The organism is Streptomyces galbus (genome assembly GCF_005280195.1).
In the GTDB taxonomy this organism is placed as follows: Bacteria; Actinomycetota; Actinomycetes; order Streptomycetales; family Streptomycetaceae; genus Streptomyces; species Streptomyces galbus.
Map to the genome: position 1 here is coordinate 1 of NZ_SZPR01000014.1, position 57258 is coordinate 57258.

At 72.5% G+C, this 57258-nt stretch carries 50 protein-coding genes and 1 tRNA gene (1 of these 51 only partly in view); 30 read left to right on the top strand and 21 right to left on the bottom strand.

The features are described 5' to 3' along the window. Positions 1-307: 307 nt before the first annotated feature. The gene (locus E4U92_RS17155) at positions 308-1108 is read left to right on the top strand and encodes a sugar phosphate isomerase/epimerase family protein (protein ID WP_137301306.1); all 801 of its coding nucleotides are present in this window, start codon (positions 308-310) and stop codon (positions 1106-1108) included. Positions 1109-1262: 154 nt separating this feature from the next. Further along, complete coding sequence (locus E4U92_RS17160; RefSeq protein WP_137301307.1) at positions 1263-2639, top strand: MFS transporter; 1377 nt, start codon at positions 1263-1265, stop codon at positions 2637-2639. Positions 2640-2650: 11 nt separating this feature from the next. On the opposite strand, the gene E4U92_RS17165 is transcribed toward E4U92_RS17160, so the two are convergent. Genes E4U92_RS17165 through E4U92_RS17175 form a run of 3 tightly spaced genes read right to left on the bottom strand, consistent with a single transcriptional unit; the run spans position 2651 to position 5507 of the window. Continuing rightward, positions 2651-3298 carry a GNAT family N-acetyltransferase gene (locus tag E4U92_RS17165; protein ID WP_137301308.1) on the bottom strand — a complete coding sequence of 216 codons (648 nt, stop codon included), beginning with the start codon at positions 3296-3298 and terminating at the stop codon, positions 2651-2653. After that, positions 3295-4587 carry a 3-phosphoshikimate 1-carboxyvinyltransferase gene (gene aroA / locus E4U92_RS17170; protein ID WP_137301309.1) on the bottom strand — a complete coding sequence of 431 codons (1293 nt, stop codon included), beginning with the start codon at positions 4585-4587 and terminating at the stop codon, positions 3295-3297. The genes E4U92_RS17165 and aroA overlap by 4 nt, the downstream gene beginning before the upstream one ends. A 5-nt stretch (positions 4588-4592) precedes the next feature. Then, positions 4593-5507, bottom strand: a complete 915-nt coding sequence (locus tag E4U92_RS17175) for an EamA family transporter (protein WP_137301310.1) — start codon at positions 5505-5507, stop codon at positions 4593-4595. A gap of 121 nt (positions 5508-5628) precedes the next feature. On the opposite strand from E4U92_RS17175, the gene E4U92_RS17180 reads away from it, so the two are divergent. Next, positions 5629-6576: a LysR family transcriptional regulator gene (locus E4U92_RS17180; protein ID WP_137301311.1), complete on the top strand. Its 948-nt coding sequence runs from the start codon at positions 5629-5631 to the stop codon at positions 6574-6576. Between the two features lie 134 nt (positions 6577-6710). After that, entirely contained in the window at positions 6711-8516 is a 1806-nt protein-coding gene (locus E4U92_RS17185; RefSeq protein WP_137301312.1) for a glycoside hydrolase family 3 protein, read from the top strand. Positions 8517-8580: 64 nt separating this feature from the next. On the opposite strand, the gene E4U92_RS17190 is transcribed toward E4U92_RS17185, so the two are convergent. The 4 genes from E4U92_RS17190 to E4U92_RS17205 form a co-directional block, all read right to left on the bottom strand. Beyond that, the gene (locus tag E4U92_RS17190; RefSeq protein WP_137301313.1) at positions 8581-9993 is read right to left on the bottom strand and encodes a S28 family serine protease; all 1413 of its coding nucleotides are present in this window, start codon (positions 9991-9993) and stop codon (positions 8581-8583) included. Positions 9994-10088: 95 nt separating this feature from the next. After that, positions 10089-10487: a hypothetical protein gene (locus tag E4U92_RS17195; protein WP_137301314.1), complete on the bottom strand. Its 399-nt coding sequence runs from the start codon at positions 10485-10487 to the stop codon at positions 10089-10091. Between the two features lie 112 nt (positions 10488-10599). Further along, complete coding sequence (locus tag E4U92_RS17200) at positions 10600-14307, bottom strand: ABC transporter ATP-binding protein (RefSeq protein ID WP_137301315.1); 3708 nt, start codon at positions 14305-14307, stop codon at positions 10600-10602. A 115-nt stretch (positions 14308-14422) separates the two neighbouring features. Then, on the bottom strand, positions 14423-15277 hold the full coding sequence (locus tag E4U92_RS17205; RefSeq protein WP_137301316.1) for a serine hydrolase: 855 nt from the start codon (positions 15275-15277) through the stop codon (positions 14423-14425). Between the two features lie 163 nt (positions 15278-15440). Here E4U92_RS17205 and E4U92_RS17210 point away from each other — a divergent pair, with 163 nt between their 5' ends. Then, positions 15441-16244, top strand: a complete 804-nt coding sequence (locus tag E4U92_RS17210; RefSeq protein ID WP_137301317.1) for an endonuclease I family protein — start codon at positions 15441-15443, stop codon at positions 16242-16244. Between the two features lie 21 nt (positions 16245-16265). On the opposite strand, the gene E4U92_RS17215 is transcribed toward E4U92_RS17210, so the two are convergent. From E4U92_RS17215 to E4U92_RS17225, 3 genes are read right to left on the bottom strand one after another with little or no spacing between them, the layout of a single operon-like run. After that, the gene (locus tag E4U92_RS17215) at positions 16266-17951 is read right to left on the bottom strand and encodes a thiamine pyrophosphate-binding protein (protein WP_137301318.1); all 1686 of its coding nucleotides are present in this window, start codon (positions 17949-17951) and stop codon (positions 16266-16268) included. Further along, positions 17948-18916, bottom strand: a complete 969-nt coding sequence (gene speB / locus E4U92_RS17220; RefSeq protein ID WP_137301319.1) for an agmatinase — start codon at positions 18914-18916, stop codon at positions 17948-17950. Before speB ends, E4U92_RS17215 begins: the two co-directional genes overlap by 4 nt. Before the next feature lie 55 nt (positions 18917-18971). Next, positions 18972-20435, bottom strand: coding sequence for a sodium:solute symporter family protein (locus tag E4U92_RS17225; protein ID WP_137301320.1), 1464 nt, complete (start codon positions 20433-20435; stop codon positions 18972-18974). Positions 20436-20622: 187 nt separating this feature from the next. Here E4U92_RS17225 and E4U92_RS17230 point away from each other — a divergent pair, with 187 nt between their 5' ends. The 3 genes from E4U92_RS17230 to E4U92_RS17240 all read left to right on the top strand — a co-directional run bounded on the left by E4U92_RS17230 (position 20623) and on the right by E4U92_RS17240 (position 23385). Beyond that, the gene (locus tag E4U92_RS17230; protein ID WP_174863915.1) at positions 20623-22101 is read left to right on the top strand and encodes a PucR family transcriptional regulator; all 1479 of its coding nucleotides are present in this window, start codon (positions 20623-20625) and stop codon (positions 22099-22101) included. Between the two features lie 62 nt (positions 22102-22163). Beyond that, positions 22164-22967 carry a phosphatase gene (locus E4U92_RS17235; RefSeq protein WP_137301322.1) on the top strand — a complete coding sequence of 268 codons (804 nt, stop codon included), beginning with the start codon at positions 22164-22166 and terminating at the stop codon, positions 22965-22967. A gap of 34 nt (positions 22968-23001) precedes the next feature. Beyond that, complete coding sequence (locus E4U92_RS17240) at positions 23002-23385, top strand: nuclear transport factor 2 family protein (RefSeq protein ID WP_137301323.1); 384 nt, start codon at positions 23002-23004, stop codon at positions 23383-23385. A gap of 31 nt (positions 23386-23416) precedes the next feature. Here the strand turns inward: E4U92_RS17240 and E4U92_RS17245 are convergent, their stop codons facing one another. From E4U92_RS17245 to E4U92_RS17260, 4 genes are all read right to left on the bottom strand, one after another. Further along, positions 23417-24298 (bottom strand): acyl-CoA thioesterase, encoded by an 882-nt coding sequence (locus E4U92_RS17245; RefSeq protein WP_137301324.1) that lies wholly within the window; start codon positions 24296-24298, stop codon positions 23417-23419. 36 nt (positions 24299-24334) lie between these two features. Continuing rightward, positions 24335-25492: an acyl-CoA dehydrogenase family protein gene (locus tag E4U92_RS17250; protein ID WP_137301325.1), complete on the bottom strand. Its 1158-nt coding sequence runs from the start codon at positions 25490-25492 to the stop codon at positions 24335-24337. 107 nt (positions 25493-25599) lie between these two features. Continuing rightward, the gene (locus E4U92_RS17255; RefSeq protein ID WP_137301326.1) at positions 25600-26160 is read right to left on the bottom strand and encodes a hypothetical protein; all 561 of its coding nucleotides are present in this window, start codon (positions 26158-26160) and stop codon (positions 25600-25602) included. A 95-nt stretch (positions 26161-26255) separates the two neighbouring features. Next, positions 26256-26855 carry an SACE_7040 family transcriptional regulator gene (locus tag E4U92_RS17260; RefSeq protein ID WP_137301327.1) on the bottom strand — a complete coding sequence of 200 codons (600 nt, stop codon included), beginning with the start codon at positions 26853-26855 and terminating at the stop codon, positions 26256-26258. Positions 26856-26940: 85 nt separating this feature from the next. Between E4U92_RS17260 and E4U92_RS17265 the strand changes: the two genes are divergently transcribed. The 10 genes from E4U92_RS17265 (at position 26941) to E4U92_RS17310 (ending at position 39859) form a co-directional block, all read left to right on the top strand. Continuing rightward, positions 26941-28557, top strand: a complete 1617-nt coding sequence (locus E4U92_RS17265; RefSeq protein ID WP_137301328.1) for a carboxyl transferase domain-containing protein — start codon at positions 26941-26943, stop codon at positions 28555-28557. 16 nt (positions 28558-28573) lie between these two features. After that, a complete protein-coding gene (locus E4U92_RS17270; protein ID WP_137301329.1) occupies positions 28574-30511 on the top strand; it encodes an acetyl-CoA carboxylase biotin carboxylase subunit in 1938 nt (645 codons plus the stop codon). Positions 30512-30528: 17 nt separating this feature from the next. Continuing rightward, entirely contained in the window at positions 30529-31461 is a 933-nt protein-coding gene (locus E4U92_RS17275) for a hydroxymethylglutaryl-CoA lyase (protein WP_174863927.1), read from the top strand. A 5-nt stretch (positions 31462-31466) separates the two neighbouring features. After that, positions 31467-32627, top strand: a complete 1161-nt coding sequence (locus E4U92_RS17280) for an acyl-CoA dehydrogenase family protein (protein ID WP_137301331.1) — start codon at positions 31467-31469, stop codon at positions 32625-32627. A gap of 131 nt (positions 32628-32758) precedes the next feature. Continuing rightward, positions 32759-33811 carry an ABC transporter substrate-binding protein gene (locus E4U92_RS17285; protein ID WP_137301332.1) on the top strand — a complete coding sequence of 351 codons (1053 nt, stop codon included), beginning with the start codon at positions 32759-32761 and terminating at the stop codon, positions 33809-33811. Between the two features lie 34 nt (positions 33812-33845). Continuing rightward, positions 33846-34667, top strand: coding sequence for a siderophore-interacting protein (locus E4U92_RS17290; protein ID WP_137301333.1), 822 nt, complete (start codon positions 33846-33848; stop codon positions 34665-34667). 168 nt (positions 34668-34835) lie between these two features. Continuing rightward, the gene (desA, locus tag E4U92_RS17295) at positions 34836-36278 is read left to right on the top strand and encodes a lysine decarboxylase DesA (RefSeq protein ID WP_137301334.1); all 1443 of its coding nucleotides are present in this window, start codon (positions 34836-34838) and stop codon (positions 36276-36278) included. After that, positions 36262-37554 carry a lysine N(6)-hydroxylase/L-ornithine N(5)-oxygenase family protein gene (locus E4U92_RS17300; RefSeq protein ID WP_174863917.1) on the top strand — a complete coding sequence of 431 codons (1293 nt, stop codon included), beginning with the start codon at positions 36262-36264 and terminating at the stop codon, positions 37552-37554. Before desA ends, E4U92_RS17300 begins: the two co-directional genes overlap by 17 nt. Beyond that, positions 37551-38093: a GNAT family N-acetyltransferase gene (locus E4U92_RS17305; protein WP_137301335.1), complete on the top strand. Its 543-nt coding sequence runs from the start codon at positions 37551-37553 to the stop codon at positions 38091-38093. Before E4U92_RS17300 ends, E4U92_RS17305 begins: the two co-directional genes overlap by 4 nt. Next, the gene (locus E4U92_RS17310; protein ID WP_137301336.1) at positions 38090-39859 is read left to right on the top strand and encodes an IucA/IucC family protein; all 1770 of its coding nucleotides are present in this window, start codon (positions 38090-38092) and stop codon (positions 39857-39859) included. Before E4U92_RS17305 ends, E4U92_RS17310 begins: the two co-directional genes overlap by 4 nt. A 59-nt stretch (positions 39860-39918) precedes the next feature. Here the strand turns inward: E4U92_RS17310 and E4U92_RS17315 are convergent, their stop codons facing one another. Continuing rightward, positions 39919-41484, bottom strand: coding sequence for a purple acid phosphatase family protein (locus E4U92_RS17315; RefSeq protein WP_137301337.1), 1566 nt, complete (start codon positions 41482-41484; stop codon positions 39919-39921). A 186-nt stretch (positions 41485-41670) separates the two neighbouring features. Here E4U92_RS17315 and E4U92_RS17320 point away from each other — a divergent pair, with 186 nt between their 5' ends. Further along, the gene (locus E4U92_RS17320) at positions 41671-41928 is read left to right on the top strand and encodes a hypothetical protein (protein ID WP_137301338.1); all 258 of its coding nucleotides are present in this window, start codon (positions 41671-41673) and stop codon (positions 41926-41928) included. 67 nt (positions 41929-41995) lie between these two features. Continuing rightward, the gene (gene glmS, locus E4U92_RS17325) at positions 41996-43813 is read left to right on the top strand and encodes a glutamine--fructose-6-phosphate transaminase (isomerizing) (RefSeq protein ID WP_137301339.1); all 1818 of its coding nucleotides are present in this window, start codon (positions 41996-41998) and stop codon (positions 43811-43813) included. 140 nt (positions 43814-43953) lie between these two features. Here glmS and E4U92_RS17330 read toward each other — a convergent pair whose 3' ends face one another. Beyond that, complete coding sequence (locus E4U92_RS17330) at positions 43954-44139, bottom strand: hypothetical protein (protein WP_137301340.1); 186 nt, start codon at positions 44137-44139, stop codon at positions 43954-43956. 110 nt (positions 44140-44249) lie between these two features. Beyond that, positions 44250-44777 carry a universal stress protein gene (locus E4U92_RS17335; protein WP_067236238.1) on the bottom strand — a complete coding sequence of 176 codons (528 nt, stop codon included), beginning with the start codon at positions 44775-44777 and terminating at the stop codon, positions 44250-44252. A 325-nt stretch (positions 44778-45102) separates the two neighbouring features. On the opposite strand from E4U92_RS17335, the gene E4U92_RS17340 reads away from it, so the two are divergent. The 4 genes from E4U92_RS17340 (at position 45103) to E4U92_RS17355 (ending at position 47945) form a co-directional block, all read left to right on the top strand. Then, entirely contained in the window at positions 45103-45441 is a 339-nt protein-coding gene (locus E4U92_RS17340) for a hypothetical protein (protein WP_137301341.1), read from the top strand. 378 nt (positions 45442-45819) lie between these two features. After that, entirely contained in the window at positions 45820-47037 is a 1218-nt protein-coding gene (locus tag E4U92_RS17345) for a helix-turn-helix domain-containing protein (protein ID WP_137301342.1), read from the top strand. Positions 47038-47153: 116 nt separating this feature from the next. After that, on the top strand, positions 47154-47762 hold the full coding sequence (orn, locus tag E4U92_RS17350) for an oligoribonuclease (protein WP_137301343.1): 609 nt from the start codon (positions 47154-47156) through the stop codon (positions 47760-47762). A gap of 110 nt (positions 47763-47872) precedes the next feature. Then, positions 47873-47945 (top strand) — tRNA-His (locus tag E4U92_RS17355). Position 47946: 1 nt separating this feature from the next. On the opposite strand, the gene E4U92_RS17360 is transcribed toward E4U92_RS17355, so the two are convergent. Then, positions 47947-48408, bottom strand: a complete 462-nt coding sequence (locus E4U92_RS17360) for a nuclear transport factor 2 family protein (RefSeq protein ID WP_137301344.1) — start codon at positions 48406-48408, stop codon at positions 47947-47949. A 135-nt stretch (positions 48409-48543) separates the two neighbouring features. Between E4U92_RS17360 and E4U92_RS17365 the strand changes: the two genes are divergently transcribed. Both E4U92_RS17365 and E4U92_RS17370 read left to right on the top strand, forming a co-directional pair. After that, positions 48544-49200: a TetR/AcrR family transcriptional regulator gene (locus E4U92_RS17365; RefSeq protein WP_229863126.1), complete on the top strand. Its 657-nt coding sequence runs from the start codon at positions 48544-48546 to the stop codon at positions 49198-49200. Between the two features lie 28 nt (positions 49201-49228). Further along, positions 49229-49729: a GNAT family N-acetyltransferase gene (locus E4U92_RS17370; protein WP_137301345.1), complete on the top strand. Its 501-nt coding sequence runs from the start codon at positions 49229-49231 to the stop codon at positions 49727-49729. 66 nt (positions 49730-49795) lie between these two features. Here the strand turns inward: E4U92_RS17370 and E4U92_RS17375 are convergent, their stop codons facing one another. Next, the gene (locus E4U92_RS17375) at positions 49796-50851 is read right to left on the bottom strand and encodes a LacI family DNA-binding transcriptional regulator (RefSeq protein ID WP_137301346.1); all 1056 of its coding nucleotides are present in this window, start codon (positions 50849-50851) and stop codon (positions 49796-49798) included. Positions 50852-51199: 348 nt separating this feature from the next. Between E4U92_RS17375 and E4U92_RS17380 the strand changes: the two genes are divergently transcribed. From E4U92_RS17380 to E4U92_RS17395, 4 genes are all read left to right on the top strand, one after another. Then, on the top strand, positions 51200-52528 hold the full coding sequence (locus tag E4U92_RS17380; RefSeq protein ID WP_137301347.1) for an ABC transporter substrate-binding protein: 1329 nt from the start codon (positions 51200-51202) through the stop codon (positions 52526-52528). 5 nt (positions 52529-52533) lie between these two features. Continuing rightward, the gene (locus E4U92_RS17385; RefSeq protein WP_137301348.1) at positions 52534-53547 is read left to right on the top strand and encodes a carbohydrate ABC transporter permease; all 1014 of its coding nucleotides are present in this window, start codon (positions 52534-52536) and stop codon (positions 53545-53547) included. A gap of 11 nt (positions 53548-53558) precedes the next feature. Continuing rightward, positions 53559-54461, top strand: coding sequence for a carbohydrate ABC transporter permease (locus tag E4U92_RS17390; RefSeq protein WP_137301349.1), 903 nt, complete (start codon positions 53559-53561; stop codon positions 54459-54461). Between the two features lie 179 nt (positions 54462-54640). After that, on the top strand, positions 54641-56110 hold the full coding sequence (locus E4U92_RS17395; protein WP_137301350.1) for a GH1 family beta-glucosidase: 1470 nt from the start codon (positions 54641-54643) through the stop codon (positions 56108-56110). A 167-nt stretch (positions 56111-56277) separates the two neighbouring features. On the opposite strand, the gene E4U92_RS17400 is transcribed toward E4U92_RS17395, so the two are convergent. Beyond that, positions 56278-57180, bottom strand: a complete 903-nt coding sequence (locus tag E4U92_RS17400; protein ID WP_137301351.1) for a carbohydrate ABC transporter permease — start codon at positions 57178-57180, stop codon at positions 56278-56280. Further along, positions 57177-57258: the 3' end of a carbohydrate ABC transporter permease gene (locus tag E4U92_RS17405; RefSeq protein WP_137301352.1), read on the bottom strand. The gene runs 899 nt beyond the window's last position; the window shows 82 of its 981 coding nt (coding positions 900-981); its start codon lies beyond the right edge, outside the window; it ends in the stop codon at positions 57177-57179. Before E4U92_RS17405 ends, E4U92_RS17400 begins: the two co-directional genes overlap by 4 nt.

Here is a 57258-nt window from a genome sequence, read left to right on the forward strand (position 1 = left end):
GTCACCAACCTCTCCGAACAGCCCAGCTAGGCCGTGTCTTTCGGATCAGCCCGATCCGGACCGGCGGCGCCTTGACAGTGCCGGTGAGCGGGGCTTGGTGCGTGCAGCTGCAAGGCGGAGGAGGGCGTCGATGCGGAGCATCGACAACCGACGAAAACGCAGCAGATGTGCGTGCCAAGCCCCGCGGCCCCGGGCTGATCCGAGAGACACGGCCTAGCCGGTACGGCACGGGTGTGGTGGCTCGATCCGCGGGCACGAGGGGGGTGTGGAGCGGCGCCGTCCGGTCCGCGCGAGTAGGGTCCGGGGCATGAAGTTCGCCTTCTCCACGCTCGGTGTTCCCGGTCTTCCCCTGCCCGAAGTGCTGCGGCTCGCGACCGCGCACGGATACCACGGTGTCGAACTGCGCGCCCACCCCGAGGAGCCGGTCCATCCAGGGCTCGGCACCGCCGAACGGGAGGACGTGGCCGCCCGGTTCAAGGACGCCGGCGTCGAACTGCTCGGTCTCACCGGCTACGCGCGCGTGGCCGCGCCCGGCGACGACGACGCGGTGCTGGAGGAGATCCGTACGCTGCTCGGGCTCGCCCACGACCTGGGCGCCCCGTTCGTACGGGTCCTCCCCGGCGGTTCGGACGCCGCCTCCGCCGACGAGGCCGACGCGATCGCCGCGCGGCGGCTCGGCACCGTCGCCCGGGACGCCGCCGACCTCGGTGTGCGCGTCCTGGTGGAGACCCACGACTCGCACCCCACCGGCGCCGACGTCACCCGGATCGTCGGCCAGGTCGGCCACCGGCAGGTCGGCGCCCTGTGGGACGTGATGCACACCTGGCTCGGCGGCGAGCAGCCCCTCGACAGCTACGCGGCGCTCTCCCCCTACCTCGGCTACGTCCAGGTCAAGGACATCGTCTCGGCCGACGACACCACCCCGCTGACGCTCGGCGCGGGCATCCTGCCGCTCGGCGAGTGCGTGGAGGTGCTGTCCCGGCACGGCTGGGACGGCTGGCTGTGCTGGGAGTACGAGAAGCGCTGGTACGAGGCCGCCGAACCGCTGCCCGGCCTGCTCACCGCGGGACGCGAACACCTCGGCCGGCTGCTCAACGACTCGGCGTGAGGACCGCCGGGCCGGGCGCCCGTCGCCGGGCGCCGGCCGGTCGACCCGTCGGCTGCTAATTCGCTGGCGGAGCTGCGGCGGCGCGGGTTAGCCTCCGCGCCGTGTTCCCGCCTTCCGCGTTCCCGCACCCCGCGCCCGCCGCCCTCACGTCGTCGTGAGGCTCGCCGGGACACTCCTCGACCTCCGTCCGCTGCGGACCTCGCCCGTCTTCCGGCGGCTGCTGTTCGGGCGCACGGTGTCCACGCTCGGTGGCTTCATGACCATGGTCACCGTCCTCTACCAGGTGTGGGACACCACCCACAGCGCGGTCTGGAGCGGCGCGGTCGGCGTGGCGCAGGCGCTGCCGATGGTCGGGGTCGGCCTGTTCGCCGGGGCCTGGGTGGACCGGGCCGACCGGCGGCGGGTGTACCTGGGGACGAACGTCGGGCAGGCGGTGTGCTCGGCGCTGCTGGCCGTGCAGGGCTTCACCGGGCACGTGCCCGTGGTGCTCGTGCTGGCCCTCGTGGCCGTGCAGGCGTCGTTCGCGGCCGTCTCCGCCCCGGCGGCCGGGGTGTTCGTGCCCCGGCTGCTGCCGAAGGACCAGGTGGCCGCCGGGCTCGCCCTGCACCAGGTCACCGGGCAGGCCATGATGCTGCTCGGCCCGGCCGTCGCCGGGCTCGTCCTGGGCTGGTGGGGCATCGGCGTCTGCTATCTGTTCGACGCGCTCAGCTTCGGCCTGTCCTTCTACGGCGCCTTCGGGCTGCCCGCGCTGCCGCCGCAGGGCGAGGGGGCCCGGCCCGGACTGCACGGGGTGCTGGACGGGCTGCGGTTCCTGACGGGTCACCGGGTGGTGCGGGGCGCGCTGGTCACCGACCTCGCGGCGACCCTGCTGTCGATGCCGGTCAGCCTCTTCCCGCTGGTCAACACCGAGCGGTTCGGCGGCGATCCGCGCACCCTCGGGCTGTTCCTGTCCGCGCTCGCCGTCGGCGGGGTCACGGCGACCGCGCTGTCCGGGGCGGTCACCCGCCGGGGCCGGCCGGGTCCCGTCATGCTGTGCGCGTCCGGCACCTGGGGGCTGGCGCTGGCCGGGTTCGGGCTGACCACCAGCGCCTGGGCGGGGCTGGCGATGCTGGTGCTGGCCGGGGCCGCGGACGCGGTGGCCGTCCTGTCCCGCAGCACGATCGTGCAGACCGTGACGCCGGACGCCCTGCTGGGCCGGGTCACCGCCGCCGAGCTGGTCGTCGGCCAGGCGGGCCCGCACCTGGGGAACCTGCGCGCCGGTCTGGTCGCCGGCTGGTCCTCGGGCGCGACGGCCCTGGTCACCGGCGGTCTGCTGTGCCTGGCGGCGGTGACGGCGGTGGGCGCGTCCACACCGGAACTCAGGGGTGCGGCGCCGGCCGGTCCCGGCCCGGACACCGGGGATCCGGCGGACACCACCGGCGCACTCCCCGGCCATCCCGAGTGCGTCGGAGAGGCCGGACCCACCGGGGACACCGCCGCGGTCCCCGGCCCCTCCCCCGACACCGCCCCCACGCCCCTCCCCGAGCGCTGAGGCCGGCTCCGTCACCCCTCGGCGGCCCCGCCGCCCCGCGGCCGGTACCGCGCCACCCGCTCCGTCAGCCGTGCCCGGCACGCCGGCCACTCCGCGGCCGTGACCGAGAAGATCGCCGAGTCGCGCAGGCGGCCCTCCTCGCCCGGTGCCCAGGAGCGGGACCAGTTGCGCAGGACGCCCTCGAAGCGGGCGCCGACGCTCTCGATGGCGGCGCGGGAGCGGGCGTTGCGGGCGTCGGTCTTCAGGTCGACGCGGGCCACGTCCCACTCCTCGAAGGCGTGCCGGAACAGCAGGAGCTTGGCCTCGGCGTTCACGCCGGTGCCCTGGGCGGAGGCGGCGAGCCAGGTGAAGCCGACCTCGACGGCGTCGAGCCGGTCGTCGTCCCGCCAGCAGCGCGGCTCCCAGTACGCGGTGGCCCCGACCGCCCGCCCAGTCGCCCGGGACACCTGGGCGTAGGGGGCGAGCCGCCCGGTGGCCGCGCGGGCGAGCTGGGCGTCCACGTAGGCGCCGACCTCGTCGGCCCGGGGCACCCAGGTGAACGCGTAGGTGTCGCGGTCCTCCTCGGCGGCCCGGGCCAGGTCGGCGGCGTGGTGGTGGCCGAGCGGCTCCAGGCGGACGAACTCGCCCTCCAGGACCGGGCCGCGCAGGACGTGGCTCATCGGCCCCGCTCCTCGCCCGTCGCGCCGGAAGTCCAGGCCGGTGGGTCCGCCCGTGCCGCGAACGACGCCCGCAGCGCGGCGAACGCCTCGTGGAAGCCGGGGAACGTCTTGCGCACGCACCCCGGGTCGTCGAAGGAGATACCCGGGGTGCGCAGCCCGGTCACCGCGAACGACATGACGATGCGGTGGTCCCCGTGGGAGCGGATCTCGGCGCCGGACGGCCGGCCCGGGCGGATCTCGATACGGTCGGGGCCGGTGGCGACGCCGATCCCGAGGCGGCGCAGGTTCTCCGCGCACGCCTCCAGCCGGTCGCACTCCTTCACGCGCGTGTTGGCCACGTCCTCGATGCGCACCGGGCCGTCGGCGAAGGGGGCGACGGCCGCGAGGGTCGGCATGGTGTCGGAGATGTCCCGCATGGCGACGTCCAGTCCGCGCAGGGTGCCGGTGCCGCGGACCGTGGTGCGGTCGGCGGCCACCGTCACCTCGGCGCCCATCCGGCGCAGCACCTCCACGAAGCCCAGGTCGCCCTGGAGGGCGCCCTCGCCGAGACCGGGCACGGTGACCTCGGCGCCCGGGGTGACGGCGGCGGCCGCGAAGAAGTAGCTCGCCGTGGAGGCGTCCGGTTCGATCGGGTACGTCGTCGCCCGGTAGCCGCCGGGCGGCACGCGGAACACGTCGCCCTCCCGCTCCACCTCCACGCCGAACGCCCCCATCATCGCCAGGGTGATGCCGACGTACGGCGCCGAGACCAGGTCGGTGACCTCGATGTGCAGGCCGGTGCGGGTGAGCGGGCCGAGCAGCAGCAGCGCGGTGAGGTACTGCGAGGACTGGCCGGCGTCGAGGGTGACCTTGCCGCCCTCCACGCCGTTCGCCCGGACGGTCAGCGGGTGGTGGCCCTCCCGGTCCTCGTGGCGCAGGTCCACGCCCAGGTCGCGCAGGGCGCGGGTGAGGGGCAGCAGGGGCCGGCGGCGCATCTGCGGGGAGGCGTCGAAGCGGTAGGTGCCGTGGCCGGTGGCGGCGAGCGCCGGCAGGAAGCGCGCGGTGGTCGCGCCGTCCCGGCAGTACACGTCCGCCGCGCCGGCCGGGGGTCCGTCCGGCCGGCCGTCGATCTGCCAGGTGTCCGGGGTGCGGCCGACGCGGTAGCCGAGGCGGGCCAGTCCCTCGGCGAAGCCCTCGGTGTCGTCCGAGCGCAAGGGGCGTACGAGGGTCGTGACGCCGTCGGCCGCCGCCGCGAGGAAGAGGGCGCGGGCGGTGAGGGACTTGGAGCCGGGGATGTCGACGAGGGCCATGCCCGTCATGATCGCGTGGCGACGGCCTCCGCCGGGGCGACGTCCACGGGGTGGACCCGACCCGCGCGCCCGGGGGCGAGTGAGGTGAGCGCCACGCCGCCGACCAGCAGGGCCGCCGCGCACCAGCGCAGCCCGCTGACGGGCTCGCCGAGGAACAGCGCGGCCGACGTCATCCCGAAGACGGGCACCAGCAGGGAGAAGGGCGCGACCGTGGAGGCCGGGTGGCGGCGCAGCAGCAGGCCCCACGCCCCGAAGCCGAAGACCGTGGTGACCCAGGCGACGTAGACGACGGTGCCGGCGCCCTGCCAGTCGAGGGCGCGCAGCGCGTCGTAGTCGCGGCCGGGCCCCTCCAGGAGCAGGGAGAGGGCGAGCAGCGGGAGCACCGGGACGGTGCTCACCCAGACCATGAAGTTGAGCGCGTCGGGCGGGGCAGCCCTGCGGGTCAGGACGTTGGACACGCCCCAGCAGGCGGCCGCGGCGACGACCAGGGCGAACGCGCCGAGCGGGCCGGTGGTGCCCTCGTCGACGGCGGCGACGACGATCCCGGCGAGGGCGACCGCCATGCCGAGGACGCGGGTGCGGGTGGGCCGTTCGCCGAGGACGACGGCGGCGACGACCGCGGTGAACACCGCTTGGACCTGCAGCACCAGGGACGACAGGCCGGCCGGCATCCCGGCGTCCATCCCGACGAACAGCAGCCCGAACTTCGCGACGCCCAGCACCAGTCCGACGGCCACGATCCACCGCCAGGCGACCTTCGGGCGGCCGACGAGGAACACCGCGGGCAGCGCCGCCACCAGGAAGCGCAGCGCGGAGAACAGCAGGGGCGGGAAGTGGCCGAGGCCGATCTCGATGACGGTGAAGTTGACGCCCCAGACGGCGGCGACGAGGACGGCGAGCAGGAGGTGTGCGGGTCGCATGCGTCGAGGATCACCGGCCGGAACCGTGTAGCACCAGCGATGATTCGTGCATGGTGGGATGAAGCAGAACTGATGAGTCGAGGGCTCACGCCCAACCCGCCGCCGTCCGAGGGGGACCCCGATGCTCGACCTCCAGCGCCTGCGCGCCCTGCACGCCGTCTCCGTCCACGGCACGGTCGGCCGCGCGGCCGACGCGCTCGGGTACACGCCCTCGGCGGTGTCCCAGCAGATCGCCAAGCTGGAGCGGGAGACCCGCACGGTGCTGCTGGAACGGGAGGGCCGGGGCGTGCGGCTCACCGCCGAGGCCCGGCAACTGGCCGCCACCGCACAGGAGCTGATGGCGATCGTGGAGCGTGCCGAGACGGACCTGGAACGGCGGCGCGGGCTGCCGTCCGGCCGGCTGACCCTCGCCGCGTTCCCGTCGGCGGCGCGCGGGCTGCTGCCCGGGGTGCTGGCCGAACTGGCGCGGCGGCACCCCGCCCTGGACGCGCGGCTCACCGAGGTCGACCCGCACCTGTCGGTCGACCTGGTCGCCAAGGGCGCGGTGGACCTGGCCGTCGCGCACGACTGGGACATCGCGCCGCTGCCCGCGCCGGCCGGCGTGGAGCAGGCGGTCATCGGCGACGACCTGTGCGACCTGCTGGTCCCCGCGGGCCACCCCTTCGCCGGGCGTACGGCGGTACGGCGCGAGGAGCTGGGCGGTGAGCGCTGGGTGTGCCAGCCGCCGGGGCGGGTGTGCCACGACTGGCTGGTGCGCACCCTGCGCGCGGCCGGGCACGAGCCGGACCTCGTCCACACCGCCGAGGAGAACCCGACGCTGGTCGCGCTGGTCGCGGCGGGCCTCGGCATCGCCCTGATCCCCCGCCTGGGGCGCGGCCCGCTGCCCGACGGGGTGGTGGAGGTGCGGCTGGACCCGCTGCCCGTACGGCGGCTGTACGCGCTGTGGCGCGAGGGGGCGGCCCGGCGCCCGGCGATCGCCGAGACGGTCCGCACGCTCCAGGCCCACTGGGGCGAGCGCGCCGACACCGTTCGGCGTGAGCCCGAGCCCGTCGGCACCGGCCCGGCGTGAGCCCGAGCGCGTCGGGGCCCCGGTCCACCACTCGCGCGCCGTGCCTGCGCGCTCCCTTGACCGGCAATAACTTTCCGGATACTGCTAACCCGACGGAAGTTTCCTTCAGTGGATCACCTCCGGAAGGAGCGCACGTGCCCTCCAGACGCACCGTCCTCGCCGCCACCGCGGGCCTCACCGCGTCCCTCGCCGTCGGCGGGGGCACCGCCCACGCCGGCGCCGGCCGCGCACCGGACGACCGGCGGCTGCGCCGGCTGGTCTCCCGGATGACGCTCGAGGAGAAGGTCGGCCAGGTCTTCGTCTCCCGCGTGTACGGCCACTCGGCGACCGACCCGGACCAGGCCGACGTGGACGCCAACCTCGCGGAGCTGGGCGTCCGCACGGCGGCCGAGCTGCTCGAGCGCTACCGGCTCGGCGGGATCATCTACTTCGCCTGGGCCCACAACACCCGCGAGCCGCACCAGATCGCCGCCCTGTCCGACGGCCTCCAGCGCGCCTCGCTGGACCTGCCGCGCGGGCTGCCTGTGCTCATCTCCACCGACCAGGAGCACGGCATCGTCTGCCGCATCGGCGCCCCGGCGACCCTCTTCCCGGGAGCCATGGCGATCGGCGCCGGCGGCTCGCGCGCCGACGCCCGCACCCTCGGCCGGATCTCGGGCGCCGAGCTGCGCGCGATGGGCGTGCGCCAGGACTACTCCCCCGTGGCGGACGTCAACGTCAACCCGGCCAACCCGGTCATCGGCGTGCGCTCCTTCGGCGCCGACCCGGACGCGGTGGCCGCCCTGGTCGCCGCCGAGGTGCAGGGCTACCGGTCCGCGGGGGTGGCGGCGACCGCCAAGCACTTCCCGGGGCACGGCGACACCGCGGTCGACAGCCACTACGGCTTCCCGGTCATCACCCACAGCCGCGAGGTGTGGGAGGAACTGGACGCGGTCCCGTTCCGCGCGGCGATCGCGGCCGGCATCGACTCGATCATGACCGCGCACATCCTGGTCCCGGCCCTCGACGACTCGGGCGACCCGGCCACCCTGTCGCGGCCGATCGTCACCGGCCTGCTGCGCGAACGCCTCGGCTACGACGGGGTCGTGGTCACCGACGCGCTCGACATGGCGGGCGTGCGCACCAAGTACGGTGACGACCGGGTGCCGGTGCTGGCCCTGAAGGCGGGCGTCGACCAGCTGCTCAACCCGCCGAAGCTGGACGTCGCGTGGAACGCGGTGCTGCGGGCCGTGCGCGAGGGGGAGCTGACCGAGGAGCGGCTGGAGCAGTCGGTGCTGCGCATCCTGCGGCTGAAGGCGAAGCTCGGGCTGCTCGACGACCCGTACGCCGGGCAGGCGGGCGTGGACCGGACCGTGGGGACCCCGGCCCACCTGGCCGCCGCCGACCGCATCGCCGGGCGGACCACGACCCTGCTCGTCAACGAGGGCCCGCTGCTGCCGCTGGCACCGGACACCACGCGCAAGCTGCTGGTCGTCGGCGCCGACCCGGCCTCCCCGTCCGGCACGACCGGCCCGCCCACCGGTGTCCTCGCCACCGCGCTGACCGGCCTCGGCTTCACGGCCACCGCGCTGTCCACCGGCACGGCCCCCTCGGCGGCGACGATCGCCCGCGCGGTGGCCGCGGCCGGCGAGGCGGACGCGGTGGTGGTGGCGACGTACAACGTCACCGCGACGAGCCCGCAGAAGACTCTCGTCGAGCAACTCCTCGCCGCTGGGCGGCCGGTGGTCGCGGTCGCCGTCCGCAACCCGTACGACGTGGCCCAGTTGCCCGGTGTCGCCGCGTACCTGGCGACCTACTCCTGGACGGACGTCGAACTGCGCGCCGCGGCCCGGGTGATCGCGGGCCGCACCGACCCCCGCGGGAAGCTGCCGGTGCCGGTCCAGCGGGCGGACGACCCGGCGCGGGTGCTGTTCCCGATCGGGCACGGGCTGACGTACTAGCGCGCGCAGCACGGCGGGCCCGGGGAGATTCCCCGGGCCCGCCGCCGTCAGTTCCCCGGAGGGGTCACGGGCGCAGCGCCGGCTCCCGCTCCACGTCCCGCACGTCCAACTTGCTGTCGAACTTCGCCAGCGGCTTGGCCGCCGACGCCGTCGCGGCGGGCAGGCCCGCCCAGTCGAGGATGCGGGCCGTGGCGAGGGCCTTCTGGTCGGCTACCAGACCGGCCACGTTCGCGCCGTGGTTGAGGCCGGGGGCCGTGAAGACGTAGGAGTCCTTCGCGCCCTTGTCGACGCGGAAGCGCTCCGCGCCCCACGGGTCGTTCTGGCCGTACACGAAGAGCATGTGCCGGGCGTTGTGCCGGACCCAGGTGTCGACGTCCCGCATGGCCCACGGCTGGAACGTCATCGGGATCGAGCGCGGCACGAAGTTGCGCGGCGGCTGGTAGCCGTAGCGGATGTACTTCTTCTCGATGTACGGGAAGTGGATGGTGGGCGCGCCCAGCTGGGTGCCCGCCTGGTAGTAGTACGGGGTGTACTGCTCCAGGCCCTGGTCGGTGTACGCCGAGAAGCCGGAGATGGTGTCCACGGAGGTCCAGATCTCGTCGTCGGTGGCGGTGGCCGCGTTCGCCGGGATCGTGTCGCAGTCGGAGAGCAGGCTGTACTGCCAGAAGCCCCACACGTAGTCCAGGACGACCGCCTCGTAGGCGCGGTCCAGGCTGCCGATCGTGGTGAAGGTGTAGCCGTTCTCGGCGGCGTACGCCGCGTACTTCTCCTCCAGCGCGGCGCGGCGCACCAGCGCCTCGCGCTGCACCGCGTTCAGCCGGTCGCGGCACTCCTTGGTGCCGACGGTCGCGAAGAAGCGGTCGTAGGCGGCGTCCTGGTCGTTGACCACGTCGTTGGGGGCCACGTACGCGACCACGCCGTCCATGTCCCGCGGGTAGAAGCGCTCGAAGTACGTCGCCGTCATGCCGCCCTTGGAGCCGCCGGTGGCGATCCAGTTCTTCGTGTAGATGGGCTTCAGCGCCGTGAAGATGCGGTGCTGGTCGCTGGCCGCCTGCCAGATGTCCAGCTTGGACCAGTCGGCGGGGCTGGGGCGGGAGGGGGTGAAGAAGCGGTACTCCATGGAGACCTGGTTGCCGTCGACGATCTGGGTCGGCTCGCGGCGGCCGGGGTTGGTGGAGACGTTGTAGCCGCCGGTGTAGAAGACCGTCGGGCGGCTGACGTCCTTGTGCAGCACGGTGATCCGCTGCTGGAACGTGCCCGCCGAGGGGTGCCGGTGGTCGACCGGCTGGGTGTAGTTCAGGACGAAGTAGCGGTAGCCGGGGTACGGCTTCTCCTCGATCAGGCTCATGCCCGGGATCGAGAGCAGCCGGTCCTTGATGTCCGTGGCCTGAGGCTCGGCAGCGGTCGCTGCTCCCGCCGTGGTCAGCGTGCCTATGAGCACGGTGAGCGCCAGCAGCCATCTGAGCGCCTTGCGCATGCGCGTGCACCCTCCCTGTGAGACAGATGTGCGCCGGAAGCTATCGGAGCAACCCGGTTCGCACCAGGGGAGGTTGATGCGGAGGTTTCAGGACGTCAGCACAGAATCCAGCCGGAACTGACCGCCTTGCGGCCCACCGAGCCCTTCACCCACACGCAGCGGTGACCGGCGTACACGGTGACGGGTCCGACCTGGCGCGCGGCGCGCGCCTGGATCCGCCAGGGCCGCCCGCCGCGGGCCTGCACGCTGACCGACATCGGCTTCGTGCCGCGCGGGTCCTTGGCGTAGGTGACGGCGCAGACGTAGCGGCCCGCCTTGAACACCTGCACCGAGCCGGTGGTGAAGGACAGCGTGCGCACCTTGCGGCCCGCGCACGCGTGGGCGGCCGCCGCCTGCGCGCTGCCGGGCGCGGCCAGCGCGAGGATCCCGGCGGCGGTCAGCACCGCCACGCCCGCCGCCAGCCGCCGTATGACACCCCTCGTTCCGCTGCCCACGTCCGTGTCTCCCCGAGTCGCCCGCCATGTCGCTCGCCGTACTGGTGTACGGACGCCGGGCGCGGGCCGCGCGGTTGCGCGCGGCCCGCGCCGGTCCGGTGCCCGCGCGCCGTCAGGCGGACTCGACGCCCACCGGCTCGCCGACGAACGTCCGCCACAGGCGGGCGTAGCGGCCGTCGCGGGCGAGGAGTTCGTCGTGGGTGCCGTCCTCGACGACCCGGCCGTGGTCCATGACCACCACCCGGTCGGCCCGCGCCGCCGTGGTGAGGCGGTGGGCGACGACCAGCGTGGTGCGCCGGCCCGCGAGGCGGTCGGTGGCCTGGTTGACCTGGGCCTCGGTGGCGAGGTCCAGGGCCGCCGTCGCCTCGTCGAGCAGCAGGACGTCGGGGTCGACGAGTTCGGCGCGGGCGAGCGCGATGAGCTGGCGCTGGCCCGCGGAGAGGTTGCGTCCGCGCTCGGCGACCTCGTGGAGGTAGCCGCCCTCCAGCGTGGCGATCATCTCGTGCGCGCCGACCGCGCGGGCCGCCGCCTCCACCTCGGCGTCGCTCGCGTCGGGGCGGCCGTAGGCGATGGCGTCGCGGACGGTGCCGGGGAAGAGGTAGGCCTCCTGCGGCACGACGCCCAGGCGGTGGCGGTACGACGTGAGGTCCAGCTCGCGCAGGTCCGTGCCGTCGACGGTGACCCGGCCGGACGTCGGGTCGTAGAACCGCGCCACCAGCTTGACCAGGGTCGACTTGCCGGCGCCCGTCTCGCCGACGAACGCCACGGTCTGCCCGGCGGGGATGCTCAGGTCGATGCCGCGCAGGGCCGCCTCGTCGGTGCCGTAGGCGAAGTGGACGTCCTCGAAGGCGATCTCGCCCCGCAGGGAGGTGACCGTGCGCGGTGCGCGGGCCGCGCCGGTGGACGTCGGCTCGCGCAGCAGCTCCTGGATGCGGCCGAGCGAGACGGTGGCCTGCTGGTAGCCGTCGAACACCTGGGAGAGCTGCTGCACGGGCGCGAAGAACAGGTCGATGTACAGCAGGTACGCCACCAGCGCGCCCGTGGTCAGCGTGGCGGCGTCCACCCGGCCCGCGCCCACCACCAGCACCGCGGCCGCCGCGACCGACGACAGCAGCTGCACGAACGGGAAGTACACCGAGATCAGCCACTGGCCGCGGATGCGCGCCCGGCGGTAGCTGTCGCTGCGCTCGGCGAACCGGGCCCGGCCGTCGCGCTCGCGGCGGAACGCCTGCACGATCCTCAGCCCCGACACCGACTCCTGCAGGTCGGCGTTGACCGCCGAGACCCGCTCGCGGGCCAGCTCGTACGCCTTCACGCTGGCCCGGCGGAAGAAGAAGGTGGCGACGACCAGCGGCGGCAGGGTGGCGAACACGACCAGCGCGAGCTGCACGTCGAGCACCAGCAGCGCGACCATGATGCCGAAGAAGGTGACCACCGCGACGAACGCCGTGACCAGTCCGGTCTGCAGGAACGTGGACAGCGCGTCGACGTCCGTCGTCATCCGGGTCATGATCCGGCCGGTCAGCTCGCGCTCGTAGTAGTCGAGCCCGAGCCGCTGGAGCTGCGCGAAGATCTTCAGGCGCAGCGAGTACAGCACCCGCTCGCCGGTGCGGCCCGTCATGCGGATCTCACCGGTCTGCGCCGCCCACTGCACCAGCACGGTCAGCAGCCCGAGCAGCGAGGCCGTCCACACCGCGCCGACCGCCATGCGGCTGACGCCCTGGTCGATGCCGTGCCGGATGAGGATCGGCAGCAGCAGCCCCATGCCCGCGTCCACGGCGACCAGCCCGAGGCTGACCAGCAGGGGCGCGCGGAAGCCGCGCAGCAGTCGGCGCAGGCCGTACGACTCCTCCGGGCGGACGGCACGGGCCTCGTCGACGTCGGGGACGTCGGTGGCCGGGGGCAGCGCCTCGACCTGGGCGAGCAGCTCCGGGGTGGCCGGGGTGCCGGCCAGGGCGGTGTCCTTGGGCGCCCGGTCGCCGGTCCACAGCCGGGGCGTCACCCCGCGCTCGGCGTCGTACTCGGCGTCCAGTTCGTCGCGCACGGAGGTGTCCTCGGCCGGTGCCTCGGGCCGGGCGTGGCCCGGGGAGACGCCGCCGAGCTCGTCGGGGTCGGTGAGGAGCCTGCGGTACAGCGCCGAGCGCTGCTGGAGCTCGTCGTGGGTGCCGATGTCGGCGAGGCGGCCGTGGTCGAGGACGGCGATGCGGTCGGCGAGGTTGAGGGTGGAGCGGCGGTGGGCGATGAGCAGGGTGGTGCGGCCCTCCATGACCTGGCCGAGCGCCTCGTGGATCTCGTGCTCCACGCGCGCGTCGACCGCCGAGGTGGCGTCGTCGAGGACCAGCAGGCGGGGGTCGGCGAGGATCGCGCGGGCGAGCGCGATGCGCTGGCGCTGGCCGCCGGACAGGGTCAGGCCGTGCTCGCCGACCGTGGTGTCGTAGCCGTCGGGCAGCTCCGCGATGAAGCGGTCCGCCTGGGCGGTGCGCGCGGCCCGCCGGATCTGCTCGTCGGTGGCGTCGGGGCGGCCGTAGGCGATGTTGTTGCGGACGGTGTCGGAGAACAGGAACGAGTCCTCGGGGACCAGGCCGATCGCGGCGCGCAGCGAGTCCAGGGTCAGCTCGCGCACGTCCCGGCCGCCGACGAGGACCGCGCCGCGGGTCACGTCGTAGAAGCGCGGCAGCAGCAGGGAGACGGTGGACTTGCCGGAGCCGGAGGAGCCGACGACCGCGAGGGTCTCGCCCGGGCGGATCTCGAAGCTGAGGCCGTCCAGGACCGGGTGGGCGGGGTCGTAGCCGAAGGACACGTCGTCGAACTCGACGGTCGCCGGGGCGTCGGCGGGCAGCTCCCGGGTGCCGTCCCGCAGGGCCGGCTCGGTGTCGATCAGCTCCAGGACGCGTTCGGTGCCGGCGCGGGCCTGCTGGCCGACGGTGAGGACCACGGCGAGCATGCGGACCGGGCCGACGAGCTGGGCCAGGTAGGTGGAGAAGGCCACGAAGGTGCCCAGGGTGATGTGGCCGTGCACGGCGAGCCAGCCGCCGAGCGCCAGCATGGCGACCTGGCCGAGTGCGGGGACGGCCTGGAGCGCGGGGGTGTAGCGGGCGTTCAGCCGGATGGTGCGCAGCCGTCCGGCGAACAGCCGCCGGCCCACCTCGCGCAGCTTCCCGGTCTCCTGGTCCTCCTGTCCGAAGCCCTTCACCACGCGCACCCCGCTGACCGCGCCGTCGACCACGCCCGCCACGGCGGCGGCCTGGGCCTGCGCCCACCAGGTGGCCGGGTGCAGCCGGGTGCGGCTGCGCTTGGCGATCCACCACAGCGCGGGCGCCACGGCGAGGGCGACCAGGGTGAGCGGGACGGACAGCCACGCCATGACGACGAGGGAGACCAGGAACAGCGCGAAGTTGCCGATCGTCATGGGCAGCATGAACAGCAGGCCCTGGATGAGCTGGAGGTCGCTGGTGGCGCGGCCGACGACCTGGCCGGTGGACAGCTCGTCCTGCCGGCGGCCGTCGAGCCGGGTGATCGTGGCGAACATCTCCGTGCGCAGGTCGTGCTGCACGTCCAGGGCGAGCCGGCCGCCGTAGTAGCGGCGGACGTAGGCGGAGGCGTAGACGAGCACGGCGGCGCCGATCAGGGCGGCCGCCCAGGGCGCCATGTCCCGGGTGTGGGAGTCGATCACGTCGTCGATGATCACCTTGGTGATCAGGGGCACGACGGCCATGACGGCCATGCCGGCGAGCGAGGCGCCGAGGGCGAGGACCACGTCCCTGGGGTAGCGCCACGCGTAGCCCGCGAGTCGTCGTGCCCATCCCCGTTGTGCGCTCACGCCGGTGCCTTCCTGCGAACCTGGTCTGCCGGAAGGCACCAACGCCGGTGAGGTGCGATTTCATCCCGCTGTAACAATCCGGGAGGTCCCGGGCGGGGATTTTCGGCCGCGGGGGTCAGCTCGCGGCGAGGTCGCGGTGGACGACCTTGGCGACGCCCTGGATGGTCGTGATGCCGTAGCTCATGGTGCTGTTGCCGTGGGTGAGCACGGTGATCGTGTAGTCGTGGCCGCCGCCCTTGAAGGTGCCGACGCTGTGCACCCGCCAGCCCTGCGTGGCGCGCTGCAGCCAGCCGTTCTTGACGTGCCACGACACGTTCGCGGGCCGCCCGTACGGCGTGCCCCACCGCTGGTCGGCGACGACCTTGCCCATCAGGGTGGTCACGTAGGAGCGGGAGGCGTCGGTGAGGACGGCGTTGTGGGCGGTCAGGAGCCGGAGCAGCTTCTGCTCGTCGGTGACGGTGATCTGGGTCAGCCCCCAGTAGTTGTTCGCGCCCGGCTTGGTCTGGGTCATGGACGCGGCGGCCAGGAACTTCTTGATCTTCGTCAGGCCGAGCTGCTTCCACAGGGTCGAGGTGGAGGCGTTGTCCGACTTGGTGATCATGTTGGTGGCGAGGGTCTTCTCGCGGGTGGTGAGCGAGCGGTGCGCCGCCTGCGCGTCGTACAGCAGGGCGGACAGGACGGTCACCTTGACGACGCTCGCCGAGTCGTAGGCGGTCGAGGCGCGCAGGGTGCAGGTCGTCGCGGTGCTCCGGTCGTAGACGCCGACGGCGACCGTGCCCTTGCGCGTCGCCAGGGCGGCGGTGATGTCCTTCTTCAGCTTGGTGGCGAGGGCGGGCTTGGCCGAGGTGCAGGTGACGGCCGGAGCGGTGGCGGCGGCCGGGGTGGCGACGGCCACGCCGGTTATCAGCAGGCCGGTGGTGAGCGCGACGACGGCCGGAGCGGCACGACGTGCGGAAGTCCCTGAAGTCATGCCCGGGTTGACTCATGAGTTCTACCGAAAGGTTGTACGAGAAGACGGCTTTTGCCGGTCCGCGTCACCGGATGGACACCCGCCGTCCCTTTACGTCGTCGCATGTCCATGTCACGCTCCCGAGTGCCGCCTCCACTCAACCCGCGTAGATGGGACGACCTTTATGCTGGCGACACGCATACGCCGCTGGAAGCCGGTGGCGCTGACCATCGCCGCCGTGCTGGTGGGCCTCACGGCCCCCGCCCTGACGGCGACCCCGGCCGCGGCGACGACGACGGCGTACGACTCGACGTACTACAAGAACGCGGTCGGCAAGACCGGCGCGAGCCTGAAGAGTTCGCTGCACACCATCATCAGCAGCCAGTCGAAGATCTCGTACTCCGCGGTCTGGGAGGCGCTGAAGGTCACCGACCAGGACCCGAACAACAGCAGCAACGTCCTGCTGCTCTACAGCGGCGCCTCCCGCAGCAAGTCCCTCAACGGCGGCGACCTCGGCGACTGGAACCGCGAGCACACCTGGGCCAAGTCCCACGGCGACTTCGGCGAGGTGACCGGCCCCGGCACCGACCTGCACCACCTGCGCGCCTGCGACGTCCAGGTCAACAGCATCCGCGGCAACCTGGACTTCGACAACGGCGGCAGCGCCGTGGCCAACGGCGGCGGCAGCACCGTCGACTCCGACTCGTTCGCGCCGCGCCCCGCGGACCGCGGTGACGTCGCGCGCATGATCCTCTACATGGCCGTGCGCTACGACGGCGGCGACGGCTTCGCCGACCTGGAGCCCGACGAGAAGGTGAACAACGGCTCCGCCCCGTACATGGGCAAGCTGTCCGTCCTCAAGGCGTGGAACGAGGCGGACCCGCCCAGCGCCTTCGAGGAGCGCCGCAACCAGGTCATCTACGACACCTACCAGCACAACCGCAACCCGTTCATCGACCACCCGGAGTGGGTCGAGGCGATCTGGTAGGTCCCGCCCGGCGGGGCCCGCTCACCCCAGGTGGGTGGGGGCGAACATCCGCAGCACCGCCGGGAGCACGACCACCGAGGGCCCGGGCGTCGCCAGCGCCCCGGCGAGGTCCTTCTCCAGGGTGTCCGGTGTCGTGCGGACGCCGGGCACCCCGAAGGACTCCGCGAGGGCCACGTAGTCCGGGCGGGTCAGCTCGGTGGCCGTGGCCTGCCCGAAGGCGTCGGTCATGTACTCGCGCAGGATGCCGTAGCCGCCGTCGTCGACGATCAGCCAGGTGACGTCCAGGCCGTACTGCCGGGCCGTGGCCAGCTCCGCGACGGAGTACAGCGCGCCCCCGTCGCCGGAGACGGCCAGCACCGGGCGCGTCGGGTCGGCGGCCGCCGCGCCGAGCGCCGCCGGGAAGCCGTAGCCGAGGCCGCCCGCGCCCTGCGCCGAGTGCATCAGGTTCGGGGCGTGGGCGTCGAAGGCGGACCAGGCCCAGTAGGCCAGGATCGTCATGTCCCAGAAGGACGGGGAGCCGGCCGGCAGCGCGCGGCGCACCGAGGCCAGCACCTCCTGCTCCAGGGTGAGTTCCTGAGCACCGATACGGGCGGCGACCTTCGCGAGGACGCTCCGGACCCGCTCGGGCGCCGTGGGGTCGGTGCGCTCCTCGACGGTCTCCAGCAGGGCCTGCAGGGCGAGCCGGGCGTCGGCGTGGATGCCCAGCGCCGGGTGGTTGGACTCCAGCTTGCCGAGGTCCGCCTCGATCTGCACGACACGGCCGCGCGGCGCGAACGTGTGGTAGTTCGAGGAGAGTTCGCCCAGTCCTGAGCCCACCACCAGCAGGACGTCGGCGTCCTCCAGGAAGTCGGTGGTGTGACGGTCCTCCAGCCACGACTGCAGCGACAGCGGGTGCGTCCAGGGGAAGGCGCCCTTGCCGCCGAACGTGGTCACCACGGGCGCGTCCAGCTTCTCGGCCAGCGCCCGGAGCTTGCCCGCGGCGTCCGCGCGGACCACCCCGCCGCCCGCGATGATCGCCGGGCGCTCGGCGCGGGACAGCAAGTGGGCGGCGAGGGCGGTGAGTTCGGGGCGTGGGACGAGCTCCTCCGGGGTGGCGTCGAGGGCCGTCACCCCCGGGAGCGCGGTCGGCGCCAGCAGCACGTCCTGCGGGATCTCCACCCACACGGGCCCGTGCGGGGCGGTGAGCGCCGACTTCCAGGCCGCCGCGATCGCGGACGGGATCTGGGACTGCGTGCGCACGGTGTGGACCGACTTGACCACGCCCCGGAACGAGGCCGCCTGGTCGGGCAGTTCGTGCAGGTAGCCGTGGCGGCCGCCGCCCAGGCCCGCGGTCGGGACCTGGCTGCTGATGGCGAGGACGGGCGCCGAGGCTGCCGCCGCCTCCTGGAGCGCGGCCAGGGAGGTGAGGGCCCCCGGTCCGGTCGACAGCAGCAGCGGGGCCGCCTCGCCGGTGACCCGGCCGTAGGCGTCGGCCGCGAAGCCGGCGTTGTTCTCCACCCGCAGGCCCACGTACCGCAGGTCCGAGCGGCGCAGCGCGTCGAACATGCCGAGCGCGTGCTGGCCGGGCAGTCCGAAGACCGTCGTCGCGCCGAGCCCGGCCAGCGTCTCCACGACCAGGTCCCCGCCGTTGCGGCCGGCGGGCGGGTTCAGGGCGGCCGTCGTCTGGGCGTCCGTCGGGCGGAGCACCAGGTCGTGGTCGTGGGTCACTTCGCGCGTGCCTCCGCAATCTGCCGGGACATGATCGTGGTCAGTTCGTACGCCGTGTGGGACGCGGCCACCGAGGTGATCTCGGCGTGGTCGTAGGCGGGGGCCACCTCGACGACGTCCGCGGACACCAGGTTGCAGGACGCCAGCCCGCGCAGGATCTCCAGCAGCTCGCGGGAGGTCATGCCGCCCGCCTCGGGCGTGCCCGTGCCGGGGGCGTGGGCGGGGTCCAGGCAGTCGATGTCGATGGAGATGTACAGCGGGCGGTCGCCGATGCGCTGGCGGAGCTGGTCGGCCACCTCGTCGGCGCCCCGGCGGTAGACGTCGGAGGAGGTGACGATGCCGAAGCCCATCTTCTCGTCGTCGGTGAGGTCCTGCTTGCCGTACAGCGGGCCACGGGTGCCCACGTGGGAGAGCGCGGAGGTGTCGAGGATGCCCTCCTCCACCGCGCGGCGGAACGGGGTGCCGTGGGTGTACTCGGCGCCGAAGTAGGTGTCCCAGGTGTCCAGGTGGGCGTCGAAGTGGAGCAGGGCGACCGGGCCGTGCTTCCTGGCGACCGAGCGCAGCAGGGGCAGCGCGATGGTGTGGTCGCCGCCCAGCGTCATCAGGCGGGCGCCGGTGCCGAGCAGGTCGTCGGCCGCGGCCTCGATGGTCTCGACGGCCTCGTTGATGTTGAACGGGTTGGCCGCGATGTCGCCGCCGTCCGCGACCTGCGCGAGGGCGAACGGGGAGGCGTCCTGGGCGGGGTTGTAGGGACGCAGCAGCCGGGACGCCTCGCGGATGGCGTTGCCGCCGAAGCGGGCGCCCGGCCGGTACGAGACGCCCGAGTCGAACGGCACGCCCACCACGGCGACGTCGGCGGTGCCGACCTCGTCCAGGCGGGGCAGCCGGGCGAAGGTCGCGGGGCCGGCGTACCGCGGGATGCGGGAGGAGTCGACGGGGCCGCGGGGCGTCTCGTTGCTGCTCATGGTCAATGCCTTCTTTCCTACGCTTCGTCGCGTATGTACTGCTGCCCGGGCGACTTTACCGGGGAGCGGGGACCGGTTCGGACACGAGTTCGGGATTCCCCCGTCCGGCGAGCCGTTCACGCCAGGCGGTCAGGACCGCCTCGTCGGTCGGCCGGGTGGCGAGGGATCCGGCCGCGTAGGCGACCAGGGAGGCCAGCAGGCCGTAGTAGACGGGCTCGTTGGCGAGGATGCCGTAGGCCGCCATCAGGCCCACCACCGCGACACCGCCGACGACGACCGCGGCGAGCGCGCCCTGCACGGTGCCGCGCCGCCACAGCAGCCCGCCGAGGATGGGCACGAGGAGACCGCCGACGAGCAGGTTGTACGCCACCGTCAGCGCCTCGACGACGTTGTTCAGCGCGATCGCCGTGCCGATCACCGCGACGCCCATGAGCAGGATGAACGCCCGGTTGCCGCGGACCTCGTCGTGCTCCTCGGCGGACGGCCGCACGATGCCGCGCAGACGTGACCAGATGTCGTTGTTGGCGACGGTCGCGCAGGCGATCAGCGCACCGGAGGAGGTCGACATCACCGCGGCGAGCGCGGCGGCCAGCACCAGGCCCCGCACGCCGACGGGCAGTTCGTCCTTCACGATGGTGGCGAAGGCGTCGTCCGGGCTGCCGAGCTTCGGGTAGAGCACCTTGGCGGCGGTGCCGATGACGGCGCCGGCGAGGGCGTAGACGAGGCAGTAGGTGCCGGCCACGGTGCCGCCCCAGCGGGCGGTGCGGTCGCTGCGCGCGGTGAACACGCGCTGCCAGATGTCCTGTCCGATGAGCATGCCGAACGTGTAGATCAGCACGTAGGTGAAGATCGTCTCACCGCCGATGCCCAGCGGGTCGAAGTACGAGGTGGGCAGCTCGGCCTTCATCTCGGCGAAGCCGCCCGCCTTGACCACCGCGATGGGCAGCAGGAGCAGCAGCACGCCGATCGTCTTGACCACGAACTGCACCATGTCGGTCAGCGTGATCGACCACATGCCGCCGAGCGTGGAGTAGGCGACCACGATGGAGCCGCCCAGCACGATCGCCAGGGTGCGGTTGATGTCGAACAGCACGTCGAAGATCGTGGCGTACGCGATGGTCGAGGTGACCGCGAGCATCAGCGTGTACGCCCACATCACGACGCCGGAGATCAGGCCCGCACGGCCGCCGTAGCGCAGGTCGAGCATCTCGGAGACCGTGTACACCTTGAGGCGGGCGATGCGGGCCGAGAAGAAGACGCTCAGCGCCAGCAGGCCGAGGCCGATCGTGAAGACCATCCAGGCGCCGGACAGGCCGTACTGGTAACCGAGCCCGACGCCGCCGATGGTGGAGGCGCCGCCCAGGACGATCGCGGCCATGGTGCCGGAGTACAGGGCGGGCCCCAGGCGCCGGCCGGCCACCAGGAACTCGCTCTTGGACCGGGCGCGGCGCATGCCCCACCAGCCCATGGCCAGCATGCCGGCCAGATAGACGGCGATCACCACGTAGTCGACGGCCATGGGGCCTCCTTCACACACTTCTCGGTGGCGTGTCGTGCAGGGAACGGGGGGGTGTGCGGCGACTCGACGCGGGGACATCCGCCCGTACCCACTGGTCGCCGGTCCCTCGACCCTAGGTGGCCGAAAAGCGACTGCGAAGTGTACGTTCCCTCCATTCACGCCGTACGGGATGGAGGAAACGCACACCATGCCGGACCCCGCCGTCCCGCCCACCCCGCCGGTGCCGCTCGCCGCGCTCCTGGCCCGGGAGGACCTCGCCCTGCGGCAGCTCGCCGGGCCCTCCGGCCCGGACGTCGCCGTCCACTGGGCGCACACCTCGGAGATGAGCGACCCCTACCCGTACCTGCTGGGCGGCGAGCTGCTGCTGACGGCCGGGGTGCACGTCCCCGAGACACCTGACCCGGGGGCGTACTTCGACGCCTACGTCGCGCGGATCGTCGCGGCCGGCGGCGCCGCCCTCGGCTTCGGGGTGGCGCCGGTGCACGACACCGTGCCGCCCGCGCTGATCGCGGCCTGCGCGGCGCACGCCCTGCCACTGGTCGAGGTCCCGCCGCAGACCACGTTCTCCGGCGTGGCCCGCGCGGTCTGGCAGCTCATGGCCCAGGCCCGGCTGGCCGAGCTGCGCCGGGTCACGGAGGCCCAGCAGAGCCTCGCGGCCGCCGCCTCCCGGCCCGACCCGGTGCCGTCGGTGCTGCGGCAGCTCGCCCAGCGGGTGGCGGGCCGCGCGGTGCTGTACGGGCCCGAGGCGACGGAGGTCGCGGCGGCCGGGCGCCCGGCGGGGACCGCGGCGCACCAGGCGCTGGCCGCGCTCGCGGAGGTGGTCCGCCCCAGCGGTCCGGGCACGCCCACCTCGGCCACGGACACCGCCGCCGGCACCCACCTCGCGGCGTACGCCCTGGGCGCCGGGCACGACTTCGTCCTCGGCGTCGCCGCCCCGCGCCGCGACCCGGGCGACCACACCATCGCCTCCGTCGCCGCCGTGCTGCTCTCCCTGCTCACCGGCGAGCACCAGAGCGGCACCGGCGCGGCCCGCTCCTCCGCGCTGGTCCGGCTGCTGCTCGGGGCCGCGCCCGAGGCGGTGGCGCCACTGCTCGGCGCCGGGCGCTGGGCCGTCGTGCACGCCCGCCCCGACGCCCACGCCCCCGACCCGGTGGCCGCCTCCGCGCTGGGCGCCGCGCTCGGCTCGCCCCTGGTCGACCTCGCCGACGGCGTCGTACGGGTCCTGGTGCCCGAGGGGCGGGAGCCGGCGCCGTACCCCGGCTGGACGCTGGGGGTGAGCGCGGCCGTGGAGCCGGCGCAGTGGCCGGCCGCGGACGCGCAGGCGGCCCGGGCCCTGGCCCGCGCGCGGGCGACACGGGCCCCGCTGCTGCGGCACCGCGCCCGGGCGGCCCTGGCCGACCTGGTCGCGCCGGACGAGGCGGCCGCCCACGCGCGGGCCCTGCTCGCGCCGATCGCGGCCACGCCCGCGCTGCCGGAGACGCTGCGCACCTGGCTGTCGCTGCACGGCAGCTGGGACCGCACGGCGGTGGCGCTGTCGGTGCACCGCAACACCGTGCGGCAGCGGATCGCGCGGTGCGCGGCCCTGCTCGGGGCGGACCTGGACGACCCGGACGTGCGGATGGACCTGTGGTTCGCGCTGCGCGACCGCGCTCCGGGCGGCGGGTGAGCCACGTCCCAGGGTCCGGAACCGCGGTGAGCTCCCCGGCCCGCTGCCCCACAATGGACACCATGCCGATATCCGGGACACCCAGCCGTGCCGAGCTCGTCGACCACCTCGTGCGCACCCGCATCGCGGGCGAGGTCGCCACGCCCCGTGAGAACAACCTCTCCCACTACCGGCAGCTCGCGAACGGCAACCGGCACTTCTGGTTCGGGCTGGAGTTCGGCGACCGCTGGACCGACGAGCAGGACGTGCTCGCGGTGATGGCCGAGCGCGTCGGCGTCAACGACGACCCCGAGTACCGGTACGGCCAGGACACCATCGACGCCGAGCTCACCGTGGACGGCCTGGACCGGCTGGCGGGGCGGCTGCGCAAGGCCGCCGAGGGCCGGCAGCGGGTGCTGCTCGCCACCGGCCACCCGGGCGGGCTGCTGGAGGTGCACCACCGCACGGCCGCCGCGCTGCGCGCCGCGGGCTGCGAGATCGTGGTGATCCCGGACCGGCTGCAGACCGACGAGGGCTACGTGATGCAGTTCGCGGACGTCGCGGTGCTGGAGCACGGGGCCACCCTGTGGCACACCCACTCCGGCGAGCCGATGAAGGCGATCCTCACCGCGCTGGAGCTGGAGGGCCGCCCGCTGCCCGACCTGGTGGTCGCCGACCACGGCTGGGCGGGCTACGCGGCCCAGCACGGCGTGGACGCCGCCGGCTACGCCGACTGCAACGACCCGGCCCTGTTCCTCGCCGAGTCCGAGGGCACCCTCCAGGTGGCGGTCCCCCTGGACGACCACGTGGTCAGCCCCCGCTACTACGACCCCATGACGGCGTACCTGCTGGACCGGGCCGGGCTGGGCGAGCGCGCCGAGGGCTGAGGGCGGGGCGGCGGCGGCTGGTATGACTGGGGGCATGGAGGAAGCAGCCGCCGAGTCGGCCATCGACATGTTCCTGTCCGCGTTCAACGTCCCGGACGACCGGCACGTGACCGAGCTGCTGTCCCAGGCCCTCACCTCCGACGTGGTGTTCTTCGGGCCGCTGGGACGCAGCGAGGGCGTGGCCGCGGTCGAGCGGTTCGTGCGGGAGCTGCGCCGCCACCCGGCCGGGCCCGGCACCATGGCCCGCTGCTCGGCGGTCGACATGCCCGGCGAGTGGGCCCGCTACCGGTGGGCCTTCACCACGCCCGGGGACGGGCCGCGGCTGGCCGGCACGGACGTCGTCCACCTGCGGCGGGGTCTGATCGACCAGATGATCGTCTTCGCGGGCGACATCGAACCGGCCGCGGCGGACGCCTGACCGTCCCTCCCCCGCCCGGTCCCGGTCCGTCTCAGCCGGTCCGCGGGACGCGGACCACGCCCTCCTGGATGACCGAGAGGGCCAGCCGGCCGTCCTGGGTGTAGATGCGGGCCTGGCCGAGGCCGCGGCCGCCGTGGGCCGACGGGGACTCCTGGTCGTACAGGAGCCACTCGTCGGCGCGGAACGGGCGGTGGAACCACATGGCGTGGTCCAGCGAGGCCCCGACGACGTCGCCGACCGCCCAGCCGCCGCGCCCGTGCGCGAGCAGCACCGAGTCGAGCAGCGTCATGTCGGAGACGTAGGTGGCGAGCACGACGTGCAGCAGCGGGACGTCCACGGCGCCGTCGAGCTTGCCGTTGGTGCGGAACCAGACCTGCGAGTGCGGCTCGCGGGGCTCCCCGAACCGTCCGTACGGCGGCTCGTCGACGTAGCGCAGGTCGATCGCCTCGCGCGCCTCCAGGAAGCGCTCGACCACGTCCGGGTCGAGGTGGCCGTAGCCGCGCAGCCGCTCCTGCGAGGTGGGCAGCGTGGCCGGGTCGGGGGCGGGCGGCATCGGCACCTGGTGGTCGAGCCCGTCCTCGTGCGCCTGGAACGACGCCGACAGGAAGAAGATCGGCCGGCCGTGCTGGACCGCGACGACGCGCCGGGTGGTGAAGGAGCGGCCGTCGCGGATGCGCTCCACGGTGTAGACGATCGGCGCGCCGGGGTCCCCGGGGCGCAGGAAGTACGCGTGCAGGGAGTGGGCGTGCCGGTCCCCGGGGACCGTCCGCCCGGCGGCGACCAGCGCCTGCGCCGCGACCTGCCCGCCGAAGACGCGGGGCACGACGGCGGAGCGGGACTGGCCGCGGAAGATGTTCTCCTCGATCTGCTCGAGGTCGAGCAGATCGAGGAGGTCCTGGAGTGCCTGGCTCATGAGGAGTAGGTGTACCGGCCGGAGATGACGGGCGTCCTACAGACCCATGTCCTTGGCGATGATCGTCTTCATGATCTCGCTGGTGCCGCCGTAGATGCGGTTGACGCGGTTGTCCGCGTACAGGCGGGCGATCGGGTACTCGTTCATGTAGCCGTAGCCGCCGTGGAGCTGCAGGCAGCGGTCGATCACGCGGTGGGCGACCTCGGTGCAGAACAGCTTGGCGGAGGCGGCCTCGGCGGGGGTGAGCTCCCCGGCGTCCAGTGCCTCCAGCGCGCGGTCGGCGACGGCCTCGGCGGCGTCGACCTCGGCCTGGCAGGCGGCCAGCTCGAACTTGGTGTTCTGGAAGTGCGCGACGGGCTTGCCGAAGACGGTGCGCTCCTGCACGTACTGCTTGGCGAACCGGACCGCGGCCTTGGCCTGCGCGTAGGCGCCGAAGGCGATGCCCCAGCGCTCGGAGGCGAGGTTGTGGCCGAGGTAGGAGAAGCCCTTGTTCTCCTCGCCGAGCAGGTCCTCCACGGGCACCTTGACGTCGACGAACGCCAGCTCGGCGGTGTCGGAGGTGCGCAGGCCCAGCTTGTCCAGCTTGCGGCCGATGGAGTAGCCCTCGGACTTGGTGTCCACGGCGAACAGGGAGATGCCGTGGCGGCGGTCCTCGGCGGTCGGCGCGGCGGTGCGGGCGCAGACGATGACCTTGTCGGCGTGCACACCGCCGGTGATGAAGGTCTTGGAGCCGTTGAGGACGTAGTGCGTGCCGTCCTCGGAGAGCTTCGCGGTGGTCTTCATGCCGGCCAGGTCGGAGCCGGTGCCCGGCTCGGTCATGGCGATGGCCCACATCTCCTCGCCGGTGACGAACTTCGGCAGGTACCGCTTCTTCTGCTCGTCCGTCGCCAGCATCTTGATGTACGGCAGGGCGAGCAGCACGTGCACCCCGGAGCCGCCGAACTGCACGCCCGCGCGGGCCGTCTCCTCGTAGAGGACGGCCTCGAACTTGTGGGTGTCCAGGCCCGCGCCGCCGAACTCCTCGGGCACGCTGATGCCGAAGACGCCCAGGTCGCCGAGCTTGTAGTAGAAGTCGCGCGGCGCCTGGCCCGCGGCGAACCAGTCGTCGTACACCGGTACGACCTCGGCCTCGATGAAGGCGCGAAGGGTCTCCCGGAACGCCTCGTGATCCTCGTTGAACACCGTACGGCGCACGCCGCCACCTCCACGTACCTTCAGCCGGCCCTGTCTAAGCGCTTGCTCAGATTCGAGCGTACCGACGGGTAGCCGAACCGTCCAGAGGGGTCCCGCCGTAACGCTCGTCACGCTCGACGCAGGGGCGGCCCGAGCCGGACGACGGTCTCGCAGCCCACGTCCTGCCGGTACTCCACGACACCCTGCCGGTACCAGAAGCGGCACCCGGACAGCGTGCCGCGCACCGGCCCGGTCACCCGCACGCGCATCCAGACGTAGGCGCCCGCCCGGCCGTGCGGGGCGACGACGAACGGCCGGGCGGGTCCGACCGCGAAATCCTGGGTGACGCCGATGAGGTACCCGCCGGTCTGCCGGAGCGTGGCGGTGCCGTAGCGCACCACCTCCAGCCCCTCGGGGACCCGCAGCACGCGCATGCGCAGCACCGTGAGCGGCCGCGCGGTGCCGTTGTCCGGGAGCGGACCGCTCACCCAGTACTCGGCGCCGACCTGCGCGTGTTCGTAGCCGCTCAGGAAGGACGCCTGTGCCGGCAGCGCGATGGCGTCGCCCTGCGGGTGGTCCCGCGCCCGGTCGCCCCCGGCGGCGGCCGTCAGCGCCGCCGTCACGGCGAGTGCCGCCAGCCCGCGCAGCACGCGCCGGCCCTTCGATGTCGCGGCCGCGTCGGTTCCCACGGCTCCCCCCTTCACTCGGTGCAGGGGGCATCAGATCATGCGGCTGACCTGCGTGGACACGTGGTCCTGGTGAGGGGCCGGCCGGCCGCGAGCGGCTACTCCGCGCCCGCTGCCGCGAAGGCGCCGCGGGCCATGCGGTGGAGCTGGGTCGCCGTGGCGGTGCGGCCGGGGAGGGTGCCGGTGCGGCCCAGGTGCGGGGTGGAGTTGAGCAGGCCGAAGACCGAGTGGACCGCCGAGCGGGCCGAGGGCTCGGTCAGGGCCGGGTAGACCTCGCGGACCACGGAGACCCACAGCTCGACGTACTGGCGCTGGAGCTGGCGCACCAGCTTGCGGTCGCTGTCCCGGAGGCGGTCCAGCTCCCGGTCGTGCAAGGTGATCAGGGGACGGTCGTCGATGGCGAAGTCGATGTGGCCCTCGATCAGCGAGTCGAGGACCTCCTCGGCCCCGGCCACGCCGTCGGCCTCCGCCAGGCGCCGCCTGGCCCCCGTCAGCAACTGGCCGCTGATGCCGACGAGCAGCTCGGCGAGCATCGCGTCCTTGCCCGGGAAGTGGCGGTACAGACCGGGCCCGCTGATGCCCACGGCCGCGCCTATCTCGTCGACGCCGACACCGTGGAAGCCGCGCTCCGCGAAGAGCCGGGCGGCCTCCTTGAGGATCTGCTCGCGCCGCGTGGGGGCGTCGGTCCTGGTGGTCATGGATCGATTCTAGACAGGGAGGTTAGCGCTCGTTAACCTGAGGGAAATGCGTTAACGCTCATTAACAAGGTGAGGGGTTCGCAGGATGCACGAGGCACCGGAGCTGACGAGCGCGGCAGACCCCGCGTCGGAGGCCTGGCGGGCCAACGAGCGGGCACATCTGGCGCTCGTCGAGGAGCTGCGCGCCAAGCTGGCCGCGGCGGCGCTGGGCGGCGGGGAGAAGGCCCGCGCCCGGCACACCGCGCGCGGCAAGCTGCTGCCCCGGGACCGGGTGGACACCCTGCTCGACCCGGGCTCGCCGTTCCTGGAGCTGGCCCCGCTGGCGGCCGACGGGCTGTACGACGGGCAGGCCCCGGCGGCCGGGGTGATCGCGGGGATCGGGCGGGTCTCCGGGCGCGAGTGCGTGGTCGTCGCCAACGACGCCACGGTCAAGGGCGGCACGTACTACCCGATGACCGTGAAGAAGCACCTGCGCGCGCAGGAGGTCGCCCTGGAGAACCGGCTGCCCTGCGTCTACCTGGTGGACTCCGGCGGCGCCTTCCTGCCGATGCAGGACGAGGTCTTCCCCGACCGCGAGCACTTCGGGCGGATCTTCTACAACCAGGCGCGGATGTCGGGCGCCGGCATCCCGCAGATCGCGGCCGTGCTCGGCTCCTGCACGGCCGGCGGGGCGTACGTCCCGGCGATGAGCGACGAGGCCGTGATCGTGCGCGGACAGGGCACGATCTTCCTGGGCGGGCCGCCCCTGGTGAAGGCCGCCACCGGTGAGGTCGTCACCGCCGAGGAGCTGGGCGGCGGCGAGGTCCACTCCCGGGTCTCCGGCGTCACCGACCACCTCGCGGAGGACGACGCGCACGCGCTGCGGATCGTGCGGACCATCGTCGAGACCCTCCCGGCCCGCTCCGCCCTCCCCTGGGAGGTGCGCACCCCCGTCGAGCCGAAGGTCGACCCCCTCGGGCTGTACGGCGCCGTCCCGGTCGACTCCCGCACCCCCTACGACGTGCGCGAGATCATCGCCCGGATCACCGACGGCTCCCGGTTCGCGGAGTTCAAGGCGGAGTTCGGCCAGACCCTGGTCACCGGGTTCGCCCACGTCCACGGCCACCCGGTCGGCATCGTCGCCAACAACGGCATCCTCTTCTCCGAGTCCGCCCAGAAGGGCGCCCACTTCATCGAGCTGTGCGACCAGCGCGGCATCCCGCTGGTGTTCCTGCAGAACATCTCCGGCTTCATGGTCGGCAAGGACTACGAGGCCGGCGGCATCGCCAAGCACGGCGCCAAGATGGTCACCGCCGTCGCCTGCGCGCGCGTGCCGAAGCTGACCGTCGTGGTCGGCGGGTCCTACGGCGCGGGCAACTACTCCATGTGCGGCCGGGCCTACTCGCCCCGCTTCCTGTGGATGTGGCCCAACGCCAAGATCTCCGTGATGGGCGGCGAGCAGGCCGCCTCCGTCCTCGCCACCGTCAAGCGCGACCAGCTGGAGGGCCGGGGCGAGGAGTGGTCCGCCGAGGAGGAGGAGTCGTTCAAGGCGCCCGTCCGCGCGCAGTACGAGCGCCAGGGCAACGCCTACTACGCCACCGCCCGCCTGTGGGACGACGGGGTCATCGACCCGCTGGAGACCCGGCAGGTGCTGGGTCTCGCGCTGACCGCCTGTGCCAACGCGCCCCTGGGTGACCCCCAGTTCGGCGTCTTCCGGATGTAAGAGGGGCTGCCCGACCATGTTCGACACCGTGCTCGTGGCCAACCGGGGCGAGATCGCCGTGCGCGTGATCCGTACGCTGCGGACGATGGGCGTGCGCTCGGTCGCCGTCTTCTCCGACGCGGACGCCGACGCGCGGCACGTCCGGGAGGCCGACACCGCCGTCCGGATCGGCCCGCCGCCGGCCGCCGAGAGCTACCTGTCCGTGGAGCGGCTGCTGGAGGCGGCCGCCCGCACCGGCGCCCAGGCCGTCCACCCGGGCTACGGCTTCCTCGCTGAGAACGCCCGCTTCGCCCGCGCCTGCGAGGAGGCGGGCCTGGTCTTCATCGGCCCGCCCGCGGACGCGATCGCGCTGATGGGCGACAAGATCCGCGCCAAGGAGACCGTGCGGGCGGCCGGCGTGCCGGTCGTGCCCGGCTCCAGCGGCAGCGGCCTGACGGACGCCCAGCTCGCCGAGGCCGCCCGGGAGATCGGCACGCCCGTGCTGCTCAAGCCGTCCGCGGGCGGCGGCGGCAAGGGCATGCGCCTGGTGCGCGACGCCGCCGCGCTGGCCGACGAGATCGCCGCCGCCCGCCGCGAGGCCCGCGCCTCCTTCGGCGACGACACGCTCCTGGTGGAGCGGTGGGTCGACCGCCCCCGGCACATCGAGATCCAGGTCCTGGCCGACGGCCACGGCAACGTCGTCCACCTCGGCGAGCGCGAGTGCTCGCTCCAGCGACGCCACCAGAAGATCATCGAGGAGGCGCCGAGCGTGCTCCTCGACGAGGCCACGCGCGCGTCGATGGGCGAGGCGGCCGTCCAGGCGGCCCGCTCCTGCGGCTACCGGGGCGCGGGCACGGTGGAGTTCATCGTGCCGGGCGGCGACCCGTCGTCGTACTACTTCATGGAGATGAACACCCGCCTCCAGGTGGAGCACCCGGTCACCGAGTTCGTCACCGGGCTCGACCTGGTCGAGTGGCAGCTGCGGGTGGCGGCCGGGGAGCGGCTGGGCTTCGGGCAGCAGGACGTGACGCTGACCGGGCACGCCGTCGAGGCCCGCATCTGCGCCGAGGACCCGGCGCGCGGCTTCCTCCCCTCGGGCGGCACGGTGCTGCTGCTGCGCGAGCCGGAGGGCGAGGGCGTGCGCACCGACTCCGGGCTCAGCGAGGGCACGGAGGTCGGCAGCCTCTACGACCCGATGCTGTCCAAGGTCATCGCCTACGGCCCCGACCGGGAGACCGCGCTGCGCCGGCTGCGGGCGGCCCTCGCGGAGACGGTCACGCTGGGCGTGCCGACCAACGCCGGGTTCCTGCGCCGGCTGCTGGCCCATCCGGCGGTCGTGGCGGGCGAGCTGGACACCGGCCTGGTGGAGCGGGTGGTGGACGACCTGGTGTCCACCGACGTCCCCGACGAGGTGTACGAGGCCGCCGCGGCCGTCCGGCTCGACGCGCTGCGGCCGCGGGCCGAGGGCTGGGTGGACCCGTTCTCCGTGCCGAGCGGCTGGCGCCTCGGCGGGCGCCCGAAGCCGGCCGCGTTCGCGCTGCGGGTCCCGGGCCTCGACCCGGTCACGCACGCGTGCGCCGGTGACGCCCGGGTGGCACCCGGCCGGGTCGACGTGACGCTGGACGGGGTGCGCCACTCCTTCCACCGCGCCGCCGACTGGCTGGGCCGCGACGGCGACGCCTGGCAGGTGCGCGACCACGACCCGGTCGCCGCCTCGCTGGGCCGGGCGGCGCACGCGGGCGCGGACTCGCTGACCGCGCCCATGCCGGGCACCGTCACCGTCGTGAAGGTCGCGGTCGGCGACGAGGTGGCCGCGGGCCAGAGCCTGCTGGTGGTGGAGGCGATGAAGATGGAGCACGTCGTCTCAGCCCCGCACGCCGGCACGGTCACCGAACTCGACGTCACGCCCGGCGCCACGGTCGCCATGGACCAGGTGCTGGCCGTGATCGCACCGACGGAGGAGGCGGACGGGTGAGCCACGACGAGCTGCCCATGACCGTGCCGGCCGAGGGCCTGCCCGCACGGGTGCGGATCCACGAGGTCGGCGCGCGCGACGGCCTGCAGAACGAGAAGACGGCCGTGCCGACGGAGGTCAAGGCGGAGTTCATCCGCCGGCTGGCCGACGCGGGCCTGACCACCATCGAGGCGACCAGCTTCGTGCACCCCAAGTGGGTGCCCCAACTGGCGGACGCCGAGGAGCTGTTCCCGATGGTGAGCGGCCTCGGCGGGGTGCGGCTGCCGGTGCTGGTGCCCAACCGGCGCGGACTGGACCGGGCGCTCGCGCTCGGCGCCCGCGAGGTCGCCGTCTTCGCCAGCGCCACCGAGACCTTCGCCCGGGCCAACCTCAACCGCACCCTCGACGAGTCGCTGAGCGTGTTCGAGCCGGTGGTGCGGCAGGCCAAGGAGGCGGGCGCGCACGTGCGGGGCTACGTGTCGATGTGCTTCGGCGACCCCTGGGAGGGCGCGGTCCCGCTCGACCAGGTCGTCCGGGTCTGCCGCGCGCTGCACGACATGGGCTGCGACGAGCTGAGCCTGGGCGACACCATCGGCGTCGCCACGCCCGGCCACGTCCGCGCGCTGCTGACCGGGCTGAACGCCGCGGGCGTGCCGACGGACGTCATCGGGGTGCACTTCCACGACACCTACGGCCAGGCCCTCGCCAACACCCACGCCGCGCTGCTGCACGGCGTGAGCACCGTCGACGCCTCCGCCGGCGGCCTCGGCGGCTGCCCGTACGCCAAGTCCGCCACCGGCAACCTCGCCACGGAGGACCTCGTGTGGATGCTGCGGGGTCTCGGCATCGACACCGGAGTCGATCTCGGCCGTCTCGTCGCCACCAGCACGTGGATGGCCGGCCACCTGGGCCGACCCAGCCCGTCCCGCACCGTCCGAGCCCTGTCCCACGAGGACACCGAGGAGCACTGAGCACCATGGACTTCAAGCTCTCCCCCGAACTGGAAGAACTCCGCCGCACGGTCGAGGCGTTCGCGCACGACGTGGTCGCGCCGAAGATCGGCGACTTCTACGAGCGGCACGAGTTCCCGTACGAGATCGTCCGGGAGATGGGCCGCATGGGCCTGTTCGGGCTGCCGTTCCCCGAGGAGTACGGCGGGATGGGCGGTGACTACCTGGCGCTCGGCGTGGCCCTGGAGGAGCTGGCCCGGGTGGACTCCTCGGTGGCGATCACCCTGGAGGCGGGCGTCTCGCTGGGCGCGATGCCGCTGCACCTGTTCGGCACCGAGGAGCAGAAGCGCGAGTGGCTGCCCCGGCTGTGCGCGGGCGAGGTGCTCGGCGCCTTCGGCCTGACCGAGCCGGACGGCGGCTCGGACGCGGGCGCCACCCGCACGACGGCCCGGCGGGACCCGGACACCGGCGAGTGGGTGATCAACGGCACCAAGTGCTTCATCACCAACTCCGGCACGGACATCACCGGGCTGGTCACGGTCACCGCGGTCACCGGCCGCAAGCCCGACGGCAGACCGCTCATCTCGGCGATCATCGTGCCCTCGGGCACGCCCGGCTTCACGGTCGCCGCGCCCTACTCCAAGGTCGGCTGGAACGCCTCGGACACCCGGGAGCTGCACTTCGACGACGTGCGGGTCCCGGCGGCGAACCTGCTGGGCGAGGAGGGCCGCGGGTACGCGCAGTTCCTGCGCATCCTGGACGAGGGCCGCATCGCCATCGCGGCGCTCGCCACGGGTCTCGCCCAGGGCTGCGTGGACGAGTCGGTGAAGTACGCCAAGGAGCGGCACGCCTTCGGCCGTCCGATCGGCGCCAACCAGGCCATCCAGTTCAAGGTCGCCGACATGGAGATGAAGGCCCACACCGCCCGGCTCGCCTGGCGGGACGCGGCGGCCCGGCTGGTGTCGGGCGCGCCGTTCAAGAAGGAGGCGGCGCTGGCCAAGCTGTACTCGTCGACGGTCGCGGTGGACAACGCCCGCGAGGCCACCCAGATCCACGGCGGCTACGGCTTCATGAACGAGTACCCCGTGGCCCGGATGTGGCGGGACTCCAAGATCCTGGAGATCGGCGAGGGCACGAGCGAGGTGCAGCGCCTGCTGATCGCACGGGAGTTGGGCCTGGTGGGCTGACCCGCCGCACGGCGCGGACGGCTCCGGCCCGGGGCCTCGGGGCGGACCACCCCTGGACAAGATCTGAGGTTAGGCTAACCTATCTTCGACTTGTCCGGCGGGTGATCCGCCCTGTTCGAAAGCAGCGAACCATGTCCAACGCCAGAGCCAGCCACCCCACCCGCCGCGGCATCCTCGCCGCCGGCGGCGCCCTCGGCCTCGGGGCCGTCCTCGCGGCCTGCGGGGACGACGACGGGAAGAGCGGCGGCGGCTCGGACTCGACGGCGTCCGGCGCCGCGAAGTCCGGCCCCTGGACGTTCAAGGACGACCGCGGCACCACCGTGAAGCTGGGCAAGGCCCCGTCGGCCATCGTCGCCTTCACCGGCGTCGGCGCCGCGCTGTACGACTACGGCATCCAGGTCAAGGGCGTCTTCGGCCCCACCAAGACCTCCGCCGGCAAGGCCGACGTCCAGGCCGGCGACATGGACATCAGCAAGGTCGAGATCCTCGGCAACGTCTGGGACGAGTTCAACGTCGAGAAGTACGCGGCCCTGCGGCCGGACGTGCTGATCTCCACGATGTTCGACGCCGCCGGCACCCTCTGGTACGTCCCCGAGGCGTCCAAGGACAAGATCGCCAAGCTCGCCCCGAGCGTGGGCCTCTCCGTGTACGACCGTCAGCTCACCGCGCCGCTGCAGCGGATGTGGGAACTGGCCGAGTCGCTGGGCGCCGACATGACCGCGGCGAAGGTCACCGACGCCAAGAAGCGCTTCGAGGAGGCGGCCACCCGGCTGCGCGCCGCCGCCAAGGCCAAGCCCGGCATCAAGGTGATGGCCGGCTCCGCGAGCCAGGAGCTCTTCTACGTCTCCGGCACCGACCTCTCCATCGACCTGGAGTACTTCAAGGCCCTCGGCGTGAACTTCGTCGAGCCGCCGGAGAGCGCCAAGAAGCAGGGCGGCGGCTGGTACGAGTCGCTGAGCTGGGAGAACGTCGACAAGTACCCGGCCGACATCATCATGATGGACGACCGCACCTCCGCCATCCAGCCGGCCGACATCACCGAGGCGACCTGGAAGCAGCTCCCCGCGGTCAAGGCCGGCCAGGTCATCGCCCGCTCGCCGGAGCCGATCCTCTCCTACGACAAGTGCGTGCCGCTGCTCACCGCCCTCGCCGAGGCCCTGGAGAAGGCCAAGAAGGTCAGCTAGCCGGTCACTTCCCCGCCCCGACCGAGGAGCACCGATGACCACAGCCGTGGCCGCCCCGTTCCGCTTCTTCTCCCTGCAGGTCGTGACGACGAGGCGGCTCGGCCCGTCCCTGCTCCGGGTCACCTTCGGGGGTGAGGACCTGCTCCACTTCGCCTCCGACGGCCGCGACCAGTCGCTGTCGCTGTTCCTGCCGCACCCGGGGCAGGGCACCCCGCACGTCCCCGTCGAACGGGGCGACGGCTGGTGGCAGGCGTGGCGCGAACTCCCCGACGGCGTACGGGCCGTGATGCGGTCGTACACCCTGCGGGCACTGCGCCGCGACCCCGACGAGATCGACGTCGACTTCTTCCTCCACGAGCCCGCCGGCCACGCCTCCCGGTGGGCCGCGGGCGCGCGGGCCGGCGACCGGGTGGTCCTGCTCGGGCCGGCGGTCGCCGACAACCGGGCGATCCGGTTCCGGCCGCCCGAGGACACCGACCTGGTGCTGCTGTGGGGCGACGAGACGGCGCTGCCCGCCGTCGCCGCGATCCTGGAGTCCCTGCCGCCCGCCCGGCGCGTACGCGCCTGGCTGGAGGTGCGCGACCGCGGGACGGTCCAGGACCTGACGACCCCGGCGGACGCCGAGGTCACCTGGCTCGTACGGCGCGACGGCTCCCCCATGGCCGTCGACGCCGTACGGGCCGCCCGCCTGCCGCCCGCACACCGCCCGTACGTCTGGATCGCGGGTGAGGCGGGGTGCGTCAAGGCGCTGCGGAGGCACTTCACCGAGGAGCGCGGGATCGACCGGCGGCGGGTGACCTTCGTCGGCTACTGGCGTGAGGGACTGACCGAGGAGCAGCTGCGCGAGGTGGAGTGAGGAACGCCAACTCACCTACAGGCGCCTCGGGTTGGAAACGTGAGAACGATCACGCAGGGGTGGTGTCCCCGCCGTGTAACTTAGGTTAGGCTAACCTAAGTTACACGGCCGGGACACCACCCTGATCCGTTCCCGACGGACCGTCCCCACCCCCGGAGGACCCCCACCATGCGCTCGCACCTGCTCAATGACACGACCGCGGAGCGGTACCGCCGCACCGTGACCGAAGGAGTCGAGCGGGTGGCCGCCCACCTCGCCGCCACCGACCGGCCGTTCACCGGCATCGCGGTCGACGCCCTCGCGCCCCGCATCGACGGCATCGACCTCGACCGTCCCCTGCACGACACCGCAGCGGTGCTCGACGAGCTGGAGGAGGTCTACCTCCGCGACGCCGTCCACTTCCACCACCCCCGCTACCTCGCCCACCTCAACTGCCCGGTCGTCATCCCGGCCCTCCTCGGCGAAGCGGTCCTCACCGCCGTCAACTCCTCCCTGGACACCTGGGACCAGTCGGCCGGCGGCACCCTCATCGAGCGCCGGCTCATCGACTGGACGGCCGCCCGCATCGGCCTCGGCCCCGCCGCCGACGGCGTCTTCACCTCCGGCGGCACCCAGTCCAACCTCCAGGCCCTGCTGCTGGCCCGCGAGGAGGCCAAGACCGACGACCTCGCGTCCTTGCGCATCTTCGCCTCCGAGGTCAGCCACTTCAGCGTGCAGAAGTCCGCGAAACTGCTGGGCCTCGGACCGGACGCCGTCGTCACCCTCCCCGTCGACCACGACAAGCGCCTGCACACCGTCGCCCTCGCCCGCGAACTCGAGCGCTGCCGCCGCGACGGACTCGTCCCCATGGCCGTCGTCGCCACCGCCGGCACCACCGACTTCGGCTCCATCGACCCGCTGCCCGAGATCGCCGACCTGTGCGCCCGGTACGGCACCTGGATGCACGTCGACGCCGCCTACGGCTGCGGACTGCTCGCCTCCCTGAAGTACCGGGACCGCATCGACGGCATCGAGCAGGCCGACTCGGTCACCGTCGACTACCACAAGTCCTTCTTCCAGCCGGTGAGTTCCTCGGCCGTCCTGGTCCGCGACGCCGCCACCCTGCGGCACGCCACCTACCACGCCGAGTACCTCAACCCCCGCCGCACGGTGCACGAGCGCATCCCCAACCAGGTGGACAAGTCCCTGCAGACCACCCGCCGCTTCGACGCCCTCAAGCTGTGGATGACCCTGCGCGTCATGGGCGCCGACGGCATCGGACAGCTCTTCGACGAGGTGTGCGACCTCGCCGCCGCGGGCTGGGAACTGCTCGCCGCCGACCCGCGCTTCGACGTCGTCGTCGCGCCCTCGCTGTCCACCCTGGTCTTCCGCTACGTGCCCGCCGCCGTCACCGACCCCGCCGAGATCGACCGCGCCAACCTGCACGCCCGCAAGGCCCTGTTCGCCTCCGGGGACGCCGTGGTCGCGGGCACCAAGGTCGGCGGCCGCCACTACCTGAAGTTCACCCTGCTCAACCCCGAGACGACGACCGGCGACATCGCCGCCGTCCTCGACCTGATCGCCGGCCACGCCGAGCAGTACCTGGGAGAGTCCCTTGACCGCGCTTCCTGAGTCCACCGCCGCCACGGGGAAGACCTACGACTTCGTGGGCATCGGGCTCGGCCCGTTCAACCTGGGCCTCGCCTGCCTCACCGAGCCCATCGCCGAACTCGACGGCGTCTTCCTGGAGTCCAAGCCCGACTTCGAGTGGCACGCCGGCATGTTCCTCGACGGCGCCCACCTGCAGACGCCGTTCATGTCGGACCTGGTCACCCTCGCCGACCCCACCTCGCCCTACTCCTTCCTCAACTACCTGAAGGACAAGGGCCGGCTGTACTCGTTCTACATCCGCGAGAACTTCTACCCGCTGCGCGTCGAGTACGACGACTACTGCCGCTGGGCCGCCCACCAGCTCGGCAGCATCCGCTTCGGCACGACGGTCACCGAGGTCAGTTACGACGAGGACGACGCCGTGTACGCCGTGCGCACCGAGCACGGCGACACCTACCGCGGCCGCCATCTGGTCCTCGGCACCGGCACCTCCCCCCACCTGCCCGAGGCCGTGCGCGGACTGGGCGGCGACTTCCTGCACAACTCCCGCTACGTGCAGCACCGCGACGCGCTCCGGCAGAAGGAGTCGATCACCCTGGTCGGCTCCGGCCAGTCCGCCGCCGAGATCTACCACGACCTGCTCGGCGAGATCGACGTCCACGGCTACCGCCTGAACTGGGTGACCCGCTCCCCCCGCTTCTTCCCGCTGGAGTACACCAAGCTCACGCTGGAGATGACGTCCCCCGAGTACGTCGACTACTACCGCGCCCTGCCCGAGGCCACCCGCTACCGCCTCACCCAGCAGCACAAGGGCCTGTTCAAGGGCATCGACGGCGACCTGATCAACGACATCTTCGACCTGCTCTACCAGAAGAACCTGGCCGGCCCGGTCCCCACCCGCCTGCTCACCAACTCCGCGCTCACCGGGGCCCGCCACGAGAACGGCACCTACACCCTCACCTTCCGCCAGGAGGAGCAGGGCAAGGACTTCGAGCTGTCCAGCGACGGCCTGGTCCTCGCCACCGGCTACCACTACACCGAGCCCGCGTTCCTCGCCCCCGTCCGCGACCGCCTGGTGTACGACTCGCACGGCAACTTCGACGTCGCCCGCAACTACGCGATCGACGTCACCGGCCGGGGCGTCTTCCTCCAGAACGCCGGCGTCCACACCCACAGCATCACGTCCCCCGACCTGGGCATGGGCGCGTACCGCAACAGCTACATCATCAGCGAACTGCTCGGCACCGAGTACTACCCGGTCGAGAAGACGATCGCCTTCCAGGAGTTCTCCGTATGACCACCCCCCACACCTTCACCTTCCGCCCCCTGGACCCCCTGAGCGACGGACGGCTCGTGCACTCCTGGGTCACGCATCCCAAGGCCGCGTTCTGGATGATGCAGGACGCCCGGCTGGAGGACGTCGAGCGGGCCTACATGGAGATCGCGGCCGACGCGCACCACGACGCGTTCCTCGGGCTGCGCGACGGGGCGCCGGCGTTCCTGATGGAGCGGTACGACCCGGCCCACCGGGAGCTGGTCGGGCTGTACGAGGCGCGGCCGGGGGACGTCGGGATGCACTTCCTGACGCCGGCGACCGACCGGCCGGAGCACGGGTTCACGCGGGCCGTCATCACCGCGGTGATGGCGTACCTGTTCGCGGACCCGGCGGTGCGGCGGGTGGTCGTCGAGCCGGACGTGGCCAACACGGCCGTGCACGCCCTCAACGAGGCCGTCGGGTTCGTGCCCGAGCGGGAGGTGCAGAAGCCGGAGAAGCGGGCGCTGCTGAGCTTCTGCACCCGGGAGCAGTTCCTCGCGGCGACGGGGGTGTCCGCATGAGCCCCGCCGACGCCGTGGCCCACCTCTCCCCCGAGCGCTGGGAGCGGGCCAACCGCCTGCTGGTGCGCAAGGCGCTCGCCGAGTTCGCGCACGAGCGGCTGATCACGCCCGAGCCGGAGGGCGAGGGGTACGTCGTGCGCAGCGACGACGGGCTGACCGCGTACCGCTTCACCGCCGTGCGCCGGGCGCTGGACCACTGGCAGGTCGACGCCGGCTCGATCACGAGGACCCGAGGCGGGGAGGAACTGCCGCTGGCCGCGCTGGACTTCTGCATCGAGCTGCGGCAGTCCCTCGGCCTGAGCGACGAGATCCTGCCGGTGTACCTGGAGGAGGTCTCCTCGACGCTGTCGGGGACCTGCTACAAGCTCACCAAGGCGCAGGTCCCGGTCGCGGAGCTGGTCGACGCCGGGTTCCAGGCGATCGAGACGGGGATGACCGAGGGCCACCCCTGTTTCGTGGCGAACAACGGACGGCTGGGCTTCGGTGTCCACGAGTACCTGTCGTACGCGCCGGAGACGGCGAGTCCGGTCCGGCTGGTGTGGCTGGCGGCGCACCGTTCACGGGCCGCGTTCACGGCCGGGGCGGGCATCGAGTACGCGTCGTTCGTGCGGCAGGAGCTGGGCGAGGAGACCGTCGAGCGGTTCCACGGGCAGCTGGCCGCGCAGGGCCTGGACCCGGCCGACTACCTGCTGATCCCGGTGCACCCCTGGCAGTGGTGGAACAAGCTGTCGGTGACCTTCGCCGCGGAGGTCGCCCGGCGCCACCTGGTGTGTCTGGGCGAGGGCGAGGACGCGTACCTGGCCCAGCAGTCCATCCGGACGTTCTTCAACACCTCGCACCCCGAGAAGCACTACGTGAAGACGGCGCTGTCCGTGCTCAACATGGGCTTCATGCGCGGTCTGTCGGCCGCGTACATGGAGGCGACGCCCGCCATCAACGACTGGCTGGCCCGGCTCGTCGAGGGCGACCCGGTGCTGAAGGCGACGGGCCTGACGATCATCCGGGAGCGGGCGGCGGTGGGCTACCGGCACCTGGAGTACGAGCAGGCGACGGACCGCTACTCGCCGTACCGCAAGATGCTGGCGGCGCTGTGGCGGGAGAGCCCCGTGCCGTCGCTCGCGGAGGGTGAGTCGCTCGCGACCATGGCCTCACTGCTGCACGTGGACCACGCGGGGGCGTCGTTCGCGGGGGCGCTGATCGAGCGCTCGGGGCTGGAGCCGGCCGAGTGGCTGCGGGGCTACCTGCGGGCGTACTACACGCCGTTGCTGCACAGCTTCTACGCCTACGACCTGGTGTACATGCCGCACGGCGAGAACGTGATCCTGGTGCTGCGGGACGGGGCGGTGCAGCGGGCGGTCTACAAGGACATCGCCGAGGAGATCGCGGTGCTGGACCCGGACGCGGTGCTGCCGCCGGAGGTGCGCCGGATCCGGGTGGAGGTGCCCGAGGACCAGAAGCTGCTGTCGGTCTTCACGGACGTCTTCGACTGCTTCTTCCGCTTCCTCGCGGCCCAGCTCGCCGCCGAGGGCGTCCTGGCGGAGGACGGCTTCTGGCGCACGGTCGCCGAGGTCACCCGGGAGTACCAGGAGGCGACGCCGCAGCTCGCCGAGAAGTTCGCCCGGTACGACCTGTTCGCACCGCAGTTCGCGCTGTCCTGCCTGAACCGGCTGCAACTGCGCGACAACCGGCAGATGGTCGATCTGGCGGACCCGTCCGGCGCGCTCCAGCTCGTCGGCACCCTGGAGAACCCGATCGCCGGGTACTGAGCGGGCGGTCCTCGACCGGAGGTGAGGACCGCCGGCCCGGTGCGGGCCCGCGCCGGGGGCTACTTGGCCCGGCGGGCCACCGTGAAGTGGTCGATGCGGTCGCCGGTCTCGGCGATGCCCTGGACCGTCAGGGTGGTGTAGCGGCCCCTGGGCGCGGGGGTGACGTCCACGCGCAGGAACGAGTAGTTGAGGTAGCGCACCCGGGACCAGGCGACGGTCTCGTCGACCTTGCCGTCCTTGGTGTTGACGAACGAGGCGACCGAGTCGACCTCGTGCTCGTGGCCCTCGTAGGAGTCGGGGGCGGTGAAGGCGTACAGGCTGCGGCCCGCGGCGCCGGCGGTGACGTAGACGACGCCCTCGGTCTCGGGGTAGGCGGTGCCGCCGATGGGGAGCTTCTTGGTGACCGTGTTGCCCTTGATGACGTCGGTGCGCTCGTACTGGTGGTTGTGGCCGTTGATGACGAGGTCGACCTGGTACTTCTCGAACAGCGGCACCCACTCCTGGCGTACGCCGCCCTCGGAGGCGTGGGCGGTGGAGGTGCAGTAGGCGCAGTGGTGGAAGAAGACGACGACGAAGTCGATGTCCTCGGCCGCGCGGTACTTCTTCAGCCGGCCCTCGAACCAGGTGGTCTGGGTGCCGCCGGAGATGCCCAGGTTGGCCGGGATCTCGAAGGAGACGTCGTTGGGGTCGAGGGAGATGACCGCGGTGTTGCCGTGGACGAAGGAGTAGACGCCCGGGAGGTGCTTCTTGTCGGGCCCGTTGTCCGGGAGGGTGAAGCGGGCCTCCTCCCCGCCGTAGCCGTTGGGCGAGTACCAGGCCTCCATGTCGTGGTTGCCATAGGAGACCATCCACGGGACGGACTTGGCGACCGACTCGGTCTGGGCGAGGAACTGGTCCCAGGTGCGCGCGTCGAAGCCGGTGTCCGCGGTCTTGCCGGCGCCGGCGGGGTCGGCGTAGGCGATGTCGCCGGCGTGCAGGTGGAAGGCCGGGTTCTGGCCGAGGATCAGGGCGTCGTTGGCGAGGCCGTGGTAGCTGACGCCCTGGTCGCCGAAGGCGGTGAAGGTGAACGGCGCCTTGTGGGCGGGGGCGGTAGTGAACGTGCCGAGGGTGCCCAGCAGGTGGGGCTCGGCCGGGTCGAAGCCCGCGTGGCCGACGCCGTAGTAGTAGGTGCGGCCGGGCTTGAGGCCGGCCAGCTTGGCGTGGACGTAGTACTGGGTGTGGTCGGCGCTCGCGCCGACGCCGGCCGGGGTGTGGAGGGTGCGGACCTCGGCGCTGATGCGGTGGGAGAGGTCCCAGGGGTGGGCGCCGACGCGGATGAAGGGCTTGTCGACGGCGACGGGCACCTGCCAGGAGACGGTCATCTCGGTGCGCGGGTCGTTGCCGTAGGCGAGGTGGCGGCCGAAGGGGGCGACGAGGCGGCCGTCGACCTTATGGGCCGCGGGCGCGGTGGAGCGGGTGGGAACGGCGGCCTGGGCGGTGGCGCCCGGGACGAAGGCGCCGCCCACGACGGCACCGAGGGTGACCGCGCCGCCGCGGATCATCGTGCGCCGGGAGAAGCGGGAGCGCAGGTACTCGTGCTGCTCGGCCATGCTCATGCGGTCGGCGAGCTGCTCGGGTACGCCCATGCGAGGAATGTCCATGACGACTGAAAATCGTCTCCTCAGGCGACCGTTCGCGGGACGCGGGGTGGACGGACGCCGAACAGGCGTTCATGAGAGTTCCAATGTTCGACCAAGACTTCACCCCTGGCGCTTGCCCGAAATCGGGCAGGTTCCTTGCGAAAGTCGCTCCGGTACCCCAGGATCTACCGGGTGCACGACGAGCTTGTTGATCATCTGACCCGCACCACACCCCTGAACAGGGGCGAGGCGCTGCGGGTGATCCAGGACGTGCTGGCCTATTTCGACGAGACGACCGAGCAATACGTCCGTCGCCGCCACCGCGAACTCCAGGCCCAGGGCCTGGTGAACGCGACGATCTTCGAACGGATCGAGGCGGACCTGAAGTACCGCGCGGTGGCGCCGCCGGAGCTCACGCTCCGTCAGCTGCGGCGCATCGTCTACGGCTGAGCCGCAGCCGTGGGCCGCCCCCGGGGCGGCCGGGACCGAGCCGAGAACTGAAGAGGAACACCCTTACATGTGCGGAATCGTCGGATACATCGGGAAGCGTGACGTCGCCCCCCTGCTGCTGGAGGGCCTGCAGCGCCTGGAGTACCGCGGCTACGACTCGGCGGGCATCGTCGTCAGCTCCCCCAAGACGCCGGCCCTGAAGATGGTCAAGGCCAAGGGCCGGGTGCGCGACCTCGAGGCGAAGGTCCCCGCCCGCTTCAAGGGCACGACCGGTATCGCCCACACCCGCTGGGCCACCCACGGCGCCCCCTCCGACGTGAACGCCCACCCGCACCTGTCGGCCGACAGCAAGGTCGCCGTGGTGCACAACGGCATCATCGACAACGCCGCCGACCTGCGCCGCAAGCTCGAGGCGGACGGCGTGGAGTTCCTCTCCGAGACCGACACCGAGGTGCTCACCCACCTGATCGCCCGCGCGCAGGCCGACAAGCTGGAGGACAAGGTCCGCCAGGCGCTGCACGTGGTCGAGGGCACCTACGGCATCGCCGTGATGCACGCCGACTTCCCGGACCGCATCGTGGTGGCCCGCAACGGCTCCCCGGTGGTCCTCGGCATCGGCGAGAAGGAGATGTTCGTCGCCTCCGACATCGCCGCGCTGGTCGCCCACACCCGGCAGATAGTGACGCTGGACGACGGCGAGATGGCCACCCTCAAGGCCGACGACTTCCGCACCTACACCACCGAGGGCACCCGCACCACCGCGGAGCCGACGACCGTGGAGTGGGAGGCCGCCTCCTACGACATGGGCGGCCACGACACCTACATGCACAAGGAGATCCACGAGCAGGCCGACGCCGTGGACCGCGTGCTGCGCGGCCGCATCGACGACCGCTTCTCCACCGTGCACCTCGGCGGCCTCAACCTGGACGCCCGCGAGGCGCGCCAGATCCGCCGGGTCAAGATCCTCGGCTGCGGCACCTCCTACCACGCGGGCATGATCGGCGCCCAGATGATCGAGGAGCTGGCCCGCATCCCCGCGGACGCCGAGCCCGCCTCGGAGTTCCGCTACCGCAACGCGGTCGTCGACCCCGACACCCTGTACATCGCCGTCTCCCAGTCCGGTGAGACCTACGACGTCCTCGCCGCCGTGCAGGAGCTCAAGCGCAAGGGCGCCCGCGTCCTCGGCGTGGTCAACGTGGTCGGCTCGGCGATCGCCCGCGAGGCGGACGGCGGCGTCTACGTGCACGCCGGGCCCGAGGTGTGCGTGGTGTCCACCAAGTGCTTCACCAACACCACGGTCGCCTTCGCCCTGCTCGCCCTGCACCTGGGCCGCACCCGTGACCTGTCGGTGCGCGACGGCAAGCGGATCATCGAGGGGCTGCGCAAGCTGCCCGGGCAGATCGCCGAGATCCTCGCCCAGGAGGAGGAGATCAAGAAGCTGGCCGACGAGTTCGCCGAGGCCCGCTCGATGCTCTTCATCGGCCGCGTCCGGGGCTACCCGGTGGCCCGCGAGGCGTCCCTGAAGCTCAAGGAGGTCTCCTACATCCACGCCGAGGCCTACCCCGCCTCCGAGCTCAAGCACGGCCCGCTGGCCCTGATCGAGCCGGCGCTGCCGACGGTCGCGATCGTCCCCGACGACGACCTGCTGGAGAAGAACCGCGCGGCCCTGGAGGAGATCAAGGCCCGCCACGGCCAGATCCTGGCCGTCGCCCACCAGCACCAGGAGAAGGCCGACCGCACGATCGTCGTGCCGAAGAACGAGGCCGAGCTCGACCCCATCCTGATGGGCATCCCGCTCCAGCTCCTCGCCTACTACACGGCGAAGGCCCTGGGCCGCGACATCGACAAGCCGCGCAACCTGGCGAAGTCGGTGACGGTCGAGTAGGACCCCCGCGCGGCGCCCCCGTGGGCGCCCGGGGGCGACGGAAGCGGACCCCCGCGTGCAGTCACGCACGCGGGGGTCCGCCTCTGTGTGCCGGGTCCGCCCGACGACCCGGCGCCGGCTGCCGTTTCAGCCGTGGGCCGTCACCCCCCGGCCGGCAGCACGTCGGGGCAGGGCGGCCGGCCGGTGGGCTCGCACCAACCGCCCACCCGGGCAAGGGAAGAGGCGTCCGCGAAGCGCGCGACGGTGAGCAGGACCGGCGGGACGAGGAACAACCCATGGGTGCCCCGGTCGAGTCGGGTTCCGCCGGTCACGAGGTCGTGGTCCACGGCGTGCTCCCTTCGCGCAGGTGCGGTGACCGGTATATGCCCTTCACAAGGGCACGAACACCTCTGCGCATGAAGGAAGTCGAGCGGCCGGACATCCCGGCGGGCGGTGACTACGGGATGACGACGACCGGGCGCTTGGCCCGCTTGGCGAGGCGTCCGGCGACGGAGCCGAACATGCGCCCCACGAGGCCGTGCGTGGAACCGACCACGATGGCGTCCGCCTCGTACTCGCGGCCGACCTCCTCGAGTTCGTGGCAGATGTCGCCGCCGCGCTCGACCAGGATCCAGGGCACCTCGGAGAGGTAGTCCGCGCAGGCCAGTTCCAGGCCGAGCACCTCGGTGCGGTGGTCCGGCACGTCGACGAAGACCGGCGGCTCGCAGCCCGCCCACACCGTGGTGGGCAGCCGGTTGGCCACGTGGACGATGATCAGGCCCGCGCGGGAGCGGTGGGCCATGCCGATGGCGTACGCGAGGGCACGCTCGCTCGAGGTGGAGCCGTCGAAGCCCACGACGACACCGTGCTGGAACGCCGGGTCGCAGGTGGGGCGCGTCTCTTCCGCCGCCAGGGGATCGGCCGCCGTCGGGTCGGCGACCGGCCGCTTGCGGTCCGCGGGTTCGAAGAATTCGTGACCGGCCATGGCTGTCTCGGCGAATCGATCCTTAGTGGAGGGACGACAGTGAGCGGCGGAGCTGTGTCCGGGAATCCTCTTCCCGTCCCCATACCCCCAAGGGTACGGCGGCACGCCTCCTCAGCCCAGATCCCGCGCACCGGAGGTGGGGGGTCCCCCGCACACCGTGCGCGGGGTTCCAGGGAGCATGCACGAGGGGGTGCCCGTCACGCAATGGTTGCTGCCCCGTACAGGCGGTTTGTACGGCCTTCACCTACCTGCCGGGGTTCCGGGGAGTGACCGGCCGGTCGGACGGGCGTTGAACCCCGTGATCCATGCCCCCAGAAAGGCCGCCATGACCGTACCGCCCGGCGACGACAGGACGACCGAGCTGATCCGCTGGGCGGCGTTCAGCTGTGTCCTGGTCCCCGTCGTCCTGCTCTGGTACGGGAGTTCGCTGGCCGGGGCCACGGGAACCGCCCTGGGCCTCGCCGCCGTCACAGCCGTGTGCCGGCTGCTGCTGCGCCGGTCCGAGCGCGGCGCGGCCCGCCCGGCGCCGGACCACCAGCAGCCCCGCCCGCACCACCAGCGGCCCCACGCGACCCCCGCGCCCCGCCAGGGGCACCGGGCGCGGGGCGGGACCGGAGCACACCGAGGTACACGTCACACTGGTGGGAGCTCACCGGTCGGTTGACCGGTTTCCGCGCACACGAACGCTTCTTTTCAGCCAACTTCCGGCCCCCGTGCACCACGGGCGGGGAAGACCCCCTTCCCCCCGTTCGACCTGCGCAGATGACCCTCGGGATGCCCTGTGCACCCTATGGAGATTGGCCACTGCGACGAGGCGCACTTCCCTGCACCTCCCGGGAGTGCAACGCTTCGTGATCGAATGCTTCACGCCAAGTTGCCATGTCGACAATGTGCCGGGTGGCGAACCTGGTCACCCCGGCACGACGCGACACAGTAGATTCGATCTTGACTGTCTACGGCGGGGGACTCGTGCAGGACCGAGGGGAAACGTGCAGGAGCGACACAACCGAGGAGCCGCGACCACCGAGGGGGGCTTAGCAGGATGAGCCACGACTCCACTGCCGCGCCGGAAGCCGCGGCCCGGAAACTGTCCGGGCGACGCCGCAAGGAGATCGTCGCGGTGCTGCTGTTCAGCGGCGGCCCCATCTTCGAGAGTTCCATTCCGCTGTCGGTGTTCGGGATTGACCGCCAGGACGCCGGCGTGCCGCGCTACCGCCTTCTGGTGTGTGCCGGCGAGGAAGGCCCGCTGCGGACCACAGGGGGCCTGGAACTCACCGCACCACATGGCCTGGAAGCGATCTCCCGGGCGGGCACCGTCGTGGTGCCGGCCTGGCGGTCGATAACTTCCCCGCCACCGGAGGAGGCGCTCGACGCACTGCGCCGGGCGCACGAGGAAGGCGCCCGCATCGTCGGACTGTGCACGGGTGCCTTCGTGCTGGCGGCGGCGGGCCTGCTGGACGGCCGTCCCGCGACGACACACTGGATGTACGCACCGACGCTGGCCAAGCGCTACCCGTCGGTGCACGTGGATCCGCGCGAACTGTTCGTGGACGACGGGGACGTGCTGACCTCCGCCGGTACGGCGGCCGGCATCGACCTGTGCCTCCACATCGTGCGCACGGACCACGGCAACGAGGCGGCCGGCGCCCTGGCCCGGCGCCTGGTGGTGCCGCCGCGCCGGTCGGGCGGCCAGGAGCGCTACCTCGACAGGTCTTTACCGGAGGAGATCGGCGCCGACCCGCTCGCCGAGGTCGTCGCCTGGGCGCTGGAGCACCTCCACGAACAGTTCGACGTGGAGACGCTCGCCGCGCGCGCGTACATGAGCCGGCGGACCTTCGACCGCCGCTTCAGGTCACTGACGGGCAGCGCCCCGCTCCAGTGGCTGATCACGCAGCGCGTCCTGCAGGCACAGCGCCTGCTGGAGACGTCGGACTACTCGGTGGACGAGGTGGCGGGCCGGTGCGGCTTCCGCTCACCGGTCGCGCTGCGCGGGCACTTCCGCCGTCAGCTCGGCTCGTCCCCGGCCGCCTACCGGGCGGCGTACCGGGCGCGCCGGCCGCAGGGGGAACGCGCGCCGGAGCCCGACGCGCCGTCGCCCTCGCCGTCCGCCCCGCCGCCGCCCGCGGCGCCCGCCGCTCTCGGCCCGGCCGCGGGTCTGCACCCGGACTCCGCGGTCCCGATGCAGACCCGCCGCACCGCGGCCGGGGTCGGCTCCGGCCTGCCGCAGGCGAGCCTGCCCGGGCAGCGCAGCGGAGCCTGACGCACGAGGACCGGGGGTCGCGCGCCCCCGGTCCCGTCCGGCTGCCCGGCCGCGCCCCGTCGGGTGCGCACGCACGGGACGTCCGCAAAGCGGGGCGTCAGCCTTAGGGTGGTCGCATGAACGATCGCATGGTGTGGATCGACTGCGAGATGACCGGCCTCTCGCTGTCCGACGACGCGCTCATCGAGGTTGCCGCCCTCGTCACCGACTCCGAGCTGAACATCCTCGGCGAAGGAGTGGACATCGTCATCCGGCCGCCCGACGCGGCGCTGGAGACGATGCCGGAGGTCGTGCGTCAGATGCACACCACGTCCGGCCTGCTCGCCGAGCTGCCGGGCGGCACGACGCTCGCGGACGCCGAGGAGCAGGTCCTCGCCTACATCCGCGAACACGTCAAGGAGCCCGGCAAGGCGCCGCTGTGCGGCAACTCCGTCGGCACCGACCGCGGTTTCCTGCTGCGCGACATGCCGACCCTGGAGGACTACCTCCACTACCGCATCGTCGACGTCTCCTCCGTCAAGGAGCTGGCCCGCCGCTGGTACCCCCGGGCCTACTTCAACAGCCCGGAGAAGAACGGCAACCACCGCGCCCTCGCCGACATCCGCGAGTCCATCGCCGAGCTGCGGTACTACCGCGAGGCCATCTTCGTGCCCCAGCCGGGCCCCGACTCCGACACCGCCCGCACCATCGCCGCCAAGCACGTCCTGCCTGCTCAGCAGGGCTGACCGGCCCCCCGCCCGGGGCCCCGCGAAAGCCGGGCGCGAGCACCCCTTCGGACCCTGTACACTTTTTCTCGGCCGGTCGGGGAAACGACGAAGTCGAACCGCCGGTCATGGTGGGTGTAGCTCAGCTGGTAGAGCACCTGGTTGTGGTCCAGGATGCCGCGGGTTCGAGTCCCGTCACTCACCCTCAGTCATCAGCCGGTGACCTCTCGTGGAGGTCACCGGCTGATGCGTTGTCCGGCACTCCGTGCCCCCGGGCGGCCGCCACCCCGTACCCGTCCATGTAGTCGCGCACGTGCGCCAGCCGGCCGGCCCCGTCGACGCGCAGGACGAGGAGACCGGGGACGGTGACCGTCGCCTCCGGGCCGGGCAGCGTCCCCACGACCACGTGCTCGGCGATCAGGACGGCCGGGTCCGCGGTCTCGTGGACGACCACGTCGCGGATGTCGCTCACGGTGACCGGACTGCCTCCCCAGGCCGCCCGGTACCCCGCCCGCACCTCCTCCCGCCCCCTGAAGCACGGCGGGAAGCCGGGGGCGGCGAAGGGGAACTCGTGGACCGCGTCGACCGCGTACAGGTCGGCCAGGTCGTCGGGGGACTTGTCGCGCATCGCCCGGTAATAGGCGTCCAGGATCTCGCGGGGGGACATCGGGGGCACGGGAACCGGCACGGAGACCACCTCGTTCTCGACGTACGCCGCACTCGCTCAACGACTGTTGAGCGAACCGTGGGTCCACCGTAGGCCCGCCGCGACCGCTCGGTCAACGCTTGTAGAGTGAAGCGCGTGAACCGCGTGCCCCCCGATCCGCCGCCCCCCTCCTCCGGCACCGGGCCCTCCCCCGCCGCCCCCGTCTCTTCCACCTCCCGCGCCGCCCGTCGCCGCGCCACCGAGGGGCGCGTGCTGGACCGGGCCCGCGCGCTGTTCGCCGAGCGGGGCTTCGAGCGCACCACCATCCGGGCCGTGGCCGCCGCGGCCGAGGTGGATCCCGCGCTGGTCATGCAGTACTTCGGCACGAAGCGGAACCTCTTCGAACAGGCCGTACGGGCCGTCCCCGAGCCGGCCGCCGGCGCCGGCACGGACGACCTGCCCGACCGGCTGCTGGCCTCGCTCGGCCTCAAGCTCGGCGGGCTGCCCGAGGGCACGCTCGCCACCCTGCGCTCGATGCTCACCGACCCCACGGCCGCCGAGCACGCGCGCGAGGCGCTCGGCGCCCAGATCGCCTCGGTCGCGGCCGCCCTGCCCGCCGACGAGGACCCCGAACTGCGTGCCGCGCTGGCCGTCACCGCGCTCGTCGGCATCACCATCGGCCACCAGTTGCTGCACCTGCCCGCCCTGCGCGACGCCCCCGCCGACCGCCTGGCCGCCCTCCTGCGCCCGGCCCTCGCTGCGCTCACCGAGCCCCACCCGGCGGGCCCCGCCCCCGGGGAATCCGCGCCCTGACCCGGGCCCGCCCCCGTACCCTCGCCGGATGCGCCCCGAGCCGATCACCACCGCCCGTCTGGACCTCCTGCCGCTGCGTCCCGGCCACGCCGCCGAGATGGCCGGGGTGCTCGGCGACCCGGAGCTGTACGCCTTCATCGGCGGCTCCCCCGCCCCGCCCGAGGAGCTGCGCCGGCGCTACGAGCGCCTGGCCGCCGGTTCGCCCGACCCGGCCGTGGCCTGGTGCAACTGGGTCGTGCGGGTCCGGGAGGAGGGAATCCTGGTGGGCACCGTCCAGGCCACGGTCACCCCGGGTGCGGCGCGGGCCGAGGTCGCCTGGGTGCTGGGGACGCCCTGGCAGGGGCGCGGGTACGCCGCCGAGGCCGCCCGGGGGCTGGTCGGCGCGCTGCACGAGCGGGGCGTACGGACCGTCGTCGCTCACATCCACCCCGGCCACCACGCCTCGGCCGCCGTCGCCGCCGCGGCGGGCCTGGCCCCGACCGGCGAGGAGCAGGACGGCGAGACGCGCTGGCGCCTGGAGCTGCCGTAGCGGCAGCGGGAGAAGCCGGGGCCCGGGCAGGCGCGGAGCCGCGCGCAGCGGCCCGCCCGGCGCCGGTCAGGACGAGGCCCGTACCTCCAGCTCCGTCGCCAGCACGACCCGGCGGCGCTCCAGTCCCCGCGACACCGCCGGGCGGCGGTCGGCGATCTCGGTGAGGAGCAGGTCCAGCATGCGGCGGCCCATCTCCTCGATCGGCTGGCGCACGCTGGTCAGCGGCGGGTCCATGTGGCGGGCGATGGCCGAGTCGTCGTAGCCGACGAGGGCGACGTCGTCGGGGATGCGCCGGCCGACCTCGCGCAGCACCTGGCGCGCGCCCGCCGCCATCACGTCCGAGCCGGCGAAGACCGCGTCCAGGTCGGGGTGGCGGGCGAGCAGCTCGGTCATCGCGCGACGGCCGCCCTCCTCGGTGAAGTCACCCTGCTCCACCAGGGACTCCCGTACCTCGTGCCCGGCGTCGCGCAGGGCGTCGCGGTAGCCGTCGACGCGGCGCTGGGCGCCGTAGACGTCCAGGCGGCCGGTGATGTGGGCGATGAGGGTGCGGCCCCGGGACAGCAGGTGCTCCACGGCCGAGCGGCCGCCGCCGTAGTTGTCGGAGTCGACCGAGGGCAGGGTCTCCGCCTCGGACCTGGGGCCGGAGATCACCGCGGGGATCTCGAGCTGGGACAGCAGGTCGGGCAGCGGGTCGTCGGCGTGCACGGAGACCAGCAGCACGCCGTCCACGCGGTGGGCCGCCAGGTACTGCGCGAGGCGCTGCCGCTCCCGGTCGCTGCCCGCGAAGATCAGCAGCAACTGCATCTCGGTCTCGGAGAGTTCGGCGCCCACACCGCGCAGCATGTCGGAGAAGTACGGCTCGGCGAAGAAGCGGGTCTCCGGCTCGGGCACGACGAGCGCGATCGCGTCCGTGCGGTTGGCGGCGAGGGCGCGGGCCGCGGTGTTGGGGACGTAGCCGAGCTCGGCGACGGCCGCCTCGACCGCGGCGCGCGTGGTGTCGCTGACCCGCGGGGAGCCGTTGATCACCCGGGAGACCGTGCCGCGGCCCACGCCGGCGCGCGCGGCGACCTCTTCCAGGGTCGGCCTGCCGCCGCTCCGCCCCCGCGCTCCGTGGCCTGCCATGGGCTCCGCCTTCCCGCCGTTGTCAACGCGCTGGCCTGGAATCTAACAGTCGCGTCCATGGGCACCACCGTCACCTGGGCGGATGATGGCTCCGGCGCCCCCGTGCGAAACGTACCGCTCGCCGCGTTAGTTAACAGGCCGATAACTGAACACACCTTCGCGCGTCACCACCCTTGACACCCCCGCCCGAACCGACGACTCTTCAACACATCACTTGTGGGAGCGCTCCCACAGTGCCTGGCACATACATATCCCGCACGTTCCCCGCCCGAGCCGCAAGCGTGAACTAACGGGCCCAACAATGCAGTTGGCCGGGGGGTCGGCACGTCAGGGCAACAGGAGGACGCAATGCGAGCATTCACCCGTACCGCCCGCCGGGCGGTAGTCCTGGCGGCCGTAGCGTCGCTCGGCGCCGGGTTGCTGGCCGGCTGTGCCGACGACGGCGGCGACAGCGACTCGGACGGGTCGTCGTCCGGCGGCGGCGGTGGCAAGACCACGATCACGCTGGGCCTTTTCGGTACGTTCGGCTTCAAGGAAGCCGGACTCTACACCGAGTACGAGAAGCTGCACCCGAACATCAAGATCGCCGAGAACGTCGTCGAGCGCAACGAGAACTACTACCCCGCGCTCCTCAACCACCTCACCACCAACAGCGGCCTGCAGGACGTACAGGCCGTCGAGGTGGGCAACATCGCCGAGGTCGTCGCCACCCAGGCGGGCAAGCTCACGGACCTGTCCAAGGTTTCGGGAGTGAACAAGAGCAACTGGCTGGGCTGGAAGTGGCAGCAGGCCACCACCAAGGACGGCCAGACCGTGGGTCTCGGCACCGACATCGGCCCGATGGCCGTCTGCTACCGCAAGGACCTCTTCCAGCAGGCCGGTCTGCCCACCGACCGCAACGAGGTCGCCAAGCTGTGGGCCGGTGACTGGAACAAGCTGGTCTCCGCCGGTGAGACGTACAAGAAGAAGGGGCCCAAGGGCACCACGTTCTGGGACTCCCCCGGCGGTCTGCTCAACGCCGTCCTCAGCAGTGAGGAGAAGAAGTTCTACGACGAGTCCGGCAACGTCATCTACAAGACGAACCCGGCCGTGAAGTCCGCCTTCACCCTCACCGCGAAGGCCGCCCAGGAGGGCCTGGTGGGCGCCCAGACCCAGTTCCAGCCCACCTGGGACCAGACCATCGCCAACACGAAGTTCGCCGCGATGGCCTGCCCGCCGTGGATGCTCGGCTACATCAAGGGCAAGTCGAAGCCCGACGCGGCCGGCAAGTGGGACGTCGCCGTGGCGCCGAAGTCCGGCAACTGGGGCGGCTCCTTCCTGTCGGTGCCCAAGAGCGCCAAGCACGCCAAGGAGGCCCAGGAGCTGGTGGCCTGGCTGACCGCCCCGGCGCAGCAGGCGAAGCTGTTCGCCGTGCAGGGCTCCTTCCCGAGCGCGCCGAGCACGTACACCATGTCGGAGGTGACCAGCGCCAAGAACGACATGACCGGGGACACCCCGATCGGTGAGATCTTCGGTGCGGCCGCCAAGCAGATCCCCGTGCAGGTGATCGGCCCGAAGGACCAGATCATCCAGCAGGGTCTGACCGACAACGGCGTCATCCTCGTCACCAAGGGCAAGTCGCCCGAGGAGGCCTGGAAGACGGCCACCAAGACCATCGACAACAACCTGGACAAGTGACCCGTATGTCCACCCGTCACGACATCGCCGCGCCCCCCACCGAGGGGGGCGCGGCCCCGGGCCGCCCGGCCCCGGCCACCGGGCCGACGGAGGCGGACAGGCGCCGGCGGGCCCGGCTCTCCCGCCGCTGGCAGCGGGACCTCCGCTGGAGTCCCTACGCGTTCGTCTCGCCGTTCTTCGTGCTGTTCCTGGCCTTCGGGCTGTTCCCGCTGATCTACACGGGCTGGGCGTCGCTGCACCAGGTGGAACTGACCGCGCCCACCGACATGACGTGGGTGGGGCTGCGCAACTACACGCGGATCTTCGACGACGAGTTCTTCTGGAACGCGGCGAAGAACACCCTGATGATCGGGATCATCTCCACGGTCCCCCAGTTGCTGATGGCGATGGGCATCGCCCACATCCTCAACTACAAGCTGCGCGCCTCGACCTTCTACCGGGTCGTGATGCTCGCGCCGTACGCCACGTCCATCGCGGCCGCCTCCCTGGTGTTCGTGCTGCTCTTCGGGCGCGACTACGGCATGATCAACTGGGCCCTGGACCAGGTCGGCATCGGCAAGGTCGACTGGCAGAACGACCACTGGGCCTCCAAGGTCGCGGTGTCCTCGATCATCATCTGGCGCTGGACCGGCTACAACGCGCTGATCTACCTGGCCGCGATGCAGGCGATCCCGCAGGACCTGTACGAGTCGGCGGCGCTGGACGGCGCCAGCCGCTGGCAGCAGTTCCTGCACGTGACGCTGCCGTCGCTGCGGCCCACGATCCTGTTCACGGCGGTCGTCTCGACGATCGGCGCGAGCCAGGTCTTCGGCGAGCCGCTGCTGTTCGACGCGAACAAGGGCGCGTCGGGCGGCGCGGAGCACCAGTTCCAGACGCTGGGCCTGTACCTGTACGAGCAGGGCTGGGTGAACCAGCACCTGGGCCGGGCCTCGGCGATCGCCTGGACGATGTTCCTGATCCTCATCGTGATCGGGATCGTCAACTACGTCATCTCGCGCCGGCTGCGCGCCAGTAGTTAAGGAGTACGGCCGTGACGACGACCCTGACGAAACCCGAGGACGCCGCGCCGCCCGTGCGCAAGTCCCGCAAGCCCCGCGCCGCCCGGGCCGGCGGGCACATGCACGGCGGTCCGATCGCCTACGCGATCCTGGTCCTGTTCTCCATCGGCTCGCTGTTCCCGCTGGTGTGGACGGCGATCGCCGCCTCCCGGGACAACAACCGGCTGGCGCAGACCCCGCCGCCGTTCTGGTTCGGCTCCAACCTCTTCCACAACCTGGACGTGGCCTGGACCGACGCGAACCTGGGCGAGGCGTTCGTCAACACCACCTTCGTGGCGGGCGTGTCGGCGCTGACCATCGTCTTCCTGTCGACGATCGCCGGGTTCGCCTTCGCCAAGCTGCGCTTCCGCGGCCGTGGCGCGCTGATGCTGCTGGTGATCGGCACGATGATGGTGCCGCCGCAGCTCAGCGTGATCCCGCTGTACATGATGGTCGCCAAGCTCGACTGGACCGACCAGCTCCAGGCGGTCATCTTCCCGTCGCTGGTGAGCGCGTTCGGTGTGTTCTTCATGCGCCAGTACCTGATCCAGGCGCTGCCGGACGAGCTGATCGAGGCCGCCCGGATGGACGGCGCGAGCAGTTGGCGCGTGGTCTGGCACATCGTCTTCCCGGCGGCGCGGCCCGCGATGGCGGTGCTCGGCATGCTGATGTTCGTGCAGACCTGGAACGACTTCCTGTGGCCGTTCCTGGTGCTGACCCAGACCGGCAACCCGACCGTGCAGGTCGCGGTGGCGGGGCTGGGCCGTGGCTACACGCCCGACCAGTCGCTGATCATGGCGGGCGCGCTGCTGGGCACGCTGCCGCTGCTGCTGGTCTTCGCGATCTTCGGCAAGCAGATCGTGGGCGGGATCATGCAGGGCGCCGTGAAGGGCTGATCCGCCCCCGCCTGGTGCGCCGCCTGCCAGGGGGCCGGGTCACCGTCGCCTCGGCCCCTTCCGCTCCGCCGTCCGGCCGCCCCGTCTCCCCGTCTCCCCTTCTCTCTTCTCCCTCCTCCCTCCCCCCCTCCTTCCCTCTGTCCTCCGTAGGTCTAGACGACCACTTTGGGAGCGCTTCCATGCCTGAGTCCGCACAGCCGGAGACCCCGATCCTGGTGAGCCCGGCAGCACCGGAGAGCCCGGTGACCTTCCCTCCCGCCTTCCTCTGGGGCGCGGCGACGTCCGCCTACCAGATCGAGGGCGCGGTGCGGGAGGGCGGCCGTACGCCGTCGATCTGGGACACCTTCAGCCACACGCCCGGCAAGACCGCCGGCGGTGAGACCGGTGACATCGCTGTCGACCACTACCACCGCTACCGCGAGGACGTGGCGCTGATGGCGGACCTCGGTCTGACGGCGTACCGCTTCTCGATCTCCTGGTCGCGGGTGCAGCCGACGGGCCGCGGGCCGGCCGTCCAGGTGGGCCTGGACTTCTACCGGCGCCTGGTCGACGAGCTGCTGCAGCACGGCATCACCCCCGCGGTGACGCTCTACCACTGGGACCTGCCGCAGGAGCTGGAGGACGCGGGCGGCTGGCCGGAGCGTGACACGGCGTACCGCTTCGCCGAGTACGCGCAGATCGTCGGCGAGGCGCTCGGCGACCGGGTGGAGCACTGGATCACCCTCAACGAGCCCTGGTGCAGCGCCTTCCTGGGCTACGGCTCCGGGGTGCACGCGCCCGGCCGTACCGACCCGGCGGCCTCGCTGCGCGCCGCCCACCACCTCAACCTGGCGCACGGGCTGGGCACGTCGGCGCTGCGCTCGGTGATGCCGACCCGCAACGAGGTGGCGATCAGCCTCAACTCCTCGGTGGTGCGGCCCCTGTCGCAGGACCCGGCCGACGTGGCCGCGGCCCGCAAGATCGACGACCTGGCCAACGGCGTGTTCCACGGCCCGATCCTGCACGGCGCCTACCCCAAGTCGCTGTTCGAGAGCACCCGTTCGGTGACCGACTGGTCGTTCGTCCAGGACGGCGACCTGGAGATCATCCACCAGCCGCTGAACGCGCTGGGCCTGAACTACTACACGCCGACCCTGGTGTCGGCGGCCGACACGCAGCTCGGCGTTCCGCGGGCGGACGGCCACGGGGCCAGCGAGCACTCGCCCTGGCCGGCCGCGGCCGACGTGGCGTTCCACCAGACGCCGGGCGACCGCACGGAGATGGGCTGGTCGGTCGACCCGTCCGGGCTGCACGAGCTGATCATGCGCTACACGCGCGAGGCCCCCGGCCTGCCGATCTACATCACCGAGAACGGCGCGGCCTACGACGACAAGCCCGCCGCCGACGGCACCGTGCACGACCCGGAGCGCATCGCCTACCTGCACGGCCACCTCGCCGCGGTCCGCCGCGCCATCACCGACGGCGCCGACGTGCGCGGCTACTTCCTGTGGTCGCTGATGGACAACTTCGAGTGGGCGTACGGCTACGAGAAGCGGTTCGGGGCGGTGTACGTGGACTACACGACGCTGGAGCGGACCCCGAAGTCCAGCGCGCGCTGGTACGAGCGGGCCGCCCGCACGGGCGTGCTGCCGGAGGTCGACGCGCGGTAGGGCGGCACGAGAACCCCCGGACCCGCCTTGAGGGTGGCGGAGTCCGGGGTGGCAGGGGGAGGACGGGGGGACGGGGCGCGGCACGTCGTGGGGGCGTGCCGCGCCCCGTTGTGCGTCCGGCTCAGCGCGGGACGCGGACCAACGGCCACCTGGGCGGTGCGGGCGCGTCAGCCCTTGGCGGAGCCGAGGGTGAGGCCGCTGACGAACTGCCGCTGGAGCAGGAAGTACACGACCAGGGTGGGGATCGCGGTGAGCAGGGCGCCGGCGGCGACCAGGTTCGGGTCGGTGAAGTACTGCCCGGAGAGGTTGTTCAGCGCCGAGGTGATCGGCATGTTGTCACCGGTGGAGATCAGCACGAGCGCCCAGAAGAAGTCGTTGTAGATCCAGATGGACAGCAGGGTCGCCAGGGCGGCCATCGCGGGCTTGCACAGCGGCAGCGTGATCTGCCAGTACAGGCGCCACGCCGAGGCCCCGTCCACCAGCGCGGCCTCGGTCAGCTCGTGCGGCAGGGAGCGCATGTAGTTCGACAGCACGAAGGCGCAGAATCCGGACTGGAACGCCACGTGGATCAGCACCAGGCCGAGCGCCGAGTCGTACAGCTTCCCGCTGGCGGTGATGCCCGGCAGGTCGGTCAGCAGGTACATCCGGTACAGCGGGGTGATGATGACCTGCTGCGGCAGCAGGTTTCCGGCGGTGAACACCAGCAGCAGCGCCAGGTTGAGCCGGAAGTCGAACCGGCTGACGTAGAAGGCCACCATGGACGACAGGAACAGCGTGAGCAGCACGGCCGGCACCGCGATGAGCAGCGTGTTGCCGAAGTAGTGCAGCATGTCCGACTGCTCGAAGGCGTTGGTGAAGTTGTCCAGGTTCAGCGTGTCGGGCCAGGAGACGTAGCCCTTGGCGCTGGTCTCGCCGTAGGGGCGCAGCGCGGAGTAGACGGCCCACAGCAGCGGTGCCAGCCAGGCCAGCGCGGTGCCGGCGAGGAAGACGTGCAGCAGGACGCGGGCGGGGCGCACGGGGGTGCGCCGCCGGGCGGGCGGGGCGCCGGCCGGCGTGCTCAGGGTGCTCATGCGCGCCGCTCCTTCCGGAAGGTCGCGATCAGGTAGGGGATGATCACGATCAGCGAGATCACCAGCAGGACCACCGCG

Excerpts from the sequence above, each read along its gene's own strand:
- E4U92_RS17155 (WP_137301306.1), top strand. The coding sequence starts at position 308 with ATGAAGTTCGCCTTCTCCACGCTCGGTGTTCCCGGTCTTCCCCTGCCC.
- E4U92_RS17165 (WP_137301308.1), bottom strand. The coding sequence starts at position 3,298 with ATGAGCCACGTCCTGCGCGGCCCGGTCCTGGAGGGCGAGTTCGTCCGC.
- aroA (WP_137301309.1), bottom strand. The coding sequence starts at position 4,587 with ATGGCCCTCGTCGACATCCCCGGCTCCAAGTCCCTCACCGCCCGCGCC.
- E4U92_RS17175 (WP_137301310.1), bottom strand. The coding sequence starts at position 5,507 with ATGCGACCCGCACACCTCCTGCTCGCCGTCCTCGTCGCCGCCGTCTGG.
- E4U92_RS17180 (WP_137301311.1), top strand. The coding sequence starts at position 5,629 with ATGCTCGACCTCCAGCGCCTGCGCGCCCTGCACGCCGTCTCCGTCCAC.
- E4U92_RS17190 (WP_137301313.1), bottom strand. The coding sequence starts at position 9,993 with ATGCGCAAGGCGCTCAGATGGCTGCTGGCGCTCACCGTGCTCATAGGC.
- E4U92_RS17205 (WP_137301316.1), bottom strand. The coding sequence starts at position 15,277 with ATGACTTCAGGGACTTCCGCACGTCGTGCCGCTCCGGCCGTCGTCGCG.
- E4U92_RS17210 (WP_137301317.1), top strand. The coding sequence starts at position 15,441 with ATGCTGGCGACACGCATACGCCGCTGGAAGCCGGTGGCGCTGACCATC.
- speB (WP_137301319.1), bottom strand. The coding sequence starts at position 18,916 with ATGAGCAGCAACGAGACGCCCCGCGGCCCCGTCGACTCCTCCCGCATC.
- E4U92_RS17225 (WP_137301320.1), bottom strand. The coding sequence starts at position 20,435 with ATGGCCGTCGACTACGTGGTGATCGCCGTCTATCTGGCCGGCATGCTG.
- E4U92_RS17230 (WP_174863915.1), top strand. The coding sequence starts at position 20,623 with ATGCCGGACCCCGCCGTCCCGCCCACCCCGCCGGTGCCGCTCGCCGCG.
- E4U92_RS17235 (WP_137301322.1), top strand. The coding sequence starts at position 22,164 with ATGCCGATATCCGGGACACCCAGCCGTGCCGAGCTCGTCGACCACCTC.
- E4U92_RS17240 (WP_137301323.1), top strand. The coding sequence starts at position 23,002 with ATGGAGGAAGCAGCCGCCGAGTCGGCCATCGACATGTTCCTGTCCGCG.
- E4U92_RS17245 (WP_137301324.1), bottom strand. The coding sequence starts at position 24,298 with ATGAGCCAGGCACTCCAGGACCTCCTCGATCTGCTCGACCTCGAGCAG.
- E4U92_RS17260 (WP_137301327.1), bottom strand. The coding sequence starts at position 26,855 with ATGACCACCAGGACCGACGCCCCCACGCGGCGCGAGCAGATCCTCAAG.
- E4U92_RS17265 (WP_137301328.1), top strand. The coding sequence starts at position 26,941 with ATGCACGAGGCACCGGAGCTGACGAGCGCGGCAGACCCCGCGTCGGAG.
- E4U92_RS17270 (WP_137301329.1), top strand. The coding sequence starts at position 28,574 with ATGTTCGACACCGTGCTCGTGGCCAACCGGGGCGAGATCGCCGTGCGC.
- E4U92_RS17275 (WP_174863927.1), top strand. The coding sequence starts at position 30,529 with ATGACCGTGCCGGCCGAGGGCCTGCCCGCACGGGTGCGGATCCACGAG.
- E4U92_RS17280 (WP_137301331.1), top strand. The coding sequence starts at position 31,467 with ATGGACTTCAAGCTCTCCCCCGAACTGGAAGAACTCCGCCGCACGGTC.
- E4U92_RS17285 (WP_137301332.1), top strand. The coding sequence starts at position 32,759 with ATGTCCAACGCCAGAGCCAGCCACCCCACCCGCCGCGGCATCCTCGCC.
- E4U92_RS17290 (WP_137301333.1), top strand. The coding sequence starts at position 33,846 with ATGACCACAGCCGTGGCCGCCCCGTTCCGCTTCTTCTCCCTGCAGGTC.
- desA (WP_137301334.1), top strand. The coding sequence starts at position 34,836 with ATGCGCTCGCACCTGCTCAATGACACGACCGCGGAGCGGTACCGCCGC.
- E4U92_RS17305 (WP_137301335.1), top strand. The coding sequence starts at position 37,551 with ATGACCACCCCCCACACCTTCACCTTCCGCCCCCTGGACCCCCTGAGC.
- E4U92_RS17310 (WP_137301336.1), top strand. The coding sequence starts at position 38,090 with ATGAGCCCCGCCGACGCCGTGGCCCACCTCTCCCCCGAGCGCTGGGAG.
- E4U92_RS17315 (WP_137301337.1), bottom strand. The coding sequence starts at position 41,484 with ATGGGCGTACCCGAGCAGCTCGCCGACCGCATGAGCATGGCCGAGCAG.
- glmS (WP_137301339.1), top strand. The coding sequence starts at position 41,996 with ATGTGCGGAATCGTCGGATACATCGGGAAGCGTGACGTCGCCCCCCTG.
- E4U92_RS17335 (WP_067236238.1), bottom strand. The coding sequence starts at position 44,777 with ATGGCCGGTCACGAATTCTTCGAACCCGCGGACCGCAAGCGGCCGGTC.
- E4U92_RS17340 (WP_137301341.1), top strand. The coding sequence starts at position 45,103 with ATGACCGTACCGCCCGGCGACGACAGGACGACCGAGCTGATCCGCTGG.
- E4U92_RS17345 (WP_137301342.1), top strand. The coding sequence starts at position 45,820 with ATGAGCCACGACTCCACTGCCGCGCCGGAAGCCGCGGCCCGGAAACTG.
- orn (WP_137301343.1), top strand. The coding sequence starts at position 47,154 with ATGAACGATCGCATGGTGTGGATCGACTGCGAGATGACCGGCCTCTCG.
- E4U92_RS17360 (WP_137301344.1), bottom strand. The coding sequence starts at position 48,408 with ATGTCCCCCCGCGAGATCCTGGACGCCTATTACCGGGCGATGCGCGAC.
- E4U92_RS17370 (WP_137301345.1), top strand. The coding sequence starts at position 49,229 with ATGCGCCCCGAGCCGATCACCACCGCCCGTCTGGACCTCCTGCCGCTG.
- E4U92_RS17375 (WP_137301346.1), bottom strand. The coding sequence starts at position 50,851 with ATGGCAGGCCACGGAGCGCGGGGGCGGAGCGGCGGCAGGCCGACCCTG.
- E4U92_RS17380 (WP_137301347.1), top strand. The coding sequence starts at position 51,200 with ATGCGAGCATTCACCCGTACCGCCCGCCGGGCGGTAGTCCTGGCGGCC.
- E4U92_RS17385 (WP_137301348.1), top strand. The coding sequence starts at position 52,534 with ATGTCCACCCGTCACGACATCGCCGCGCCCCCCACCGAGGGGGGCGCG.
- E4U92_RS17395 (WP_137301350.1), top strand. The coding sequence starts at position 54,641 with ATGCCTGAGTCCGCACAGCCGGAGACCCCGATCCTGGTGAGCCCGGCA.
- E4U92_RS17400 (WP_137301351.1), bottom strand. The coding sequence starts at position 57,180 with ATGAGCACCCTGAGCACGCCGGCCGGCGCCCCGCCCGCCCGGCGGCGC.